The following is a 57,671-nucleotide window of genomic DNA, read 5'->3' on the forward strand; positions in this document are numbered from 1 at the left end:
GACGAAGAGAGACCCGTCCGGCACTGTCATCTCCGCCATATTCGCGTTGAAATAGTTTTTCGTATCTTTCACACAGTCTGGGGGACAGGCATCCTTTCTGCCAGATGCCTTCATGTTCTTGAAGTATGCGGCTTCGTCCAGCCCAACAATCTTCGCCTGTCCGTAGAACGTATCCAGCTTCTTCCCGTTCACGTAAACCCGGCCTTTCTCGATCTTAATCTTCTCCCCCGGCAGACCGATCACACGGGCTGTTTGAGAGTCCGACCCGCTGATTTCGGGATTGGGCGTAAACCCGGGAATGGCCGGCAGCCGGTAATACAGCATATCTCCACGGCGGAACTGCTGTACCATCTTAAACCGGGGATCGACGACTAACCTCCCGTAACCGCCGCTATAGTATTCCATTTTCTGGCCGACCATGCTCATCGAATAATCGTCTACCAGCATCAAACCTTCTTTCGCTTCTACACGCTGGGGATACAGGGGTGTCGTTAAGTCCCGGATCGTTCCGTTCGCTTTATCCCCGAGAGGCCCCATAAACAGAACGGCACAACAAACGAGCAAGGCAGTCAAAGCCGTTCCCGCCAGATAGAGCCGCTTGCGTCGACTTGCGGGCCTGCCCGCTTCAAGACCGCCCCCGTTCCATACCTTCCGTTCCACGGCATCCATCGACTCCGTTCCGAACATCGGCTTGTTAAAAGGCCTCTCCGAAAGCTCAAACGGATCCGTCTCAATTTCCGTTTTCCTCATACCGGAATCCTCCTTTCGCTAGTTGAGCCGCTTTCCGGCGCGCTCTATGGATGCGGGACTTTACCGTCCCTTCCGAAATTCCCAGGGCGGCCGCTATTTCCGCCACCGTCATCCCGTGCATCGATTGCAGCACCAGCACCTCCCTGTAGGGGGCGGGAAGCTCCAGCACGATTTTCCATGCCTCATCGGCCAAGTGGCGTTCCAGAAATTCGCTTTCGGCGGATGGACTTTCTCCCCGGACGTAGTCGGCCAGGATCACCCGCCGAAAAAAAGCTTTTCTCCGATACGAATACGAGGTATTCCGGGTGATTTTCAGCAGCCAAGTCTTCACACTGCATTCGCCCCGGAAGGAACCGACGCTGCGGAACGCTTTTACAAACACATCCTGCGCGATGTCGTCGGCAAGGTCCCGTTTTTTCGTTAAAAAATACGCATAGTTCCATACGTCTTCCCCGTGCTGTTCCATTAAGGTTCTTAAATCGGACGGATGAAGTTCGGACACGTACTTCAAATACTCGTCGTCCACGGGCTCCCCCCTTTCTTATCTGAACAAACAGACTCCCCGCAAAAGAAAAAGTTCCCGCTTTAGGGAACTTTGTACATTTTATTTTCTGTTTTTAGTTTATCATACAGAGCACGGGAAGTTAGGCGAACATGCTGCTGACCTCGGCATCGCGGGACTGAATGGTCTTGGCTTTGTCCCGCATAAGCTCTGCCAGCTCCACGACACGGCAGGCGTAAGCCCATTCGTTGTCATACCAGGCGAGCACTTTGATCTGATCGCCCATCGTCATCAGGGAGAGACCGTCTACGACAGCGGAATTCGGGCAGCCCACATAATCGACGGACACGAGCGGCTCGTCGGAATAGGCGACATAAGGAGCCATGGAGTCTGCGGCCGCGCTTTTGAAAGCCGCTTGGATCTCGTCCAGCCCGGCCGGACGGGACACTTTTACCGTCAAATCGACGAGGGAAACGTCCTGGGTCGGCACGCGCAGGGAAACGCCCTGAACATGAGCCGCCAAGTGAGGCAGGACATCTGTAAGCGCTTTACCCACACCCGTCGTGGTAGGAACGATCGACTCCGTGCACGCCCGCGCTCTGCGCAAATCGTTGTGCGGATTGTCCAGATGCTTCTGATCCGACGTATACGAATGCACCGTACTCATCCAACCGCTCTGTACGCCGAACGCCTGATCCAGAATATGAAGCACGGGAGCGACGCAGTTCGTCGTGCAGGATGCGGCGGATACAAGAGTATGCTTGATCGGATCATAGAGGTGGTCGTTGACGCCCATCACGACGGTGAAATCCATCTGCTTGCCGGGCGCGGTAATGAGAACTCGGGAAGCTCCGGCGCTCAGATGTCTCTGAGAACCTTGACGGTCGTTGAATTTACCGGTGGCGTCAATGACGAGATCGACTCCCATCTGTTCCCACAAAATGTTTTCCGGTTCCCTTTCGTACGTCAGCCGGATAGATTGCCCGTTAATGACCAGGCACCCGTCGGCGATCGTCACATCCGCGTCCCATCTTCCGTGGACCGAATCGTATTTTAAAAGGTGAGCCAGCGTCTCCGCCGGATAAATGGTATTGATCGCCTTGAGCGGAGAAGTCTGCCCTTTATCCGAAAACATTTTCCGGACGACAAGACGTCCGATTCTCCCCATCCCGCTGATCCCGATTCCTCTAATTCCTGCAGCCTGTGACAAGCTAACTCCTCCTCCGTAAGGTGAAATGTTAAGTTGATTCGTATGGATCGCTTAATTAGTACATCACAATTATAATTTATGACGTCATAAAAGACAATAGTATGTTTCTATTGTTTATATATGAGTATTATACATGGGTTAATTAAATCAAAAAAAAGAGAGAGTCCCTAAAGATCTCTCTCTCCCACCGCTAACGTTTCGGTTCCGTTTCTTTGACTCCTTCGGATCTCAACCTCATCCGTCCTTATTGCATCCGCACCTTATCGCCATCCTGCAAAGGCTCGCTGCTCTCGACTACGATTTGCTGTTGTTCGAACAGGCCTTGGGTGACCATCGATACTTTATCATCCGAGTCAGTGACGGTGATGGATGTTCTGTGGATGTAAAAGGCGTTGCCAAGCGGACCGTTTCTTTCTTCGATTGTGAAAACGTATTTTCCGGTGTTATCTTCGTGAATGGCTTTATTGGCTACCAGTAGTATATCGGGATCTGTCGCTCTGCTCAGTTCCACCCGGACACCGGCGCCTTCCTTCAAGCCCGTGCCTGTACCCTGCATTGTCACCAGAAGACGCTTCGTTGGCAAATTCATGGCCGTTTTACCGCCCTCACCGGTGCTGCCTTCCTCTGTCTTGCTTGGATCCGGGATACCGGGCTCGCGGATTTCCGAAATTTGACCTTCGATTTTTTCGGCAGCAGGCCCATCCACTTGAACTTCCAGCTTGTCTCCCGTTTTTAACTCGGCAGCGGTATCGACCGGGACTGACAGCTCAAATTCAAAACCGAGGCTTTCGTCGGATAGGCGGACATCATAGCCTCCATTTTCGGAGGAAAGCCCCTCCTTGGCGATTACCTTCGTGACGATTCCGTTGAACGGAGCCGTCAACTTGACGTTCTTTTTCAGCTTTTCCTGAAGATTTTGTATTTTCCGCTGCTGGACTTCCAGATCGATTTTATGAATGTCCATGGCACGCTTGGCGTCCTCAATGCTTTTCTCTTCTCCGTTCTGGGACGCCTCGATAAAATGACTTTGCAGTTCTTCCATAGTAAGCTTGAGCTTATTAAGACCGGCTTGCTGGTCCAGGATATCCTGCTCCGCATCATGGCTGTCGTAAGTCACCAGCGTCTGCCCTTTCTTGACGCGATCCCCTTCCTTCACTTCTACCTTCTTCACTTTCCACCCCGTGCTGTTCGTTAAGGTGATTTCAGCCCTCCACTTGATGACGCCGCTGCCTTTGAACTTATGAACAAGCTGTCCCCGGCTCGGCACTACAACCGCGACCTTAGGGATAGTCAAAGCCATAAACGTGTTGCTGAGCAGCGTAAATACGACTAGAAGACCGATAAATAAACCGGAAAAGAGGCGAATTTTTCTTTTGCGTCTGTCACTCGCCTGCCCGGCATGCAGCAATTCCATTAGGACCACCTCTTACATTTCAGAAGGAGCTTTTGACTCGCGGGTTCCGGCTATCCTTTAATTCCCGATAACTGAATTCCTTCGATAAAATGGGACTCTGCATGTAAGAACAGCAGCACCATGGGAGTCATATACAGCACGGATGCGGCAAAAGCGACGCCCCTGGCTCCTTCGTTGATACGTGATAAATATAAAGATAACGGCTGTTTGAACGAATCCTCCAGAAAAATAAGCGGCTGCTCGACCATGTTCCAGTTGTCAACAAACAGCAGGACGATCAACCCGGCGATTCCAGGCTGAATGAGAGGAAGAATAATTTTGTAAAAAATCCTCAGGTGCCCGGCCCCATCCATTTGGGCGGCTTCGATATAGGAATTCGGAATATGCAGCATGAATTGTCTAAGCATAAAAACGCCGAAAGCGCTGAAGATTCCCGGCAAAATAATGGCGGATGCCGAGTTCAGAAGCCCAAGCTTCTGAGCCATCATGTAATTGGGAACGAGGGTCACCTGAAACGGCATCAGCATCGTCATGAGATACACGACAAACAGCTTATCCCGCCCCCAAAACCGGAGTTTGGCAAAAGCGTAACCGGCCATAGAGGCGACCAGTGCTTGCCCAGCGATGATAGGCACGACCAGTCCGGCGGAGTTCCAGAACATTTGGAGGAACACCGGTTTGTACACCAGCACTTCCATATATTGCTGGAACGACAGCCAGTCCGGAATCAGCTTCAGATTGACAAAGCCTTCTTCTGCCGCGGTATCGGACATTTTGCCGATGAGCTCATAATTATGGGCGATTTCACTCTCCGTCATAAGCGAGTTTACAAAGGTGACCCCAATGGGAAACAGCATCGCTGCGGCGATAACTGCCATCACGAGCGTCAGCGAGACCTTCCGGAACAAAGTCAACGTTATCACCGTCCTTGCGTCTAATCAATGAACTGTCTAAACCGCCGTTCTATGAAAAGCATGAGGGTCACGAGGATGAGAATACAGCCTACCATTAAACTTGCCGCGGCCGTCAGCTTCTGAATATCCAGGGACAGAAACATGTTGTTCATATAATGCTGAAGCATATAAATCCGGTCGTACGGATAATCACCTGCAATCAGATACGTTTCCCGGAAAATTTTGAAGGAATTGATAATGGACATCAGAACGACCAAAAACATCGTCGGAGTCAAATACACAAGCGTTATATGAATGGTCTTGCGGAATGTTCCGGCGCCTTCGATATCCGCCGTTTCGTAATAGTCCTTCGGTATGCTTTGGAGGCCCGCCAAAAATAAAATGATGTTATACCCGATATTTTTCCAGCTGTACACGACCGCCAGCACTCCCACGGACCAGTCCGATTTCATCCAGTCGATCCGCTCCAAATGCAAGCTCTGCATCCACGCGTTCACAGAACCGTTCCAGTCGAATAAAATTTGCCAAATCATCACGACAGAAGCTGCGGGTACCACCAGCGGCAAAACAAAAGCCGTCTGCAGCCAATTCCGGATAAACAGTTTCCGGTTCAGCAAGAGAGCAGCTATCAAGGACAGGACAAGGATCAACGGTACGCTTACAAAGGTAAAAAGAAAGGTGTTGGCTGCCGCATTGCGGAAAGATCCGCTCGCCAGCAATTCCTTATAATTTTCGAGACCGACAAAAGATCCGTCAAGCGTACTGTCCTGAAAAGAGTAGAAGAACCCCATGGCAAACGGAATCAGATAAAAAATCGCAAACCCCGCTAAACTCGGTCCCAAGAAAAGAAAAACGTCTATCCAATTCTTGCCCCTTCGTTTAAACGGGTTGCTCCGATAAAGCTTGTCCGCCATGTCATCACCCCGATCCCCGATTACTCATTCAGGAAAGTTGTCACTCTGTTTTGAATTAACTTCGCCGCGGCTTCGGCTGATTTCTGCCCTTTGAAATAGGATTTGGCCTCTTCCATGATAATTTCTTCGATCTTGGAAGGTTTAAATTCGACGGGATAAATCGCTTCGGAAAGGAACCGGTCCAAATCTTGAATATCTTTGGCCGTAATGTCGAACACTTTGTCCTTCAAAACACCCATTTCCTGATCGGATTTCACTTTCCCTACTTTCAGCAGCTCCTTCACTCGCTTCTCGTAAACGGATTTATTCAGCGGAAACCCGGCATGGTCCGGCCCTTGTTGAACCTCGTCGGACAACATAAATTTAAGGAAATCCCATGCTTCCTCTTTCACGGAAGACTTTTCGTTAATCCCGATGGTTTTATACGTCCGGAAGTATCCTCCGGCTTTCTGTCCTTCCGCGTGCGGTTTAGCGTAAAGCTTGGAAGTAAACTCATACCCTTTCGATAAATACTCGCTCTGCTTCAAATCGCGGATATAATATTCCGGCGAAACGATCGATTCACTTCTGAACAAAGCCGGAACCGGCTTCTCTGTGGCGATTTGGTCATCAAAAAGGGATTTCACCTGCTTCATGAGCCCGGTAAAAGCAGCCGTCTCGAAATTCGCCTTTCTATTCACCGGATCTACAAACGCGGCATATTGCTCCTTAACCCTCTCATTCAGCAGATACTCCGGCGTACTAAATAACGCGGATTTATTCTTCGGATTCCCGTCTTTCATCAACTCTTTGGCAACGTCGGCAAATTGACTCCAATTCCAGTTCTTATCTTCGATTTTCAGTCCGCTTTTCTCTATCGCCGTTTCATTCCCGATGAATGCGTAGGTAAAGAAATTCAAGGGCATCCCGTAAACCCCGCCGTTTAACTTGACGTTGTCCAATATGTTCGTGAAATACTGCTCTCTCTTAAAGCTTGGATCTTTGTCCATCATTTCGCTCATATTGGCCAACAATTTTTTATTCACATAATTTCCGATGGGCAGTAAATCCATTTCGATCAAATCGGGACCTTTCCCGGATAATAGGGCGGTATTCGTCGTTTTTATAAATTTTTCACTATTCTCTTCTCCATGTGCATCGTCAGTCTCCACATATTTCAGCTCGATTGTGATATTCGGATGTTTCGCTTCATACCGCTTTTTGGCGTCCTTAAAGAAATCATCCGGAAAAAACGTGGAAAACACGATCGTTTTGGGGCCGCCGTCCGATTTCTTTTCTTCAATCTTTCCCCCGTCCGGACTTTCCGTTGTCTTATCCCCGTTTTGGGTTCCGGCCGCCTCTCCATTGCCCGTACGGCTGCTGCAAGCCGAGGCCGAAATCATAAGGATGACGGCGATTAAAATGAACGAAATTTTTCTCATTGAAATCCTTCCCTTCTTTTGTATACGAAGTTAAAACTCCGTGAAATATTTCTTGATTCCATTCGCAATGGCTTCAGCCGTTCGAATCTGGCGGGCTTCATTCAGCATATCCGTTTCGTTATCCGGGTTCGTGAGATACCCGACTTCCAGAAGTACAGCCGGATGTTTACTGTCTCTCAGCACCTGCCAGCCTTCCTTTTTAACACCGCGGTCCTTGAATCCGGTCGTTTTTACCAGCTGCTCATGAACCTTGTGTGCGAGCGCAGAACTATCGTCCGCATAATAAAACGTTTCGGTGCCGGATACATCGGGGTCCTTGTAGGTGTTCCCATGAATGGAGATGAATGCGTCCGCACCAAGCTCATTCGCGATTTGGGCGCGCCCCCCCAGTTCGACGAAGGTGTCATCCGTACGTGTCATAACCACGTCAAATGCCGGATCCTGCCGGAGCTGGTCGAACACCTTTTTAGAGAGCGCAAGCGTGTACGCTTTCTCCTGTTTACCGCTCACTCCCGCAGCACCGGGGTCCTTACCCCCATGCCCCGGATCGATCACGATTTTATAGCGGCTTGTCCCATTTTGCAGCGCTGCATGACTTTTGCCGGGCGAGACGGCCAATTCCGTCGAAGGTATGCTTGCACTCGCTAAAGTCAGGGACGCGGACAGCTTATATAGCGACCAGACCATTCCCGTTAACACGATTATGCTTATCCATATCGCTCGGCGGGACTGAAGTTGTTTTCTGCTGCTCCTTTTCATGCTCTCTGATTTACTCCCATTTTCTCTGACGTTCTCCTACACTCCCGGGTGGCACTCCATCAGTGTAGTACGCGATTATAGGATAAGTTAGATGGACTTATATAGAACTTGTAAAAAAGACAAAAAAGGCAGCACAAAAAAGCCGGCTGCATTTGCAGCCGGTTTTTTTGTGCTAGTCTATGAACCCGAAAAATAACCGAGTATAGCCATGATGTCCTTGCTGAATCCGATCACTTGATTCGTTCTGAGATTAACCCTGACACTGTAGGCTAACGATTCAGTTTCCTTGTTCTTGTAATACACTTCCCCAACGACGCCCTGCCGGACTATTTTCTCTTCCGGAATCAGATCGGATAAGGCATAAGCTCCCTTTTCCTGAATAAACCGGTTAGCGGTCTCGATCCTCCCGTCCGGGATTACGATCGCTTCCTTTTCAATAGGGGCCGGCCTTGAGATGTCACTGGAAACTTTCAACACCTCGCCGTCTCTCGCGTTCAGAACAAGTTCATACACTTCATCGGGATCGGCTACGCGGGTCAGGGTTACATAAAATAACCCCCCCGGGACTTTATTCAATTCCGTCTCGAAATCAATCTTTACCTTCTGATTCCGTTCCAGCATCGGTCTGACTCCGTACTCTGTCTTGCTCAGCAGATCTTCAAGCTTCTTCCGGTCCACCGCCATCAGTTCGAATCGGACTTCTTCCAACTTCAGCTTCTCGTTGTAGGTTTTGTTGACCGCATTGAGGCTGAGTGTCTTCACCGTATCCTGAGCAAGAACGCCTTCGTATTTCACTTCGCTCATTTTGTGCTCTTGCGAAATCTTTTTTACCAGGACCGTGTCTTTCTTGACCGTGTTGAACAATCCTTCGCACCCTGTCGTCAAAACCAGGAACGACGCGCATAGGACAACCGCGATGAACTTGTTCATGGATTCATTCCGCCTTTCGGATTTGTCCGGTCGAAGGTGACCCTAATCGTCGTGCCCTGATTTTCCAGACTGCTCACTTCGATCACGGCATGGTGAATACTTGCGATGCTTTGACAAATCGAGAGGCCCAGACCCGCTCCGTTGCTGCTTCTCGTTCTCGCTTTATCCGCCATATAGAAAGGTTCGAAAATTTTGTCCCGATGCTCTTCGGCAATCCCGATGCCTTGGTCAATCACTTCAAGCGTGCAGCGGCTGCCCCGCCAGTAAGTCCGAATCGTAATGCTTTGTTGTTCTGCGGAAGCTTTAAGCGCATTGTCGACCAGATTAAAAATCAACATTTTAATCAAATCCTTTTCCAGCCACAGCCTGCCCTCTTCCAAGTCGGTGACGATCGTTATCCGGTGTTCCTTGGCCATCATCGCCAAAGCAGGCTTTATTTCGGCAATGACGGTTCCCAGATCATGCTCCTCCAAGCGGAAATGATCCTCCTGAAGAAAAATCAGATCCATCAGCTTCATCGAAAGCGACTCCAGACGTTTGCCTTCCGAATAAATAACGTTCAATCCGTCCACGTACAGCGCTTCATTGTATTTGGTAGTCCTTAAGAAGTTGGCATACCCGATAATCGACGTCAACGGCGTTTTTAATTCATGGGTAAAATTATCGATAAACCTTTGTTTTTCTTCATTATGCCGCTTCAGGTCATTTATTTTTTCCTCGACAGCCGAAGCCATCTCATTAAAATTTTGTGCCAGAACGCCGATTTCATCCTTCGATTTCAGTCGGACGCGTTCCGAGAAGCCGCCCTGTGCGATAACCCGAGCCGTCCGGTTTAGGCGGTCAATCGGTTTGGTCAATCCCCTGCTCACGAAAAACATAATGAGCATGTAGAGCAAACAGGCGGCGATGTCCACTTTGATGAAAAAACCGTATTGATCCATGCGATCCTGGTATAAGGGAGTCACGTCTTTCGTGTAGGTGAACACATAGCTCTTGTGATTGATTTCCGTATGGTTCGATGTAAATAACAGGGTGCGAGTGCCGATATCCCGTAAAATATAATGGATTTCATCCATGGCCAGCTTGTCCAGTTCCTCGCGGTGCTCCGGCATTTTGAAATCGTTGTTGCTGAAAATGACCCGGTTCGTATCGTCCAAAATCTCTAAATAAATGCGCTGGTCGCTATTCTTCGCCACAAATTCATTGGCCATGTTCGTTAGTACCGTTTTCTCATAATCGATGGAATCGTAAATACGAAGAATCGGAACAATCGCATCGACGCTGGAATGAATGCTCATGTTCTGACTTAACGCGCCGTTGATTTCCTGATCCAGCATTTTCCCGTGGCTCCGCTCGATGACCATAACAGATGCCGCATTGAAGATGAAGACGAAGACCAGAATCGAAAACAAATAAATTTTCTGCCAAAATTTCATCGGTTAATCCTCCAGCCGGTAACCGATTTTGTAAATGGTCTTAATGTGATCCTGCAGGTGAAGCTTCTTGCGCAGCGATTTGATATGCATATCAACGGTTCTGGTTTCCCCGTAATAGTCGCTCCCCCAAATTTTATCAATGAATTGTTCCCGGGAGAGGGCAATGTTCTTATTTCTCAGCAGCACGATCAGCAGGTCGTACTCCTTCGGCGTCAGCTCGACGGGCTCTCCTTGCAGGGTCACTTCTCTTTTGTTCAAATCTGCCTGGAGGTTCTGAAACGCTATCACGCGTTCTTCTTTGCCGTACCTGCGCAGCACGGTTTCGATCCGGGCCAACAGCTCGATGGCTTCGAACGGTTTGACCATGTAGTCGTCCGCCCCCAGCCTCAGTCCGTTGACTTTGTCGTACACCAAATTTCTTGCCGTCAAAAAAATGACCGGAATTCCGCAGGACTTCATTTTTTCCATTAACGCAAATCCGTCCAGCTTAGGGATCATGACATCCAGCAGGATGAGATCGAATTTGTCTTGTTTTACCGCATCGAGCGCGGATATACCGTCGTAGACTTCTGCCGTCGCATAGTTCACGAGGTTGAGATTCATTTTAATGATGTTGGATATATGGATATCGTCTTCCACGATCAAAATCTTCTTTTGCATCCGGTAATCCCCTACTTTTAGTTTGAACTTCTGCTCTCCATTCTATATGATAACGCACCGTCATTAAACATGCACACGGCATGTATGTCTCCAATTGCACCCAATCACCTTCAGTCGTCTCAAAAAGTTCGGAAACCTAGAAGAAACCCGGCAACCTTCACCGGCAAAAAAAAGCCGCATCTTATAAATAAGATGCGGTTAATCCTCAGGATTTGTCCGGCTGAGGTTTATTATTTTCGGGTTTTTATTTCCAAATTTCCCGTCCGTTCACGTGCTTGTATGCATGGTAAACGGAAGCTTCCGTCACGTCCTTATATCCCCAGAAGCTGGCGGGAACATCAGACCATGCCTGCGGAATGCTCGCAGGCACACTTTCCGGCTGACGGCCGAGCAGCTTGTTGAAAATGACGACCGCCTGCGCCCGGGTAAGCGCCTGGTCCGGTCTGAACGTGCCGTCCTCGAATCCCGCCAGCAGACCGGCCTTTTCCGCTTTCCGGATATTTTCGGCGGCCCAGTGGCCTTGAACGTCCGTGAAAGCAGAAGTTCCCTGCACGGCCGGAAGCTGTTTCAGCTTCACGAGAATCGTGGCCATTTCGGCACGTGTCAGAATGCGTTCCGGATTAAACTTGCCGTCCGGGTAACCGTCCATAAGCTTGCCTCCAAACACGGCCGTCACATACTGGGAAGCCCAGTGCGTGGCCGGTACATCGGCAAACGGATTTTGGGCGGCGGCGGAAGTTTCATTTGCGAAAAGTCTGGCCAGTATGGCTGCCAGCTCCGCCCGCGAAATTCCTTTGCCCGGCTGGAACGTTCCGTCTGGATAGCCTTCCATGTAAGGCTTGTGCTCGTGGTACGTCCCCGAAGGTTTCAGAGCGATATCGAGTTTTAAAGAAGTAAAATCTTTTGCAACGATTCCGCTGCCCCGGTCGCTTCTGCTGTCGTAGGTTTCATACCCGTCTTTTTCCGCGATCAGATAGTAGGCCCCATCCGGATATACGAGCCAGCCGTAACGGCCGTCACTCGAAGAGGTTTGGGCATTCTTGTTCTGTCCCGGCATCATTTTCGCAAGCTCCGGCAAAGAAACCGGCGTTCCCGCGATTTTTCCGGCGGAACGATTTTTTTCCGTATCGGCCCAATACAGGGTCACCTTAACGCCCGCAAGCGCAGCGCCTGTCTCCGAGTCTCGGATCGTACCGAAGGGGTTAATTTCAGGCGTCCGGAACACCGCCGTGTCGGAGCTTACGACAAGCGTTCCGGCCGCTCCGGCAAGCTTTTCGCCGTTAGGAGCAGTCAAGGAAAGAACGATTTTATAAGTTCCGGCGGAAAGCGAGTAAAGCGTGAACTTTCCTGAGGCGTCGACGCTCACATTTTGCTTGAACAGCGTGGCGCCGTCGGTGCTGTAAATGTCCGCAACCAGCTTCACGTTATCTCCGATGAGCTTGGTGATGGATTGGTTAAGCACCTCTCCCGAAGAGGAAACGACCTCGATACGTCCGTCGATCGGGCGCTCTGTTGAGCCACCGCCACCTCCGCCTCCGCTGCTTTCGCGCGTAAACGTAACGGTATAGGTTTTGGTGGTCCCGTTCTGTGCGGTGACGACGATCGTTACCGGATTGGCGCCGACGCTCAGCGCAATTTGACGGCCGCTTCCGGCCGGAACGGCCGTTCCGTTAACAGTTACCGTGGCGGTAGGATCCGCAGGCGACGGCGTTACAGTAACTTCCGACACGGAATGGTTCACGGAAGCCGCGTATGCCGTCACGCCCGGTGCAAATGCCGGAGTCAGCGTTCCCGCGCTTACGGCCAGACCGCTGAGGTCCGCGTTGCCGGACGGAGGAACAGCCCGGGTGACGATGATAACGTAGCTGTTCTTCGTTCCGTCCTGCGCCGTAACTTGGACGGTTATCGTGTTCGCTCCCGTCAGGAGCGGAACGATTTCGGAGCCGCCCGCGGACAGAACGTGTCCGTTAACCGATACCGTTGCCGTACTATCGGCAGCCGCCGGCGTTACCGTAACCTCGGTTATATCGTGGGCGACATCCGCGGTGTAACTGGTCTGGGTTCCGGCAAAAACCGGACTGAGCGTGCCGGGGCTGATCGTCAGCCCGCTTAACAGCGCGTTGCTCGAAGGCGGAGCTTCCCGGTTGATCGTGACCGTATAGGTCTTCGTTGATCCGTCCTGCGCCGTCACGACGATCGTGACCGGATTGGCTCCCATGATTAGCGAGATGTTGACGATCTGGCCGCTCGAAGCAGGGTTTCCGCCGATGGTCATCGTCGCAGTAAGGTCCGCAAGCTGTGCGGTCAGATCCAGATCGTACACGTCCGATGCCACGGTGGCCGTGTACAGCTTCGTTCCTGCGGAGAAGGCAGGCGTCAGCGTTCCCTTGCTCAGCGTCAGAGCGCTGAGATCCGCGTTGCTTGAAGCCGCGCGTGTGACCGTCACGGTATACGTTTTAAGCGTGTTGTTCGCCGCTTTAACGACAATCGTGATCGGGTTATCGCCCACATTCAGCGCTACCGGTTTAGGGGTTCCGCTGACTACGGCGTCTCCGTTCACGGTGATTGAAGCGGTCGCATCCGCCGTCACGGCCGTTACATCAATTCCGGTCGAAGCGTTCGGTACAGCCGCCGTGTAGCTAAGCTGTGCCGGACCAAACAGAGGCGTCAGCGTTCCCTCGCTGAGCGAGATGCCGCTTAAATCCGCGTTTCCGGATGCGGCCCGGGTGATCGTCAACGTGTATGTTTTGACGCTCCCGTTCTGCGCCGTCACCTGTACTTCTACCGTATTGGAACCTACGTTCAACGAGACGGCAGAAGCGGTTCCGCTCGTCACGGATTTTCCGTCCACCTTGACGAAAGCCGTGCTGTCCGCTGTCGCAGGTGTAACGTCAACCGTGTTCACGGAGTTGGCCACATTTACCGTATAGGCCGTAGTTCCCGGTGCGAATGCAGGGTTGAGCGTTCCGGCGCTTAAGGAGAGCGAGCTTAAGTCCGCATTCCCCGATAGCGGAGCCGCGCGATTGACCGTTACCGTGTACGTTTCGCTCGTTGTTCCGTCCTGAGCCGTCACTACAACGGTAATCGTGTTGTCGCCGACGTTGAGCGACACCGGAACCGCCGTGCCGCTTGTCGCCGCATGACCGTTCATGGTCAATGTTGCCGTGCCGTCCGCGACTACCGGCGTTACATCAATGCTCGATACGCCAGTCGCTACCTGAGCCGTATAGCTCGTTGTGCCGGAATCGAAAACCGGTGTCAACGTGCCTGCGCTCAGCGTTAAGCTGCTTAACAGCGCGTTGCTTGAAGGCGCCCGGGTGATCGTCAGCGTATACGTTTTGGGCGTACCGTCCTGCGCGGTGACGAGCAGCGTAACCGTATTGTTGCCCACGTTCAACGAGACGGGAACCGGAGTGCCGCTTGCCGCTGCCGTGCCGTTGACTTTAAGCGTCGCCGTGCCGTCCGCTACCGACGGCGTTACGTCCAGCCCGAAGACACTGTTCGGAACATTTACCGTATAAAGGGTCGTTCCCGGTGCAAAAACTGGGCTGAGCGCTGCGCCTCCGCTTAGCGTGATTCCGCTCAGATCGGCGTTATTGGAGCCCGCCGCCCTAGTTACTGTGACCGTGTAGGTCTTCGTCGCACCATTCTCTGCCGTAACGAGAACCGTAACCGTGTTAGGTCCGACATTCAGCGGTACGGAAGATGCACTCCCACTCGTGACAGCTTGGCCGTTGACTGTAACCGCAGCATGGCTGTCCGCCACTGTAGGCGTTACGTCAAGAGCAGTGACTCCATGAGCCACACTGGACGTGTACGTAATCGTACCGGGGGCAAATCCGGGATTTAAGGCGGTTCCGGTCAGGACCAAGTTACTTAAATCGGCATTGCCGGATAACGGTACCGCTCGGGTAACCGTGACCGTGTAGGACTTCTGTGTCGTGCCGTCCTGCGCCGTTACCAGAACGGTGATGGTGTTGGCTCCCACGTTCAGCGGTACAGATGACGGGCTGCCGCTGGTAACCGTACTGCCGTTCACTTTAACCGTCGCCGTGCCGTCCGCAAGGGTCGGCGTTACGTCGACGCTCGTTACGCTGTCCACCACACTGGCCGTGTAGCTCGTCGTGCCGGAGGCGAAAGACGGGTTGAGCGTGCCGGCGCTTAACGTTAAGCCGTTCAAGTCGGCATTGTTGGATGCCGCTCGCGTAACCGTGAGCGTGTAGGTCTTCTGTGTCGTCCCGTCCTGCGCCGTTACCACAACGTTGATGAGGTTGGCGCCCACATTAAGCGGTACAGATGACGGGCTGCCGCTGGTAACCGTGCTGCCGTTCACTTTAACCGTCGCCGTGCCGTCCGCGACCGTCGGCGTTACGTTGATGCTGCTCACGTTGTTTGCCACACCGGCCGTGTAGCTCGTCGTACCGGAAGCGAAAGCCGGGTTAAGCGTTCCCGTGCTGAGCGTTAAGTTGTTCAAATTCGCATTCGTGGATAAAGGTGCTGCACGGGTAACCGTGATCGTGTAGGTCTTCTGTGTCGTCCCGTCCTGCGCCGTTACCAATACAGTGATGGTGTTGGCTCCCACATTCAGCGATACAGGCGACGCATTGCCGCTTGTAACCGTGCTGCCGTTCACCTTGAGGGTCGCCGTGCCGTCCGCAAGGGTCGGCGTTACGTCGACGCTCGTCACGTTGTTTGCCACTCCGGCCGTGTAGCTCGTCGTACCGGAAGCGAACGATGGGTTGAGCGTTCCGGCGCTCAACGTTAAGTTGTTCAAATTCGCATTCGTGGATAAAGGTGCCGCACGGGTAACCGTGACTGTGTAGGTCTTCTGTGTCGTGCCGTCCTGCGCCGTTACCAGAACGGTGATGGTGTTGGCTCCCACGTTCAGCGATACGGGCGACGGACTACCACTGGTAACCGTGCTGCCGTTCACTTTAACCGTCGCCGTACCGTCCGCAAGTGTCGACGTCACGTCGACGCTCGTCACGTTGTTTGCCACACCGGCCGTGTAGCTCGTCGTGCCCGAGGCGAAGGTCGGGCTGAGTGTTCCGGCGCTCAACGTTAAGTTGTTCAAATTCGCATTCGTGGATGCCGCACGCGTTACCTCGACCGTATACGTCTTCTTGGTCGTGCCGTCCTGTGCGGTGACCTCAATCGTAATGGTGTTGGCACCCACGTTCAGCGATACGGGCGAAGGACTGCCGCTGGCCACCGCGCTGCCGTTTACTTTAAGCGTTGCCGTGCTATCTGCAACCGTCGGGGTTACATTAATACTTGCCGTGCCGTTTGATACATCGGCCTTATAGCCGCTTGTTGTTCCTGACGCAAACACCGGGCTGAGCGTCCCCGTGCTTAATGTTAAATTGCTCAGGTTGGCGTTTGTAGAAAACGTGTTAAACTGCGTCAGCATAGCGCCGGATCCCCCAACGGCGATAAACCTTCCGTTAGCAAAACCCACATGGTTTAAAAAATCGCCGCCCGTTTTCTCCGGACTCCATGTAATGCCGTCGGGAGAGGAGGCTATCGTTCCGGGTCCCCCTCCTGTATCGCCTACGGCCACAAACTTGTTCGCGCCATAAGCAATGCCGTATAAGTTCATCCCGGCCACGGAGACCGTTCTGGGCGTCCAGGTGATTCCGTCGGAGGAAGTAAGCACCCTCTGATTTGACCCGCCGGCAACGAATTGGCCGGCTCCGTAATTAACGCCCATCAAGTCTTCCGGGCTGCCCGAACGCGTCGTCCAGGTGATCCCGTCGGGAGAAGTTCGTATCGTGCCGGAACCGCCAACCGCAACGAACAAACCGCCTCCATACGTAACGCTGTAAAAATTGGCCGCAGTTCCCGAAGTCCTGGGGGTCCAAACAATACCGTCCGGAGAGCTCAGAATCACCCCGCTATACCCCGCGATGACCCATACGGTGCCGTTATATGCAGCCGCACTCAGACTGGCGGATGCCCCCGTCGTGCGAACCGTCCAGGTTATGGCATCGGGCGAGGTCGCGATTTTACCGCCCGCTCCCGTCACTATCCACTGGTTTCCGGCATAGTTCACTCCTACCGCCGACGGAAGGCCAATGGTTGTCTTGCTCCAGCTTAGCCCGTCGGATGACGTCATAATCGTACCCATGTTACCGACGGCCACCCATTTTCCGTTTCCGTAAGCAACCTGGTTTAAATCCGTTCCCGCATTGTTAGGAACCGTATCCCATGTGCCTGCCGCCTCCGCGGTGCCTATCCAGTTCCCCGCACCGCCGGTACCGGCGACAAGCAGGAACACCAGGGCTATCCGCAGAAAGCGGCCCCACAATCCCGTTTTGCCCAACTCCTTCATGTGAACCTCCCATTTCGATTGATAAAGGTATGACTGAATCTATGCCGTCTGGCTGTTTAAACGCGAAATTGATTTTCATCCCCCCATAAGATCGCCGGAATACAAGTCCTCATTTTGAGACTTAATTTCATTTTAATAGAAATGAAAGAAAAACTCACCAAAAAAATAAAGACAAACAGCCTATTGCATGTCACAAAATGTATATATTTTGTAGAAACCTTGTGGTATTCTGAAATGGAAAATAGTTCTTAACTCCTGAAGAGGGAGGTCCCCTGTGTTAAAAAAAATATCCGAGCCGGAAGACCAGCCGTTTCTGTTCGAGCTTTACTGCAGCTCCAGGATGGCGGAAGTGCGGGCTTGGGGCTGGGACGAAGCAACCCTGCGGACTTTTCTTCACATGCAGTACAGCGCCCAGAGCGCTTCTTACCGGCAGCAGTATCCCGAAGCGGAGTCGTACATCGTCTGCCAAGACGATCAACAGGCCGGAAGAATTCTGATCCACCGGACGCCCATCTGTATAAGAATTGTGGATATCACCATCCTCCCGCAATTCCAAAATCAAGGACTCGGTACAAAGTTGCTTCAAACCCTCATGGAAGAAGCACGTGAACAAAACCTTCCGCTCCGGCTTTCCGTACTTAGAACCGGCAGAGCGCTGGCCCTGTATGAACGGCTAGGCTTTCAAAACGCGGGAGAGAACGACATGTATCTGGCTATGGAATGGAATCACGAAACTTGTAAAGAAGGTGACCGCTCATGAGTGAATCTTATTTAGGCGAAATACGGATGTTCGGAGGCAATTACCCGCCGCAAGGATGGGCGCTGTGCAACGGCCAGCTTTTGAGCATTGCGGAGAACGAAGCTCTATTTGTTCTGCTTGGCACGACCTATGGAGGAGACGGACGAACCACGTTCGGACTGCCGGATTTAATGGGCCGCATCCCGGTTCATCCGAATCAGACGTACATCCGGGGATCGAAGGGCGGCACGGAAACCGTGACGCTGAACCAGACGCAGCTGCCTCAACATACCCATATCCCCTATGCGACAGCAAATCTAGGTACGGAAAACTCTCCGGCCAATAACACCTGGGCAACCGCCATCACCCAGAACTATGCGTCTTCCGGCACGACAACGCCCATGAATCCGCAGACCCTTTACTCCGTCGGCGGCAATCAACCTCACGACAATATGATGCCATCGGCTGTCATTACTTTCATCATCTCTCTTTACGGGGTTTTCCCGCCGCAACCTTAAACACAGTTGATCATATAAGGAGGAACTAACTATGTCCGAACCATTTGTGGGGGAAATCCGGTTGTTCGCCAACAACTACGCTCCGCGCGGCTGGGCTTTTTGCGAGGGACAAACCCTTTCCATTAACGGAAACCAGGCTCTTTACTCTCTGATCGGCACCGTTTACGGAGGCGACGGTAAAACAAACTTTAAACTTCCCGATCTTCGGGGCCGTGTCCCGATTCACGTAGGCACCACCAACCCTTTGGGTCAGTCCGAAGGAGAAGCAGCTCATACGCTTACTATCAATGAGATGCCTGCTCATTCACATCAAGTGTCCGCTTCGGGGAATCCCGGTTCCACCTTTGCTCCCGCAGCCAACGTTTGGGCCGATGAAACGGCCCTTTACGAACCCCCTTCGACTCCTGCCGTTTCGATGAACGCAGGCGCCCTGTCCATCGCCGGACAAAGTCAACCGCACAGCAACATGCAGCCGTATCTGGTCGCTAACTTCGCCATCGCCCTAGTCGGCATTTATCCTTCGAGGAACTAAAGAGAGGAGCACTATTTTATGGCTGACGCTTACCTAGGAGAAATCCGCATATTTGCAGGTAATTTTGCACCGAGAGGCTGGGCGCTCTGCAACGGGCAGCTCATGCCGGTTTCCCAAAACAGCGCTCTTTTCGCCATCTTGGGTGTCCAATACGGCGGAGACGGCAAAACCACATTCGCCCTGCCGAATTTAATGGGCAAAGCTCCGATGCACCAAGGCGCCGGGCAGGGACTGACTCCGCGCGTTGTCGGTCAGTCGGTCGGCTCGCCTGCCGTGACTCTGCTTACGACGGAAATCCCTTCGCATACTCACATTCCCCAATCGGTGAATGCCCCAGGCAGCGATACAAACCCGACGGGGAATTTCTGGGCGCAATCTCCGCCCGAAGGCCGGCCCGGCCGGGAAACGCAGCGGAATCTATACGATCCCACTCCGAATGTACCAATGAATCCGCTCAATCTTTCCGTTACCGGCGGCAGCCAGCCGCATAACAACATGCAGCCTTATCTTGCGATGAATTTTATTATTTGTTTGAGCGGGGAATTTCCGCCAAAACAGTAAACGTCTAATAAAAAAGCCTTTCCGCCCTCTAAAAGGGCGGAAGGCTTTTTTATTAGACGTCTTTTTTCACGATCATTTAGTTTAAATCAGATGCGTAGGCTGTCATTCATTGAGGAGTCCAATACGTTCATTTTTATACGGATTAATTTCCGTAGATCAAGCCAAACATAAACCCTTCGGTCCACTCATTTTCATCGACTCTATAAGCATCTATGTAAAAATCATTCGGAAATTCCTTAAAACCCGGCAATTCTTTATATTTCTCTATCACAGCTTCGACTTTCTCTTTGGAAGAGTAGATACCGATTATTTTCGTGTTTTCGTTTTCATTCCATTCATAGCTATGTTGTAATAAGAAAACCGTTATCATAGTTGTCCTTTATCTCCAAATTCGGGAGGCTGGTCCCCCATTAATTTTAAATACTCCTCATACGCTTCCTGAATTTTTCTCCGGCAAACTTCTTCCCATGTTTTTTTAAGTTCTGAGATTCTGCCCTCATCTGCGTCAGCCGGGATCATTTCACCGCCAAATCCAATCCATGCATCCATATCAAGTACTTCCCCGTATTCTCCTGCATAAGCAATTTCATGAGGGGCACAAGTAGAAGCCATGTACGTGCAGCAGTTATCGAAACAGTGATATCCCGGCTCTCCTATGCCATTTTTGCAAAAGGAAGGCGCTACGGTCCCGTTGGCATCAGACCAAGTTTGCGTGCAATACAATTCCAGTACCAAATGTTTAATCGCCATTGATTGACCTCATTTTTCATATAATTCAAAGAATATTAGAGTGTTTTTATGCATAATAATCTCAATATACCCCTTACTAATATCATATAAAATATTCCTCGGTTAAACATTAGGAGATTTTGTCGAAAACAAATCTTAAATCCAGATACACAAAATAACACACCGCCATACAAAAAAAACCGGCCGCCCCGAGGTTCCCCCCTCAAGACTTCCGGTCCTATATCTGTTCATACCACTTTCGGCTTAGATTGCGCCGTTCCGCTTTTCGCGTGCTTCCTTCTCCTGCCCCGCTTCTCCACGTAATACGTTATGGCGACGAATACGCCCATCATGGCCGAGTAAACGGCGATGACTCCCAGCGGGTTCGGGCTTGCGAAGCCTCCGCCCCCTCTTCCTTCCCCGGGGTGAAAGCCGCCCGGAACCGCCGCCCGCTCTGCTCCCGGCCCGCGCTCTTGCACGCCGGAGCTCCGTCCCTCGCCGGACGATTCGCCGGTGGTTCCCGAACCAGCCCCGGTGGATGAAGGCTGCCGCTCCCCGTCAAAACCCCCGGGCGGCTGACTGTCCCCACCGGTGGACGTGCTCTGCGGCCGCTGCCGGCCGCCGCCGGCCGCCGCCCTCCTGCATCATCGGTGAAGAAGCGGACGTGATGCCGAGCACGCTGCCGACTCCTTCCAGGCGAGTCAAGTAATTCGTCGTGTACATTTCATAGACGCCGAATGCAACAATGGCTGCAGCCGCGATTTTAGCCGCCGCAGCCCCAGCTTTTCCCCGAAATCTCTCGGGAAATATCCGGCCCGTCACCTGGATGACCCACTGCCAGTGCATTCCCACGTGGACGCCGATCAGAACCAGCACGAAGTAAGAAATGCTGATATGCGCCATTTTGAACCAGCGCTCCTCGCCGAGGTGTATTCCCCGGAATACGACTTCGGATATCAGAATGCCGCTTACGATGATGAAGGTCATCGTGACAAGCAGCAGAACATTGAGCAGATAGCCGAAGCGCGTTTTTCCCGGCAAGTTACGGTCCATGATGCGCAGGGTTACTTTCTTCACCCACTGCAGGTTCAGTAGAATATGGGTCAGAAAGGCGAATGAAATCGCCAGCCCCGCTATCTCGTGAAACGTCAGTCCGCCTAAAACTCTCTTATTAAACAATAAGACCAGCGTAAGCGCCATGACGATATCGAGCGCTAATTTTATGAAGGTTATTTTTTTCATGGTTCATGTCTCCCGTACCCGTTAATTCTTTGTCGCCTTTTTCATCGTCATATCTCTCTATATTTTGTGCCCATCCCATCCCGTCCGGCCTTCCTACGCCCTCCGCCGCTCGCGTTGGAGCTTCCAAGCCTCGGCTTCCTGCTGGTACACGAGATTTTTCAGGTAGGGAAGAAGCTGTGAGGCCAGCTCCTCACGTTTCAGCCCGATTTCCAGCACCGCCTTGAGATAGCCGAGCTTATCCCCGATATCGTAGCGGTTTCCGGCCAGTTCCAGGGCGAGCAGCTCCTCGCGTTTGGCGATTTCATGCAGCGCATCCGTCAGCTGGTATTCGCCACTGGCTCCTTTTTCGATATTTTCCAGTATGGGGAAAATAGTCGGCTCCAGAACATACCGGCCCATGACGGCCACATTGGAAGGGGCGCTGCCGAGAGACGGCTTCTCCACCAGTCCCGCTACGCGGTGAATCCGGTTCCTCCCTCCGGCCGAGTCGATGATGCCGTATTTGTCCACCTCGGAGTCCGGTACGGGCTTGACCCCGATCACCTGCCGGCCCGTCTCCTCATAGAGGTGGATCATCTGCCGGAGTGCGGGCGGATCGGAGACCATGATATCGTCCCCGAGCAGGACGGCGAAAGGCTCGCTGCCGATAAACTGCTTCGCGCACAGAATGGCATGTCCGAGTCCGAGCGGCTCCTTCTGGCGGATAAAATGGATCTTGGCCATCTCGCTGATCGCCTGCACTTCTTGCAGCAGCTTCATTTTGCCTTTCTCGCTCAAAGTCTGCTCAAGTTCAACCGACCGGTCGAAGTGATCCTCGATAGACTTCTTGTTGCGCCCGGTTACGATGATAATGCTTTCGATCCCCGACCGGACCGCCTCTTCCACGATATATTGGATAGCCGGTTTATCGACAATCGGCAGCATTTCCTTGGGCTGCGCTTTGGTCGCGGGCAGAAAACGCGTACCCAGCCCCGCTGCCGGGATAACCGCTTTTTTGATCGTCATGACTTTTCACTCCCTGTAGGTGTTGGTAAGCGGAAAACCCAGTATCGGCTCCCCGCATAGTTGATCCATGAGCTGGCAAATGTTGCCGCCAGTTTGCCCGTTACGAGCGGCCAGCCCAGTCCGCTGTGCGCCCACTGGAGCAGAACCGTCGATACGGCAAGCGAAATCAGATTAATCAGGAAAAATCTTGCGATTTCCCGGGTGCCTCGCCCCGTCCGGCTGCGGAAAGTCCAGCTCCGGTTGAGAAAATAGCTGTTCAGCACCCCGAGCAGGAAAGCGATAACTTGTGCCGTTAAATAGGACACGCCCGCTTCCGTCAAGAGCAGGAAGGCTGCGAAATCGACACCGGTGTTCAACAGACCGACCAGCCCGAATTTCACGAGCGGCAGGAGACGGTTACTCCGGCTGCCCAATCTGTCCGGACTGCTCAGTCCGCCCGGGCCGCCCTGGTTACTGAGGTCCCTAGAGTTACTCATAACGGGCCAGCCTTTTGGGCATCGGCCCTTCCTGCTTTTGGAGACCGTGGCATTCCCTAACGATATAGAGCGGTCTTCCTTTCGTTTCATCGTAAATACGGCCGATATATTCGCCCAGAATACCCAGCATAAGCAGCACAAATCCGTTGAAAATGAGCATGATGCCGACGACCGACGGCCAGCCCTTTAACGTCGCGTCCGTAAACAAGGCGAGGTAAACGACATAGAGAAGATAGAGAAATCCCGAACCCGAAAGCAGAACCCCAAGATATCCGGCTAGCTTCAGAGGCTTGTAAGAGAAGGACGTGATGCCGTCCAGGCTGAGCTTAATCATCCTTTTGAGCGGATACTTCGTCTCACCCGCAAGGCGTTCGTCCCGTTCATACTCGATCGCCGTCTGTCGGAAGCCTACCCAACTGACCAGCCCACGGACAAAGCGGTTGTTCTCGGGAAGCTTCTTCATCTCGTCGCAAACCTTCCGGTCCATCAGCCGGAAATCTCCCGTGTCCACGGGAATATGAATATCCGTCGAGGCTCGCAGCACGCGGTAGAACAAACTGGCGGACCATTTTTTGAAAAAGGTTTCTCCGCTCCGCTTCACCCGCTTCGCATAGACGACCTCATAGCCTTCCTTCCACTTCCCGATCATCTGCAAAATGAGCTCCGGCGGGTCCTGCAAATCGGCGTCTATAATGATAACCGCATCTCCGGAAGCATAGTCCATGCCGGCCGTGATTGCGATCTGGTGACCGAAATTGCGGGAAAAGTCGATCAGCTTCACCGTTTCGTCCCAGGCGGCGTACTCCTTGATGATTTCGGCGCTCCGGTCCCTGCTCCCGTCATTGATAAAAATCAACTCGTACGTTTCGGAGGCTTCGCTCATCACGACTTTCAAACGTCTGTACGTTTCCTGAATGACCGCTTCCTCGTTATACATCGGAATGATAATGGAATAGTTCACCTTCGGTGTCATGACGCGTTCCCTCCATCCTCTATGGTTACTTCATATAAAGTCATACTACCCATGCGGCCTCCGTCCATCCCGGCTGCCGCACCGGTGTCGGTTTGTGTCTGAGCAGACCCGGACTGCCATTCTTCGGACGAAATTTTCTTGCCGTGCTGCGCGAGCCATTGAGTCAGCTCCGCATTGCCGCCGCGGCCTCCTCCGCCTTCGGAAATCAGGAAATATTTTAATTTCCCGGTTTTGACCATGTCCTCCAGCTGAGCCGTCGTGTAAACCGGATCGTTGCCCGAGAATCCGCCGAGGGTGACGACTTTTTCCCCTTTGTCGATGATATAAGGCGCCGCGGTATTATAATCGGATGTCGCGAATAAGTACGTCGTGCTGCCGATATGAGCTTTCATGTAAGCGAGAAGCGCTTCGTTCACGCTCCGGCCTCCCATGCCGCCGCCCATTGCACCCGGCGCTCCCCAGCCTCCGGCGCTGCGGTCCGTTTCGCTGCCTATGCTGGCGCCTCCGGTCGAAGCGTCAGGGCCGTCTCCGCTGCCGGCTTCCTGGGTTCCCGGGCCCGCACCCTGATTTGCGCCGTCACCGTTCTGCGGGCCGGAGCCCGCTCCATCGCTGCCGCCGCCGGGCATCATGCCTCCCCCCGGCCATTGACCCATTGCGCCGCGGTCGCTGCCGCCGGAAGGTCCCGCCTGCGGAATCATACTGTTGAGTCCGTAAGTAATCGGGGTCGCCGCCCAGTAGGCCGGTCCGATGAGCAGGACGAGAAGCCCCGCAACGGCCGCCGCATAGGAGAAGCGAGTTATCCTGAATTTCAGGACGATAAGCACAATTGCCGCCGCCGCGCCGGTCAGGCCGACGCCATAGGTCCAGCCGCTGCCGATTGTGCCGTTGTAGGGCGCCATAATAAACACTTGAAATGCCGCCGTCACCGCCACGGCTGCCGGAAGCAGCCAGGAAAGCCACCCCGATTTGCTCCGGTACGCGCTCCACATCTCGGACCAGCCCGCACCTGCAAGCGCGGCAATCGGAGGCACCAGCATGATCAGATAGTAGTGGTGGAAGAAGCCCGCCACACTGAAGAAAGCCATCCCGGGCAGAAGCCATGAGAGCCAGAACAGGCTCTCTTTATGCTTCCGGGTGAAGTTATTCCGGCGCAGGCCGGCGAGCAGGGCGACGGATGCCAGGGCCGCGAAAGGAATCATCCAGCTCGCCTGTCCGGACAACGCCGACTGGAACAGGCGCAGCGGGCCTTTCTCGCCCGTGCCGAACATGCCGCCGCTGCCGCCTCCCGGGCCTCCGCCGAATCCGGGCGGCTGGCCTTGGCCGTCCCCGCCCGGGACGCCCGGCATTCCGCCGCCGTTAGCTCCATCCGGCACAGCCGCGCTGCCGCCGGTGGCTCCGCCGACGCCCGGCAGCGTGCCGTTGTCACCGGCGCCTCCCGCGGCACTCTGACCGCCGGTTGTTCCGGCGCTGCCGCTGTCCGTGCCCGCCGTTCCCGGAGCCGTGCCGACGGCGTCGCCGGTCCGGCCGTCCACCCCGCGGCGCTCGCCGCCAGGCATACCGCCGCGTTCGCCGCCCGGGCCTCCGCCCTGATTGCCCGTCAAGCGCGAAACGCCGTTATAGCCGAATGCCAGCTCCAGGACGGAATTGGTTTCGCTGCTGCCGATGTAAGGCCGCTCGCTTGCCGGAATGGAATCCACGATGACCGCCCAGGAGACGGAGATCACCAGCATAAGGGCAATGGCGCCGGACAGTACGCCGGCTTTCTTTTTCCAGGTGCTTTTAAACGCGAATAAGTAGAAGAGAACAAAGGCAGGCAAAATCATATAAGCCTGAAGCATTTTCATATTAAAACCGAGTCCGATGAGGGCAAATGCGCCAAGCAGACTGAGGACGCTGTTTCGTTTAATGGCTCTGAACAGAAACCAAGTGCCGAGTAAAAGGGTAAAAACAAGCATACTATCAATGTTGTTGGTCCGGCTTACCGCCACCGCAACCGGTGTGCACGCCATAACGAGAGCCGATATTCTGGCCGCCGCCGTTCCGAAGGAAGGTTTAACGAGCAGGTAGATCAGCAGGATCGACCCGACGCCCGCAAGGGCCTGGGGCAAAATGACGCTCCAGCCGTGAAGGCCGAAAATATAGGCGCTCACCGTCTGAATCCAGAACGTGACGGGCGGTTTGTCCACGGTTACGGAACCCGCCGAATCGAGGGAACCGAAGAAAAAATTGTGGAAGTTTTGCAGCATGCTCGCTACCGCCGTCGTGTAGTACGTATTGGCGTAAGCATCGAGCCAAATGTTGTAGGTGTTCAGAAATACGCCGAGCAGTAAAATAAAAACTAGCGGAAGATCGACTCGGAATCGTCTGTTGCTTATCATGGTTCTCCACTCCTTAATTGTCTCTTGCGAAAATGAAATTTACATCCCCCGGCAAAAACGTTACCATCGAAAAAGAAATAAAAGCGCCATGCCCCGCTGTCGGCCTGTGCCGGCCAAATGATAGATCGAAAGCCTTTTGCCGCGCTTCCGGCTCGTCGCCGGGTATGCTTGTATTGTGCGGCGTGTGCCTGAACCCTTCTTGAAGGCTGGCTGAATGTTTGCTGAAAGCCCGGCAGGAAGCCCATATGATTAAGCGGAAGCTCAGGCTGCGTTCAGTTTCCATTCAGTTTCGTGACGGATAATCCGTGTATAGATAATAGAAAGAAGACCCCAAGAGGTGATCCCCATGAAAAATGTAAAAGACATCCGCATTCTGCTTGTCGATGACGAGCCGCACATTTTGCAATTTCTCGAATTCGGCCTCGTGAATGAAGGCTTTGAAATTAGAACGGCTTTGGACGGCATGAGCGCCATTAATCTGGTCCGGGAATTTCAGCCGCATGTCGTGATTCTGGACGTTATGATGCCCGGCATGGACGGCTTCGAAGTGTGCCGTCTGCTAAAGAAGAACGGCAGCAACATCGCCGTCATCATGCTGACCGCCAAGGACGAGGTCGAGGACCGCGTCAAGGGACTGACCATAGGCGCGGACGATTACCTCGTAAAACCGTTCAGCTTCGAGGAGCTTCTCGCCCGGATCGAGGCCAGGCTGCGCAACCAGTTTCCCGGCGTTTTCCGGGAAATCGCCATCGGCCCTTTCCGGATCGACGACCCGAGAAAGGAAATTATTTTCGGGGAGAGATCGCTGGAGCTTTCGCCGACGGAATACGAGCTTCTGAAGTTTCTCGTCGTTAACCACGGCATCGTGCTCAGCAAAACGAAGATTTTGGAAAAGGTGTGGGGGTATGACTTCGGCGGAGAAGAAAACATCGTGGAAGTGTATATCCGCTCTCTGAGGGACAAGCTGGGAGACAAGGAGCACCGGTTAATCCGTACGCTCCGGGGTGCCGGATACCGGCTGGACTGGTCATGAAACAAGGCCGGACTCTGACCCGCGCCGCCCGCCTGCTGGCCCCCCGCTCCCTTCAGTTCCAGTTGTTGTCGCGATCGCTCTATATTTTGGCCGCGCTTCTTGTCCTGGTCGGCGCTCTTCAATCGATATGGATGAAAAATTTCCTGTACCGCAACAGGGCCGAGACGATGTCCATCCAGCTGAACGGACTGCCCCGCGACCTGCTGGACCGCTCGTCCCTGCTTCCGGAAAGGCACGGCAAAAGCAAAGAGGAGGAAGAAGTCCAGCCTGGAATGGAGCGCCCGCGAGGTCCGGTGCTGTTCCTTCCGGATACGTCTCTTGCGTATATCGCTCCCGACGGAACCTTCACGGATTTGACGAAAGAAAGCGGGATGATCTCCCCGCAGCTGCCGGCCGTGGAATACACCGCCGTCCGCGAGAAGATGGCCCCCCGGCGGCCCGCTTCCTATAAAATCGTGCAGGATGCCGCGGGAACCGAGCAGCTTGTCGTCTTCCGGCCGGCGGAACGGTCGGGCAGCTTCGGCGGTATTATCCAGATGGGAACGGGCACGGCCCAACTGCAGGCCGTCGTGCTGCAGCAGCTCTGGATTTACGGGGCACTCGTCGTGCTTGCCCTGGCGGGCGGCCTCGCGCTGAACATTCCCGTGATGCGCCGTACGCTCCAGCCGCTGAACAAAATGGTCGAAGCCGTCGAACAGACCGACGCCGGCAACCTGAATGAACGATTTCCCGAGACGCAGGGCCAACTGGAGATCGACTCCCTCGCGAAATCGTTCAACGGCATGCTCCAGCGCCTGGAGACTTCTTTCATCGCGGAACGCGATGCGAAAGAACAGATGCGGCGCTTCATCGCCGACGCCTCCCACGAGCTGCGCACGCCGCTGACTTCGATCCACGGCTTTCTCGAAGTGCTGCTCCGCGGGGCGGCGGACAATCCGAAGCAGCTCTATGCCGCTTTGACGAGCATGCACGGCGAATCGACCCGCATCAAGAAGCTGGTCGAGGACCTGCTTACGCTGGCCAAGCTCGACCGCGCTCCCCAGCTTCAGCTCTCGGATACGCGGCTGGACCGGCTTCTTCTGGAGATGGAGCCCCATCTCCGGATGCTGGCGGGCACCCGCACGGTTCATATCGACCTGACCGCAGGCGTACGCGGAACCTTCGACCCGGACAAAATGAAACAGGTGATCCTGAATCTGTTTCATAACGCGGTCCAGCATACGGACCCGGAAACCGGCGTCATCACGGTCATTTTATCCGCGGACAGGGACGGAATCTCGCTGAAGGTCAAGGACAACGGTCCGGGCATCCCCGAAGAACACGCGGCACATGTGTTCGAGCGCTTTTACCGCAGCGATTCCTCCAGAACCCGCAAACACGGCGGAGCCGGACTCGGACTGTCGATCACGAAGTCGATCGTCGAAGCCCACGGCGGTACGATCTCCGTCCGGAGCCGTGAGGGCGCCGGTTCGACGTTCGTGCTCACCTTCCCTGAAAACGGTGAAAATAAAGGCGGAAAAGTGTTAAAATAAACGGGATAAACAGAAAGGCGGAGAAGCGATGGTATACGCGTTTACGATTCAGCCCGGCATCTACCACGCCTTCGAAGACGAGGCGGAGCAGATTGAACAATGCAAGGAATGGGGCCTGCTGTCCGGTAAGGCAATCAAGACCAAAGCCTTTTTTTATAAGGGAAACGGACTGAACGTTCCCTGCACCATCGTCGGGTACACTGACAAAATGACCGCTGTCATCGAGCTCGACAACAAGCAGCAGCACTGCATCCATCCTTCCTATTTGAAGGAAATGCAGGCGGCGAATTACGGACAGAGGCAGTGGTCCTCAGGCGAAGCCGCCCCCGAAGCCGATGCTTCGGAAGAGAACGAGCCGGCCGGGAACGTGGAAACCGCGGCGGATGAGGCCGTCGAGACTTCGGCAGGTGCCGTGCAGCAAGCGCAGCCTACCGCAGAGCCCGTGCCGGCGCCACAGACGGAGAGCGCAGCCGGGCAAGCCGCTCCGGCCGATCCCGACAGGCCCGCCGCCGCATCCGAAGCCGTCGATGCGCCTAAAGCGAAGGCCAAGAAAGAAAAAGCGCCCAAGCTTCAGCTTCCGGAAGGGAAAGTGAAGATGACCGCTAAGGTGCAGGATTTCACGACGGTTCCCAATCATTTTTCCGATAACGACGATGAGGTCATCATTTACGAAAATGTGGCCATTGTGGAGCCGGAAACGGATATCGGCACTGCCTGGTCCAGCCATAGCGCGACGCTGAAAAAGCTGGAGCTCGAAGTCGGCGATACAATCACGTTCGAAGCCAAGATCGTGGCCAAGAAGCTGACGCGCTATCCCGTGCCTTACAAAATCAACAATCCCGCTAAAATCCAGAAAGAGCAGGAGTAGCAAACCCGCCGGCTTGTTGCGGGTTGCATTAGTCCCGGGCCACGGCTTGCTGCGGGTTTCGGGTTGTTCCGGATTCGAACGGCGGCTTGTTCTACCCTCTAAGATTTTGTTCCGGGCCCGCGCAAGCCTTGTAACATGACCCGGGCAGTTTCCCCTTCCCGGTTTCCGCTTTTAGCGCCTCTTTTAACCGAAGGCCGCATAAAGATCCATTCGCCGTAAAAGGCACCGTCCAGACGCACGTTTCCCGTGCTTCCGGACGGTGTCTCTTCTTTTTGTCAGTCGTCAATATTTTGTCAACCATTCTTCACCGTTTACTCACAGGTATTGTGAAAATAATCACAGCTAAGTGTGTAAGATAAAATTAGAAGCATTTGGTTTGAGTCTTCTAAGATCTCATCGTTTTACAATCATTTCCCGGGGCGGTGAAAGTATGAAACCGTTTAAACGTCAGGAGAGACGGCTGATGATTCTCATGTTCGTCGTGGCCGCCGTTATGCTGCTTTCCTTTCTGCGCAGGTTGTTTGCATAAGCCTGCATGAGCCTGCATACACCTGCATGTACCCGAAACAAGAACATTCCAGGGGGAGTTGATGCACCGTGTTTCATTATGATCCTGTGCTGTACAGCCGCATACTCACCGAAGTCACGCTCGCGTTCCACATTATTTTCGCCACGATCGGTGTCGGCGTTCCGGTGATGATCGCTCTGGCCGAATGGACGGGCATCCGCAAGAACGACCGGTACTACACACTGCTGGCCCGCCGCTGGGCGCGCGGCTTCGTCATTACGGTCGCCATCGGCGTTGTGACCGGAACGGCCATCGGCCTTCAGCTCAGCCTGCTGTGGCCGAGCTTTATGGAAATCGCCGGGCAGGCCATCGCGCTGCCCCTGTTTATGGAGACGTTCGCGTTCTTCGTCGAAGCGATTTTCCTCGGCATTTATTTGTATACCTGGGACCGGTTCAAGCCGAAGCGGCATCTGATGCTGCTCATCCCGGTCGCCATCGGTTCTTCCGCCTCGGCCTTTTTTATTACGACCGTAAACGCGTTTATGAACACGCCGCAAGGCTTTACGCTTGAAAACGGCAAAATCACGAACGTGGACCCAATCGCGGCCATGTTCAACCCGGCGACGCCCACGAAAGTTTCGCACGTCCTCGCTTCGGCTTACATGACGTGCGCGTTCATTCTCGCGGCCATAGCGGCCTTCTCGCTGCTGCGTCGCAAAGGAGACCGGCTTTACGCCAAGAAAGCACTCAAGCTTACGCTAACCGCAGGTCTCGTGTTCGCGCTGGCAACGGCCGCGATCGGCGACCTCTCGGGCAAGTTCCTGGCGGCGTATCAGCCCGAGAAGCTGGCGGCGGCCGAATGGCATTTCGAGACGCAGACCAAAGCTCCGCTGGTGTTCGGCGGAATTTTGACAGAGGACAAAGAAATCAAATACGGGCTGAAAATCCCGTACGCCCTGAGCATCCTCGCCGGCGGCACCCCCGGCTTTGAAGTCAAAGGGCTGGATCAGATTCCCGATGAGCTGGAGCCTCCTCTCTATGTGCACTACTTCTTCGACGGCATGGTCACCGTCGGCATGTTCACCATCGTGATCGCGGCTCTCTATCTGTGGCTCAGCCGCAGCAAACGCGCCTCGAAGCCGGCTCCACGCTGGCTGCTCCGGGTGATCGTCGCCTGCGGACCGCTCTCCATGCTCGGCATCTGGCTCGGCTGGTTCTATGCCGAGGTTGGCCGGCAGCCGTGGATTCTCCGCGGCTACATGAAAGTGGCCGAAGCCGCCACGACGTCGGCCCATGTGGACACGATGCTGCTCCTGTTCTGTCTGCTGTATCTCGTCCTGGGTCTGACCGCGATAAAAGTGCTGTCCAAGCTGTTCAAAAACAACGACGTTGCGGATGAATTGATCGCATTCGGCGTTTTCGAGAAAAGGGGGCCCCTGGAATGAATCTGGAGCTGCTCGGCATTACCGTTCTGTGGGTGTTTCTGTTCGGCTACCTGATCGTGGCTTCCATTGACTTCGGAGCCGGTTTTTTCAGCTACTATTCCGTCGTTACGGGCAGCAAAAATATCACGCACCGCATCATCGAGCGCTATCTTTCTCCCGTCTGGGAAGTCACCAATGTGTTTCTTGTCTTCTTCTACATCGGCCTGGTCGGATTCTTTCCGGAAACCGCCCGCTATTATGGCACGGCGCTGCTCGTCCCGGGGTCCCTGGCGCTCATTCTTCTCGCTTTGCGGGGCTCCTACTACGCGTTCAGCACCTACGGGTCCAAAGACAACCAGTGGTACATGCTGATCTACGGAGCTACCGGCCTGCTGATCCCGGCTGCTTTATCGACCGTGCTGGCCATTTCGGAAGGCGGCCTGATCGTGGAGACCGCGGGCCAAATCACGTTGGATTGGAGCGCCCTCCTGGGCAGCGTCTATACCTGGTCGGTCGTGCTGCTCGCAATCGTCAGCGTGCTGTACATCTCCGCCATGTTCCTGGCCTACTATGCGCATAAGGCGAAGGATGAGGCCGCTTTTGAAATCGTTCGCGGGTATGCGCTTGTCTGGAGCGTCCCGACCATTCTGGCCAGCGTACTCGTCTTTTTCGCGATCTCCCGGCATAACCCCGAACATTTCACCAAAATGCTCGATCTCGCCTGGATGTTCGTCGTCTCGTTCCTCTGCTTCCTGATTGCCGTCTACGCCGTCTGGAAAAAAAGACATTTGGGCCTCGGCTTCACCTTCGTCCTGCTTCAGTTCGCCTTTGCTTTTTTCGGGTACGGGGCCTCCCATCTGCCTTATATTTTGTATCCGTACATCACGATTCATGAAAATTTCACCAATCCCGCCATGGGCACGGCGCTTATTATCGCTTTTATCGCCGGCCTGCTGATCCTCATTCCTTCGCTTGTTCTGCTGATGAGACTGTTCCTGTTTGATGCGGGCTATGTTCAAGGAAACCGGGATAAGAAAGGATGATGCTGCCGTGGAACATTTTATGATCATGTATGCTCCTCCGATTGTCGTTGCGGTCTCGCTGCTCTTCTTGTTTCTATGGGCGCCCCGCGCCAAAGATGTTACGGACGAGCCGGAAAGCGATCGTCAGCGGCGTATGCGCTGAACCTTTTCTGCTCCAGCCGTGCCGATTAGCCAACTCATTCTTATCACTAGCGAAAAGAAAGGCGATTCCCATAAGAGAATCGCCTTTTTTATTTTACCTGCCGCTTACATGGTGATAATTTGCAGAAAACGATCATAAACTAGTATGTAAGAATAGATTCCCGGAAGGAGGTGCCGACTCTATGTACTACGAAGAAGATCGCGAACCGTTTGAAGACGACGCAGCCGATGACGAGAAGGAAGGATAAGTAACCCTCGAGAAGCCCCATGAATGTGCCCCCATATCTTCTGTCCGTTCTCTCCTCTTTGATTGTGCGTAACTCTTCCTCCCAGACGGCAAAAAAGCCCGTTCTCCGCTAACGGAAACGAGCTTATTTTTGTTTATGCTTTTTTGCTTTAAGCGGACTGCGGCCGCCCTTACTTCTCTTCGTTCAGGTAAACCGCTTTGCCGGTTTTCGCCGATTCGTAGATCGCTTCGAGAATCTCCGATACGACAAGCGCCTGTTCCGGCGTGACGACCGGATCTTTGTCGTTTTCGATCGCGTCGATCCACATGCGCATCTCCAGATCGGGCGCGTTCTCGGAAGCACCCTCGTAGAAGGCTACGCCGCCGCTGGAAAGCTCGATATTCTGCGTGTACAGACGGCTGTTCTTCTCGCCGTTGATGCGCAGGCCGTCCTTCATGTCGGCTCCGCCCTCGGTACCGCTCAACGTACATTTCGCTTCGTCGACTTCAAGCGTGTTCAGCGCCCAGCTCGATTCCAGAATGATCGTCGCGCCGTTTTCCATCGTGATCATGCCGAAAGCGGAATCTTCCACCGTGAACTTCGCCGGGTCCCAAGGTCCCCACGCATTCGCCGCGTTAGCCCGGTGAGAGAGCTTGTGGTACGAGGTGCCGAGCACAACCTTCGGTTTGTAGTTGTCCATCATCCACAACGTAAGGTCGAGCGCGTGAGTCCCGATATCGATCAGCGGGCCTCCGCCCTGCTTTTCTTCATCCAGGAATACGCCCCAAGTCGGAACGGCCCGGCGGCGGATAGCGTGCGCTTTGGCGAAGTAAACTTCCCCAAGCTCGCCGTCTTCGCAAAGCTTTTTCAAATACTGGGAATCGGAGCGGAAACGGTTGTTATATCCGATCGTCAGTTTCTTGCCGGTCCGTTTGGCGGCGTCCACCATGCGGCGGGCGTCCACGGACGTTTTAGCCATCGGCTTTTCACACATGACGTGTTTGCCGGCTTCCAGTGCATCGATGGTAATGTCCGCGTGAGAATCGTTCGGTGTGCAGACATGAACTATATCAAGGGAGGAATCTTTCAGCAGTTCACGGTAATCTTGGTAAACGCAAGCATCGCCGGAACCGTATTGTTCCTTGGCTTTTTCCGCCCGTTCGATGACAATATCGCAGAATGCGACCAATTCAACGTTAGGCAGTTTCGCCAGACTCGGCAGGTGTTTGCCGTTTGCAATCCCTCCGCATCCGATAATTCCGATCCGGTACTTTTGTGACATTGCAGTTCCTCCTTCAAATGGTAAGCATGGGTATGTAACTAACAATCAGACAGGATGGCGGCAAAATGTACGCGCGTTCTAAAATTTAGCGGCTTCCCCTGCCTGCTCGATCGTACTACAATAAAGTATAGAAGATACCTCGCCAAAATAAAATCACAGATATGGCGATACTTATATGCGATTTTGTCATTCGGGGGCAGAGCTGGTGGAAATCTATAACGAACAGATTAATTATGAAAACCCTTTTTTGTCCATGCGGGTCTTTCAAGCCCGTCGGGACGACGAGCGGACAAGTCCGTGGCATTACCACAAGGAAGTCGAAATGCTCGCCATTGTCGAAGGAGAACTCGACGTTTACCTTGAAAATGAAAGAGTGAACCTGACAGCCGGAGACGTCGTCCTCATCGGTTCCTCCGAGCTCCACCGGGACCGTTCGTCGGCAGACACCACACTCGTCTACTATGTGTTCCAGTTCGACCTGGAGCATTATTTTGACGAAAGCGGGATCGCTTATTTGCGTTATTTTTCAGAGACCCAGTCCGCGCTAAGCAAGCTGAATTATATTTTCCGGGAAAATCCCGCTATCCGCGACGAAGTATTCGCTTGCATCCGCAATATTTACACCGAGTACACCGGCAAAAAAGTCGGTTATGAAATCGCCATCTCCATCCTCGTGAAACAGATCGTGCTCTCTCTGCTCCGCAGCGACGAGAAGCGCCTGCTCGATTACGGCAACAGCGCCGATCTGATCCGCTTGAAGCCGGTTTTCGAGTACATCGACCGGAATATCGACGGCAAGGTTTACGTGGATGAAGCCAGCAAAGCGGCCAACATTTCCTACTACTATTTTGTGAAATATTTCAAAAAAGTACTCGGCATTTCTTTCCTCGATTACGTGAATTTCAAGAAAATCAAAAAAGCCGAGAAAATCCTGCTGACTCAGGACATAAGTGTCGCCCAGGTCGGCGAACAGATCGGCATGCCGAACATGGCTCATTTCTACAAAACCTTCAAAAAGATCAACCACTGCTCGCCCCATGAGTTCCGTAAAAAAATGCTGGAATGGAACCGGTAAGGGCGGATTTTTCCGTACCGCCCTAAGCGCGCAGTGCTCGGCGTCACATGACGGTGGTCAATCACATGCTGGTCTTTCGCCGCAAAGGCCTTCCGCACCGTGTCTGGGTGGGTGCCGGTCCTCCACCTCCCGGCTGCGTATGCGAAATCGCGCGCGCTCCGGCGCAGCAGCGGCCTTGCGCACTGTGCCCGGATGGCCGCATGCTGGTCCGCCACCTCCCGGCTGCGTACGCGGATCGGCATGCACCCCGCAGCAGCGGCCTTGCGCACCGTGTCTGGGTGGGTGGGTGCCGGTCCGCCACCTCCCGGCTGCGTATGCGGATCAGCACGTACTCCAGCGCAGCAGAGACCTTGCGCACCATGCCTGGATCGGCGCTTGCCGGTCGGGCTTCGCCCGGGGAAGCGGCACCGCCGCCCTATAGCGCCGCAAGCAACCGAAGAAAAGGCAGGCCCCCATCGGGACCTGCCTTTTCTTCTTGCTGCGCCGGCACGCGGAACAGCCCCGGCAGCAGCCCGGGGCTTTCCGTATCGGCCCCGCAGCCGCCTGCGCGGCGCGATCTCAAGACCGGCGGCACTGAGCAGCGCCGGTCCCGTCTACACCTTGCGGCCCTGATGGGCAACGAGCTTGTACCCCACGCCGCGGATGGATTCGATCTGAACCGACTGCTGGTTCATCTCCAGCTTCTTGCGAAGCGAGCTTACATGAACATCCACCGTCCGCTGGCCTCCGATATAATCGAAGCCCCAGACGATGTTCATCAGGTCATCCCGCGTAATCACGACTCCGGGGCGCTGCACGAGATAAAGCAGCACCTCGAACTCCTTCGGGCGCAGCGGGATGGATTCCTCCCCGAGATAGACTTCGTACTTCTCGGGGAAGATTTGCAGATCGCCGACCGCAATCACCTTGTCGGTCGATTTCTTGCCTTCGCCGCCGGGCTCGTCCGCCTGCGTGCGGCGCAGAACCGCCGCCACCCGCGCCAGAAGCTCGGCGACGCCGAACGGCTTCGTAATGTAGTCGTCCGCGCCGTGCTTCAGTCCCTGCACGACTTCTTCCTCGGCGTTACGGGCCGTCAGAATGACCACCGGCGTCGCATTGCCCTTCTGCCGCAGTTTGGACAGCACCTCAAACCCATTCAACCCCGGAAGCATAATGTCCAGGATGATCAGATCGTACGGCTGCTGCATAGCCGCCTGCAAACCGTCTCCCCCGTGATCCACGACTTTCGTTTCGTAACCTTCCTGAGTCAAATTATAAGAGAGCAGCCTCGCTAACGTAGGCTCGTCCTCGATAACCAAAATTTTTTGTGACATCGTGTCCCCCACGCTTGAACGTCTTATACTACTATCTTAAGTTTATCATAGCAGTGGAATGTAAATCGAATGTAAATAAAATATTAACGCCGCGTAAACTTGTCCGAAAAATGAAACTTCTCCGTCGTTACGGATGAATCACCGGAAGCTCGATAATAAATTCCGTGCCGTAGCCGACCTCGCTCTCGACCCGGATCGTTCCGTGATGCATCTCTACCAGATGCTTCACAATCGACAGCCCGAGGCCCGTTCCGCCTGAACTGCGGGAGCGTGCTTTGTCCACCCGGTAAAATCTTTCGAAAATTCGCGGAAGATCCTTTTTCGGAATTCCGATCCCCGTATCTTTAATGGATATCCGGATCCGCTCGTCCTCTCCATCGGTTCCCGATCCCGCGAGTTCGGCCGAGACCGAGACCCGGCCGCCTTCCGGCGTATAATTGATTCCGTTCGCCATCAGATTGATCAGAATCTGCCTCAGGCGGTCTTCATCCGCTTCCAGGAACAGCGCTTCATCCACATTCATGCTGAGCGCGATCTTCTTCTTGTCCGCCTCCGCTTTCATCATGTCTAGCGATTTTTGAATGATGCTTTGGAGATGAGTCGGCGACAACTGCAGAGGAATTCTCTTCGATTCGATTTTCGACAGCTCCAGAATATCCCCGACCAGCCGGTTGAGCCGCTCGCTTTCGTCGAAAATAATTTGCAGGAACGACCTCGCCGTTTCCTTGTCATCCAGCGCTCCGGCCAGCAGCGTTTCGGAAAAACCTTTCACCGCCGCAATCGGCGTTTTCAGCTCATGGGACACGTTCGCGACAAATTCGCTGCGCATCCGCTCCAGCCGCCGCATCGCCGTTATATCGTGGAGAACGACGAGCACGCCCGACCATTCTCCATCCGCTTGCGAGATAGGGCTCAAGTTGATTTCCAGAATCCGTTCCGACGGATAATAGAAAATGATTTCTTCGCGGATAGGCTCGTTCGTTTCGATGCATTCCTGAATGAGACGCGTCAGCTCGAACTGCTGCTTCGCTTCGTCGTACTTTTTTCCATACAATTCATTGGAAGAAAAACCGAGAATATCTTCGGCCGAACGGTTCACGAGCACGATTCTCTGGTCGCGGTCTACCATCAGAATACCGCTTCCCATATTCTCCAGTACGCCTTTGAGGCGGCCTTCGTTCTCGAGAATACGGTTCATCTGCATATGCAGACTGTCCGCCATCCGGTTGATAGCCTGACCCAACTGGCCCACTTCGTCCAAGCTTTTCGTTTCCACACGCGCTTTATAGTTACGGTTGGTAATCTGCTTCGCCACATTCGTTATGTTCTCGATCGGACGGGTCAGCCCCCTGGCAATCCGGTAGCTGGTCACACCCGCAATTAGGAACAGGATCCCCAGACCGATAAGAAGGAAGAGCCATAAATGGCGGATCGTATTCTCCACCTGCTCGAGGCTTATGGCCAGACGCAGATATCCCGTTTTCTCTCCGCCCGCTGTCTTTACCGGGATCGCCGCATACAGCATGTTACGTTTAAGCGTATCGCTGTACCGGATCGCGTATCCCACGCCTTCCCGGTTTGCCTCCTGAATTTCGCTGCGGCCCGCGTGGTTGTCCAGTTCTTCGGGATTTTCATCCGAATCTCCCAGCACCTTGCCGTCTTCCCGGATATACGTCACTCGGGCATCCGTAAATTCCTTCAGCCGCTTCGTCTGGGACGTATAATACGGCACAAGGAAAGCCAAGTCTCCGGCCTTGTTCCAGTCGCCGGTCATTTCGATCACTCGAAGTTCGCGCACCAGATTGGCTTCCAGCTCCTTGATATGTGAATCTTCCAGCAGCTTTGCCATGAAAATGCCGGCGATCAGCATGGAAACTCCGATCATCAGCATAAGAATCAATGTCAAGCGGGCTCTGAATTTGAGCATAAGTTTACCTTCACTCCAAACATGAGGTCATCATAACGGTTTTCTTCAGGAGATCAATCCTTAGTGTACGCTTCCCCCGCACGTAAAAAAAGTAAAGATTATGTAAAGAAGTGCCGCAGAACAGGCATTAAACGCATGCAAAAAAACCGGAGGCTTCCCGCCTCCGGCCCGGCGGGCAGAAGGCTTCCACCCGCGAAATAAGTCCGTTTATGAATTTTTTTAAAATCCGCATGAACAAATCGCTCTATCCCCGGATACAACCGGCACGAAGCCCCGTTTTCACGAACGACATGCCTTTATTGTCTATCTATCGCGAACGACAGGCCTTATTGCCCGAGTCCATGCAAACGACCGGCCTACCTCCCGCCCATAAGTAAACTTAGGCGAAAACGGGCTCCTTGAACTGCTCCAGTTTTTGCAGCGAATTTTTCTCTACATCCGCATGGAGACTGTTTCCGTGAGAATCCATCGTTACGATGGCCGCAAAACCCTCGGTCTGCAGGTGCCACATGGCTTCCGGAATCCCGAATTCCATAAAGTCCACGCCTTCGACTTTTTTGAAGCATCTCGCATAGTATTGCGCGGCTCCGCCGATCGCATTCAGATAGACCCCGCCATGCTCCTTCAGGGCAGCCAGCGTTTTGGGGCCCATGCCGCCCTTACCGATGACGGCGCGAATGCCGAACTTCTTAATGATATCCCCTTGGTAAGGTTCCTCGCGGATACTCGTGGTAGGGCCTGCCGCTCTCACTTTCCAGTTACCCGCTTGATCTTTACTCATAACCGGCCCGCAGTGATAAATGGCCGCACCGTTCAGATCGACCGGCGAGTCGTGATCCATCAAATATTTATGAAGCGCGTCGCGTCCGGTATGCATCATTCCGTTGATGATGACCACGTCGCCCACTTTCAACTGGCGGATCTGCTCTTCGCTGATCGGCGTTTGCAGAACGATCTCACGACGCTCGTCAGACTCGTCGGCATCGGGAGCGGCAGCTACGGCCTCTGGCTGCGAAGCTTCCGCTGCAGCTACCGGCTGAGTCGCCTCGTTCATCGGCTGGTCGGAACCGCGCTCATACACCCAATCCTCGATTTCGCCGGTTTGAGCGTTCAGGACAACCCCTTGGCGGCGGTAGGCCCAGCAGTTATATGCAACCGAAACGAAGAAACTTGCAGGAAGACGGTTCATAACACCAACCTTGCATCCGAGCAGCGTAACTTGGCCGCCGAAGCCCATCGTACCGATGCCCAGCTTGTTGGCGTTCTCCATCACGTAATCTTCCAGCTTGCGGAGATCTTCGTTCGGATTCACATCGTCCAGGGAACGGAACAGTTGATGCTTGGCCAGCTCGTAGCCGGTCGTGCGGTCGCCCCCGATGCCGACTCCGATCACACCCGCGCTGCAGCCTTGACCTTGCGCCTGATATACGGAATGCATGACGCATTTGCGGATTCCGTCCAGATCGCGTCCAGCTTTGCCCAGGCCGGGAATTTCCGCCGGGAGGCTGTACTGGATGTTTTTGTTCTCGCAGCCGCCGCCTTTCAGTATGAGCTTGACTTCGATATCGTCGCGTTCCCACTGCTCGAAGTGAATAACCGGTGTGCCTGGACCCAAGTTGTCGCCCGTGTTGGCGCCTGTCAGGGAATCGACCGAATTCGTCCGTAATTTACTGTCTGTGGTCGCTTGAGCGACGGCTTCACGGATTTGACGCTTCATCGTGATTTGGTCAGCTCCGACCGGACAGTGTATAATAAACGTAGGCATTCCCGTATCTTGGCAAATCGGTGATACGTTCGTTTCCGCCATCTCGATGTTTTGCGCAATGGTGCTTAACGAAAGCGCCGCACGAGTTCCCTTATCCTCCAGGGACTGGGCATTGCGGATCGCCCGGCGGACGTCGGCCGGAAGGTTAGTGGACGTTTCCACGATCAAATCGTATACACTTTGTAGAAAATGCTGCATGGTGTTAATCTCCTCTCCTCTTGTCGCATCAGAACAACTGTAAGACCGTGATTTCTGTGGTAGTCACCGCTATTCTTACTATGCTTTAATTATAACACACCGTTCACGCCGCTTGTTACCACGGAAATATGATACAAGGAGCATGGCCATTCATGTACAAAAGACTTCTGAGCGCGCTGCTGCTTGCCGTTTTCGGGCTTAGCGCGCTGCTGATACCGACCGGTGCCGACCGGTACCAAATGTGGTACAAGGATCAGGTAGCCGTACTGATGTACCACCACATCCATGATCAGGACACTAGCAGCAGCACCATTACAAGCAAGCTGTTCCGCGATCAGATGAACTATTTACTCGCCAAAGGCTACCATTTTATTACACTGCAGGAATTCAAACAATATCTGGCGGGTGCGAGCGTCCCGGATAATGCCGTTCTCGTCACTTTCGACGATGGTTATGAGAGCGTGTATTCGCACGCCTATCCCGTACTGAAGGAATTGAAAATTCCCGCCGTCAACTTCATCATTACCGAAACGCTAGCCGATCCCAAAGGGACCATGATTCCGTCCATGTCCAAGGAAGAACTGACCCGGATGTCGCACGAGACGAATTTTATCGAAAATCAGTGCCACACCAACGCTTCCCACCGGAAGCTGGACAGCGGGGAAGCCGCCCTCGTCGGCCGCGAAACGGTAAACGGCGTTCAGGAAACGGACGAGCAGTACCGCAGCCGGATTTATAACGATGCCGCCGCCTGCGCATCCAACCTGTCTCCGCTGCAGGAGCTGCCCGTCGATACGGTAGCCTACCCTTACGGCATCATCGCGGACGAAGGCGCGGAGATGTACAGCAAAGCCGGCTTCCGCTACGGCTTTACGATCATCCCGCAGATGGCGACCCGCGATGCCGACCGGATGCATATTCCGCGGATCAATGCGGGAAGCCCGTGGATCACGCCGGAGCGGCTGCACACGACGCTCAAACGCCGGGCGGTCGCCCAGTCTCAGACGTCCGATTCCGTACGTCTGACGGAGGCCGTCGATCATCTGGGCGGTGCCGTTACCGACGATGGGCAATCGGTGACGATCCGCTCGGACAACCGCGTCTTCTCGGGTTCGATCGGCAGCCGCCGGTTTAAATCCGCTTCCTCGGTCGTCGAGCTGTCCGAACCCGTACGCCGCGAGCACGGCGAGCTGGTCATCGGCCTGTCGGATCTGGAGCGGTTGCTCGGGCGCGAAGTGACCTACAACCGCTCTACCGGCCAGATCTATTGGCGGCAGGAACCCCGAATCCTGACATCCCAAGACAGTAAGAGTCATCAGGGAGGAACTCCGTAAGATGGAACATCATTTTTTCGCCTACTTGTACCGGATGCGCTACATAGAAAGATGGAGCCTGATGCGGAGCACGGTGCGGGAGAACGTGGCGGAACATTCCTTCCACGTCTCTCTTCTCACCCACGTGCTCTGCACCATCGGCAACGAAGTGTTCGGCCGAAGCTGGCCGACCGACCGCGTCGTATCCATGGCTTTGTTCCATGATGCGACGGAAGTCATCACCGGCGATATTCCTACGCCGGTGAAACATCACAATCCGCACATTCTGCGGAATTTCCGCGAGCTGGAGCAGTTGGCGGCCGACAAGCTCGTCCAGATGATCCCGGACGAGCTCCGGCATGCTTACGAGCCGCTTATACTCGGTCCGGCGGACCCCGAGCTTGCGCGGATTGTCAAAGCTGCGGATCTGCTGGACGCCTACCTCAAATGCGCCGCCGAGCTGTCGGCGGGCAACCGGGAGTTCGGCACCGCCAAGAAGCAGATCGAGCAGTCCATCACGGAGCTGAACATGCCGGAAGTCGATTACTTCCTGACGCGTCTCGCTCCGAGCCTGGAGAAAACCCTAGACGAGCTGTCCGATTAATTAACCGGACAGCTCGTTTTTTTTGCTCGGACAGCTCGCATGCCTTTTTACTCCTGTCTCTCTCGCGCCTCTTTGCTCGGGCCTCTCGCGCCTTTTGCTCCGATCTCCCTTGCGCCTCTTTGCTCGCGCCTCTCGCGCCTCTTGCCTCTCGCACGCCTCATCGCCGGCCGATCTCTCACAAAATCTGCGGAAATTTCTTCAGCACCAGAAGCAGCACAAAAGCCAGCCCCGCGGCCGCGCTGTACCAGAAAGCCTGGCGCATCGCTTCCGTCCGCCCGTTAATGACGCGGCGGAGGGCTACACCGAGCATACCTCCGGCGGCTCCGACTACAGTGAACAGCGTGATGACAGCCGTTATCCAGGCTGCCGAGTAAGTGCCCAGGCTGATCAGATAGCCGCCGGTTGCAAGCTGTGCCAGCAAAATCCACTGCCCGACCCGGTTCAGGTGCCGGATCAGCCTAAGCTGCCCCAGCCTGGCGTCCTCCGGCTGTTTCAGGCTGGAGTGCAGCAGAAGCGGAAGCAGCAGATAGAAGCCCAGCGTAATAGCTCCTGTCACGTGCAAAAATAATAAAGTTTGCAGAAATAGCACAATAAGACCCATCCTTCCGGAGTTCCACCCGTTTGAACCCGGGCAGAAGAAAAGAGCCGGATCGGCTCTTTTCTTGAGTGTTCGGGTTATATACGGTAACCGGGCTTAACTTAAGCGCCTGTTACGACTTTGATTACATTGCGAACGGAGTCCGCGGATTTGTCCAAAGCCGCTTTCTCTTCGCTTGTAAGTTCCAGCTCGAATACTTTCTCGATGCCGCTCGCGCCCAGCAGGGTCGGTACGCCCATGAACAGGTTGTCGTAGCCATACTCGCCTTGAAGGAGAGCGATAGCCGGAATAATGCGTTTTTTGTCTTTCAGGATAGCTTCTGCCATTTGAACCAGAGAAGCCGCCGGCGCGTAATATGCGCTGCCGTTGCCGAGCAGGTTCACGATTTCGCCGCCGCCCGTACGTGTGCGCTGTACGATTGCCTCGATGCGCTCCGAAGGGATCAGCTTCTCGATCGGAATACCGCCTACGTTGGAGTAACGAACGAGCGGAACCATATCGTCGCCGTGGCCGCCAAGCACGAAGCCACGAACGTCTTCTACGGATACGTTCAGTTCTTGCGCGATAAACGTGCAGTAACGGGCTGTATCCAGAACGCCGGACTGGCCGATTACGCGGTTTTTCTCGAAGCCGAGTGCTTCATAAGCCACGTAAGTCATGGCATCAACCGGGTTGCTCAAGATAATAACGATGGAATCCGGGCAGTGTGTTTTCACGTTTTCGCAAACGGATCTTACGATTCCCGCATTGGTATTCACGAGGTCGTCACGGCTCATACCCGGTTTGCGGGCGATGCCTGCCGTAATGATCACGATATCGGAGCCGGCAGCGTCTTCGTAAGAAGAAGTGCCTACGATGTTGCTGTCAAACCCTTGGACGGGGCTAGCTTCCATCATATCCAGCGCTTTACCTTTTGTCGGGTTTTCCAGCTGCGGAATATCAACGAGGACAACGTCACCCAGTTCTTTTTGAGCCAGCATAAGAGCCGTTGTCGCTCCTGTAAAACCTGCACCTACAACCGTAATTTTGTTGCGACGGATAGCCATTTTTAGTTACCTCCTGGTCATTGTTGCACGCTTTGGACAAGCGGGCATGTTTTAGGAAAATGTAAAAAACAGCCTTACCCTTGTCGTCCCGGCAAATAGCCGGAACATGAAGGAATAGCCGGGCAAGCCCGGCTGGTCCTTTTATTCGTAAAACAATTAGCCCATGTGCTTGATGATTTCGTCGCCGAACTCGGAGCACTTGATTTTAGTCGCGCCGTCCATCAGACGTGCGAAGTCATAAGTAACGGTTTTCGCGTCGATTGCGGACTCGATACCTTTATAGATCAGGTCAGCCGCTTCCTGCCAGCCCAGGTGCTCAAGCATCATAACGCCGGACAGAATAACGGAACCCGGGTTAACCACGTCAAGTCCGGCATACTTCGGAGCCGTACCGTGAGTAGCTTCGAAAATAGCGTGGCCTGTCATGTAGTTAATGTTAGCTCCCGGTGCGATACCGATACCGCCAACTTGTGCCGCCAGAGCGTCGGACAGGTAGTCGCCGTTCAGGTTCAGCGTTGCGATAACTTCAAAATCAGTCGGACGAGTCAGAACTTGCTGCAGGGCGATGTCGGCAATCGCGTCTTTTACGACGATTTTGCCGGCTTCTTCGGCTTCTTTTTGAGCCTGGTTAGCAGCGTCGGTACCTTTCTCTTCTTTGATTCTGTCGTATTCGGTCCATGTGAATACTTTATCGCCGAACTCTTTCTCGGCAAGCGCGTAACCCCAGTTTTTGAAGGCACCTTCGGTGAACTTCATGATGTTGCCTTTGTGAACGAGGGTAACGCTCTTGCGACCGTGTTTGATTGCATATTCGATAGCCGCGCGGATCAGACGCTCGGAACCTTCTTTGGAAACCGGCTTGATGCCGATACCGGAAGTTTCAGGGAAGCGGATTTTGTTCGCGCCCATTTCGTTTTGCAGGAACTCGATGACTTTCTTCACTTCTGGGGAACCTTCTTGATACTCGATACCCGCATAGATGTCTTCCGTGTTCTCACGGAAAATAACCATGTCAACCAGCTCAGGGTGTTTAACCGGGGAAGGCACACCGTTGAAGTAGCGAACAGGACGCAGGCAAGTGTACAGATCCAGTTCTTGACGAAGCGCCACGTTCAGGGAACGGATACCGCCGCCTACCGGTGTAGTCAGAGGTCCTTTGATGGCTACGATGTACTCGCGGATAGCTTCGAGCGTATCGTTCGGCAGCCAGCTGTTGTAAGTGTTGAAAGCTTTTTCGCCGGCAAATACTTCGTACCATGCGATTTTCTTCTCGCCTTTGTAGGCCTTCTCGACAGCCGCGTCCAGAACGCGTTGGGAAGCTGCCCAGATATCGGGACCTGTGCCGTCACCTTCGATGAACGGGATGATCGGGTTGTTCGGTACGTTCAGCTTACCGTTTTCAATCGTAATCGCTTGTCCTTCGGTAGGCAGTGCATAATTTTCAAATTTCGGCATGTAAATATCCTCCTAATCGATTATAAGATCATAGTTGCGCACCCGGTTTAACCGCGGGCGCACGCAAAGAGAAAGCCGGATTGTCCGGGCGGGGGATGGCTCAGCCATTTCTCCCGCTGCCGCCCGTCTTCATTGCCGGCCTGCTTAATTAACGTTCTTCGATCGGAATGTACTTCTGATTCGTAGGGCCTGTGTATTCGGCGCGAGGACGGATCAGACGGTTGTTGTCGTATTGCTCCAAGATGTGAGCAGTCCAGCCGGATGTGCGGCTGATGGCGAAAATCGGCGTGAACAGATCACGAGGGATTTTCAAGGACGTATAAACGGAAGCGGAGTAGAAGTCGACGTTCGGCTTCAAACCTTTCAGGCTTGTTACCAGCTCGTCGATCTGAATGGACATTTGGTACCACTTGCCAAGACCCGTCGATTCCGTCAGCTGCTGGGACATCTTCTGCAGATGCTTCGCGCGCGGATCGCCGTTCTTGTAAACGCGGTGTCCGAAGCCCATAACCTTCTCTTTGTTCTCCAGCATCTTGTTGATGTAAGGAACGACGTTATCCACTTCGCCGATATCCTCGAGCATCGCCATTACGGCTTCATTCGCGCCGCCGTGCAGAGGCCCTTTGAGGGTGCCGATTGCGGAAGTGATGCCGGAGTAGATGTCCGTCAGCGTCGCCACGGTTACGCGTGCCGCGAACGTGGAAGCGTTAAGCTCATGGTCGGCATGAAGCACAAGCGCCTTATCCAAAGCTGTGATAGCGGTTTCATCCGGCTCTTCTCCAGTAAGCATATAGAGGAAGTTTGCAGCCAGGGACGGGTATCCTTTGGAAGCAAGAGGCTCTTTGCCTGCACGGATGCGGGCGAAAGCCGCAATAATCGTCGGAATTTGCGCTTGAAGCTTGATCGCCTTGCGAACGTTGGATTCGCGGCTCATCTCGTTAGCTTCTTTATCATACAAAGCAAGAGCGGATACAGCCGTACGGAGCGCTGCCATCGCGTTTGTATCGGAAGGATACAATTTAATTTGTTCAAGAACCTGATCCGGAATGGAAGAACTCGCATTTAAATCGCTGCGGAGCTGGTCCAACTCGGCCTGATTGGGCAATTTGCCGAACCAGAGCAGGTAAATGACTTCTTCAAAGGAGGCATTCTCCGCCAAATCATCGATATCTAGACCGCGATAAGTTAACACACCGTCCACGATGGAGCTGATCGACGATGTTGTGGCAACAATACCTTCCAAGCCTTTGGTAGCTGTCATGGAAACCTCTCCTTATTTCACTGGATTGACAAAAACTGCGTTAGCTTTCTTACTAATAATAAAGGATTTTGACCATTATGTGAAACAAAAGCTCATAAAACTTCATTATCAGTACAATAAATAAACTTTCTTGCATCATTCGTGCACATTCGCCGGGTTTGTGGTCTATACTCGGTATTGGTACAATAGGAACCGGAGCAGCCGACAAATCGGCCATTCATTCATCATACCACATAGTCCACAAATTTTCTCGTATATAGGAGCCCGAACGCATATGAACAGCAGCCGCTACGCCATTATCGACATCGGATCGAACTCGGTCCGTCTGGTCATTTACGAAGTGACGCCTCCGGGCGCCTACCGGATTCTGCATGAAACGAAAGAGACGGCCCGGCTGTCCGAGCGCATCGGCGAAGACGGAGCGATGACTCACGACGGCATCCTGTCCGTCGTACCGCTGCTGCGCCGTTTCAAACGGATATGCGGCGCCTATTCCGTCGATTCGGTGAAGGCCGCCGCTACAGCCGCTATCCGCAATGCCGCGAACGCCGAAGATATCGCGCGGGAGCTTGCGGAGCGTTCCGGCATCGTCATCGACATCCTCTCCGGCGAAGAGGAAGCCCGCCTCGGGTTTCAAGGCGTGGTCAGCACGCTCGACGTCCGGGACGGGTTCATCGTGGATATCGGCGGCGGAAGCACCGAGATCACCCTTTTCCTGGACCGCAAACGGGTGAACAGCGTTTCCTTCCCGTTCGGAGCCGTGACGGCTGCCCGCGAGTACACGCCGGGCGGAATCGTCCGGCCGGAACGGATCGAGTCGCTTAAGGCGCTCGTCCGGGATACGATCGACCTTCACCCCTGGATCCGTGAGCATGCGCAGCTGCCCCTGATCAGCCTGGGCGGAGCCGGGCGGGCGCTGGCGAAGCTTAACCAGAAGCGCGTGGATTACCCGCTCCCGGTGATGCACAACTACGAGCTGGAGGAAAACGACCTCCAGAGCTACATGGACCTTCTCCCGTCCCTTCCCGTGGAGAAGCGCAAAAAGCTCGACGGCCTGTCCAAGGGACGCGCCGATATTATTGTTGCCGGAGTCGTCCTCCTTCACTCCGTTTACCGGCAGACTTCAGCATCGCGAATTATCGTGAGCAGTGCGGGGCTGCGCGACGGCCTGTTCTACGAAACGGCCATGCCGGAGCGGCTGCCCATCACCGATGTGCTGCAATTCAGCGTGGAAAACATGCTGAAGCTGCATACGCCTCTGCCGCACGACCATCTCCGCCGCGCAGCCGCCCATGCGGCAGCCTTGTACGATGTGCTGGCGGATAGCGCGCCCGAGCTGCAGCCTCGCCACCGCTCGCTTCTTCACGCCGCAGCGCTGCTGCAGCGGATAGGCTACACGGTGAGCAGCTACCAGCACTGGCGCCATACGTTCCACCTCATCACGGAATCCCGCATCGACGGGCTTACCCACCGGGAGATCGTGCTGTGCGCCCTGATCGCCACCTTCAAAAACAAAAACCGGACCCGTCAGCAGGCGCTTCCTTACGCAAGCGTGCTGGACAGGTCCGATGAAGACATCGCGGCCAAGCTCGGCTCTCTTCTCCGCCTGGCCTCCTCCTTGGATTACGGCGAGAACGGGAACATCGCCGAACTGGACGTGCGTTTTGTTCCGGGCGAGCTGCATTTGCATCTGCTTTGCAAAGAGCAGGACCCGTCAGAAATCGGAACGATCGAAGAAACCGCGGAGGAGACCGGAAAATACTGGTCCTTTACCGCGTATATTCACGCTTCCGCACTTTCCACCGATTAATATTCATGGCATCGAACTGGCTTCTCACTTTAGGCCCGTTTTCAGCCGCCCGGATATAATTTCCTCCGGGCTGCAGGAAACGGGCTTTTACATTGTCCTGCAGACACAATTCAAGCAGATGGATCACACTCTGCTGCAGCTCCTCGTCCCTGACGGGGCACATCAGTTCAATCCGCCGCGTCAAGTTGCGGGTCATCCAATCGGCGCTCGACAAGTAGACGTCGGGACTGCCTCCGTTCTCGAACCAGTACAGCCTCGAGTGCTCCAGAAAACGATCGACGATACTCCGCACGGTGATGTTTTCGCTCAGATCCGCAACGCCGGGACGAAGGACACAGACCCCTCTCACGATGAGGTCGATCTTCACGCCGGCCTGCGAAGCCTCGTACAGCGCGTCCACCACTTCCTGGTTCGAAAGCGAGTTCATCTTGGCCACGATACGAGCCGGCTTGCCGGCACGCGCGTGGCGTCCTTCTCTTTCGATAAGCTCGATAAGCCGCGTCTTCATGTCCGCGGGAGCAACGATAAACGCCTGCCAGTCATGAGGCGACGAATAGCCGGTCATTTCGTTGAACAAGGCCGAGGCGTCTTCGCCGATCACCTGATGGCTCGTAAACAAACCCACATCCGTGTACAGCTTGGCCGTGTTGTCGTTGTAATTGCCGGTTCCGACATGGACATATCTCCGGAGGCTTTCCTGCTCCTGCCGGACGACCAGCGTGATTTTGGCATGGGTCTTGAGTCCGACCAGACCGTACACGACGTGGCACCCCGCCTTTTCCAGCTTTCTGGCCCAGGCGATATTCCTCTCCTCGTCAAAACGGGCTTTAAGCTCGACGACGACCGTCACCTGCTTGCCCGATTCTGCCGCTCTGGCCAGCGCTCCGATAAGCGGAGAATTGCCGCTTACGCGGTACAACGTCATTTTGATGGCAAGCACGTAAGGATCGTCAGACGCCTGCAAAATAAAATCCGCCACCGTATCGAAGCACTCGTACGGATGATAAAGCAGCACATCCCGCTCCCGGATCACCTCGAAAAAATCGTCCGTATGCTCAAACTCTTCGGCGTAAACCTGTTCCAGGACAGGGTAGTACAAATGGGCGCGCCCGCCGACCAGTTGAGGCAGCTGCTTGATCAGATAGGTCAAATCGATCGGGCCGTCGATTTCGAAACAGCCTTCTCCGATTTCAAACTCGTCCCGCAATAGCTCCAGGGCATATGGGTGGATTCCTTTCTCCACCTCTAGCCGGACAGGCGCTCCCCATCTGCGCTGCTTAAGCTCCTTCTCGATCTCTTCCAGAAGGTCCTCCGCGCCTTCCTCGTTCAGAGTCAAGTCCGCATTGCGTGTGAGCCGGAAACCGTTGACGGCGATGGGTTTATACCCGCTGAACAAAGACTCGATATGATGCTTGATCAGCTCCTCCATACGGATAAATTCCAGCTTCTTGCTGTTGGTGCGCACGGGTACCCGGACAAGCCTGCCCAGATTATGCGGGACTCTCACAATAGCGAAATACGTGCGGAGGTCCGTCGGCACACAGCTTTCCAGAACGACGGCCAAATAATTGGACTGCGTGTGCACCAGCGGAAAAGGACGGCTCTGGTCCACAGCCATCGGTGTCAGCACGGGAAACACAATTTCATGAAAATAGGTGTCCATTTCCTTCTGCTGAGTGCTGTTAAGTTCATCGTAGGAAGGGAAAAAAATTCCCTCGCGGGCCAATTGGCGCGTCAAATCGCGAAAAGCTTTATACTGGTCCGCCACCATGCGGTTCGCTCTCTTTAAGAGACGCTTGAGCAGACCGGACGGCGTATAGCCCGTAAAGTCTTTTTTATGATAGCCGGCTTTCATCTGGTCCAGAATTCCCGCTACCCTTACACTCATAAACTCATCCAAATTGCTGGATACGATGGACAGAAATTTTGCTCTTTCGAGCAGCGGAGCCGTCGGGTCCTGAGCTTCTTCCAGCACGCGGCGGTTAAACTCGATCCAGCTCAAATCACGGTTTACATACTTATAGCAATCGTTGCTTTTAACGCCTTCCGTCTTTTGCTTGTTTTCCACGGAACCCCAGCTCCCACTTATCTGCAATTTCTATTCTATATCTCTATTGTACAAGGGTTGTTCAGGGGGCATGTTCGCGCTGTATTTTTGTTATGTTAATTTTTTGTAAAATATTCGAGGAATGTTTTCTCCATATTAAATTCGCCCCGTTTCGGCGATCAGCCAAGGATTTACTCCGATGAAGGCGAATAGAACGAAGCAGAATCTTTACGGTCTTTTTAAGGCAAAAGAAAAGGCAAGAAAGGAAATATCCGTATGAAAAAGTGCATAGTCTATCCGCAGACGTAGATTCAGCAGAGGCTTATTGCGGGTATTGTTTCTCAGAACTTAAGTCAGAACTTAAGTCGGAACTTAAGACAGGCACGGTCCTATAATCGGGGAAGTTCAGAGAAACACTATACTTGCTCCTTGTGATTTAGGAATTCATCCCGTCCTGTAGTAAACTCATTTCGAGCGAGAAAGAGGAAGCCTATGAGAGTGTTCAATCCGTACCTGCTGCACAAAATTTTCCGGGGAGCTCTGGTCCTGCTGTGCCTCGTGGCGGGCTGGCTGCTGCTGCGGTACGTGTCCCCGCTGATTTATCCCTTCATCATCGGCTGGCTGCTGGCCTATGTACTCAATCCGATCGTCAACATGCTGCAGCGGAAGGCCAAAATGCCGCGCTGGCTGTCCGCCACGCTGGTCATTCTTCTATTGATTGCCATCACGGTTACAGCCATGACCCTGCTGGTGACGAAAGTGATCGTAGAGCTGGGAACGCTGGCCGAAAATTTACAAAGTATGATCAATAGCTGGAAAGATCAGGCGAGGGAATTTTTGAATTCGGCCTGGTTTCAGGGGATTGTCGGGCAGTTGAACGATTTTATGAGAGCCAATAATCTGGATCTCAGCAGCAACCTCAGCTCCGTTACGGGGACGATTGCCGATTTCAGCTCCAACGCCTTGAAATATATCGTCAACTCGCTGATTCATATCATCCAGTCCCTGCCTAACATCGCGACCGTATCGATCATCGTGCTGATGGCGACCTTCTTTATCAGCAAAGACTGGTACCGTCTCGTGATGCGCTACACCATGCTGGTACCGGAAACCGTCCGCAAAGCGACTCGTCTCATTTCCAGCGATCTGCAGAAGGCGCTGTTCGGCTTTATGCGCGCTCAGCTTATTCTCATTTCCCTGACGACGGTCGCGGTCATTATCGGGCTGATCATTCTGCGTGTGGATTTCGCCGTCACCATCGGCCTTCTGATCGGCTTGTGCGATCTGATGCCTTATCTCGGCACCGGAGCCGTCCTCGTTCCGTGGATCATTTACTGCTTTTTCAAAGGCAACCTCTTCCTCGGAATCGGTTTGTCCGTCCTGTACGGCCTGATCGTCGTAGTGCGGCAAATAATGGAGCCCAAAGTGCTCGCCTCAAGTGTAGGGCTGGATCCGCTCGCCGCCTTGATCGCACTGTTTGTAGGACTTAAGCTGTTCGGCGTCGTAGGACTTATCCTCGGCCCCGTGCTTATGGTAGTCCTCACGGCGGTCTATAAAGCGAAAGTCTTCCACGATATTGCCCGATACATAAAAAATGGCCCGGCCGCGAACACGGAAGTTCGCTGACCGGGCTTTTCTTCGACCTGCTTAATCGAAAACGGCGAAACGGAGCAGTTTGCCGTTTCGCCGTTTTCGTTTTTCATTTTATCTGCGGTTAATAAACATAAACCGTCCGTTTCTCATCAGCTTCTGCAGCAGGACGAGTAGCCCCATTTTAAACAAGGACCGTGTAAATGGAAGCACCAGGAGCAGACCCGCCAGATCGGTAAGGAAGCCCGGCACGATCAGCAGCAGTCCGCCGACAAAGATGCAGACGCTGTCCAGTACGGAATCCGTCGGGTTCTGGCCCATAGACAGCTGATTGCGGGCGTAAGGCAGGAAACGGGACGCTTCCTTTCTCACGATAAGAGCCCCCAGAAGACCCGTCAGCAGAATCAGCCCGAACGTCATCCAGCCCCCAATCAGATGGGCCATACCGATGATACAAGCGATCTCAAGGACCGGCACGATAATAAAGACGGCAAGCGCAATGCGTAACACCGGCTATCCACCCCTTTGCAGCCATTCGTATAATTCAGGCACTTCTTTATCTATACGTACAGGCTTCCAAGAAAGATTCACCCAAGCATGCCTCGTAAGGCCCGTAACAAGAAGTTCTTCTCCGCGCCGCACTTCGTACTCAAACTCCAGCTTCACCGTCGTGTAGCTTGTGACACGGGTCAGAATCGTTATCTCGTCGTCATATCGGGCCGGACGCACATATTTCAGTTCGGCACCGACGACCGGCAGAAGCAGCCCCAGCTCCTCCATCCGCGTGTACGGAAAACCTTTGTCCCGGATATATTCCGTGCGGGCGATTTCCAGCCAGGTCAAATAATTGGCATGGTAAACGACTCCCATCTGGTCGGTTTCCTGATACCTGACCCGGACGCCGTACGGAAACCATTCGCGCTCCTTCGTTGTTTCATTCGACACAACCCTTCCTCCTGTCTTCATTGTTTGGGAATTTCGGATGCATATTCACTGTCTCCGCAGTTTGAAAAAAAGAGTGAACCCGCACCAGGCGGACTCACTCCTTTCTTATCCGAATCGCTTACAGGACGCGCGCACGTCCCGAGTACACGATGCCTACTTCAGGGAACAAGGTGACTTCCATGTCGTCCTTGATCAGGTCAAGGGCACGGTCGACGCCCACGATAACCGGGATACCCAGGCTGAGAGCTACCACCGCGGCGTGGGAAGTAATCCCGCCCACATCCGTGATCAGACCTGCCGCACGCTCGATAGCCGGCATGTAATCCTTGTCGGTCATATTGGTGACCAGGATAGCGCCGTCTTTCATTTTGCTGACCGCTTCCTCGGCTGTTTCGGCCGTCACGACAACACCTTTCGCGTGCTGGGTGCCGATACCGGTTCCTTTGGCGATCATTTCGCCGACCTGGTGAACCTTCATCAGGTTCGTAGTACCGGAGCTTCCGATCGGCACGCCGGCCGTGATCACGACGATATCGCCGAGATCCACATAGCCTTCGCGGATGCTTCCGTCGACCGCTTGCTCAAACAGCTCGTCCGTCGTTTGAGCGTCCCCGTGGAGAAGGACAGGCTGCACGCCCCAGACGAGGTTCAGACGGCGCATAACTTGCGGGTTGCGTGTTACAGCAACGATCGGCGCCTTCGGACGGTATTTGGATACCATTCTAGCGGTATAGCCGCTTTCCGTAGCGGTTACGATCGCTTTGGCATCCAGCTCAAGAGCGGCGTTCGCGACGGATTGGGAAATGGATTCCGTTACCGTCGTTTGCAGCGCGTGCGCTTGACGCAGGAAAATTTCGCGGTATTCCAGTGCCGCTTCCGCACGCAGTGCGATGCGGGACATGGTTTCTACCGCTTCAACCGGATATTTCCCGGCAGCTGTCTCGCCGGACAGCATGACCGCGTCGGAGCCGTCGAACACGGCGTTGGCCACGTCACTTGCTTCGGCACGAGTCGGGCGCGGATTGCGCTGCATGGAGTCAAGCATCATGGTAGCGGTAATAACCGGTTTGCCCACCAGGTTACACTTCTTGATCATTTGCTTCTGTACAACCGGTACGTCTTCCGGCGGAATTTCCACGCCAAGGTCGCCGCGGGCAACCATCAGGCCGTCGGAAACTTCCAGGATTTCATCCAGGTTGTCAACGCCTTCCTGGTTCTCGATCTTGGAGATGATCTGGATATGAGAAGCGTTGTGGCGCTCAAGCAGTTCGCGGATTTCAAGCACGTCGCTTGCTTTACGGACGAAAGAAGCGGCGATGAAATCGATGCCCTGCTCGATACCGAATACGATATCGTTAGCGTCTTTTTCCGTAATACCCGGCAGCGAGATGCTGACGCCCGGTACGTTCACGCCTTTTTTGCTTTTAATCGGACCGCTGTTCACGATGAGGCATTTGATATCGTTTCCTTGAACGGCTTCAACCGTCAGGCCGATCAGACCGTCGTCGATCAGAATCGTGTCGCCGGGTTTAACGTCTTCCGCCAGGCCTTCATAAGTCACGGACACGCGTTCACGATCTCCGAGAATTTCTTCGGTCGTCAGGGTAATCATCTCGCCTGCGGCCAATTCGATCGGTTCTTCTTTCAGTTTGCCGAGACGGATCTCGGGCCCCTTCGTATCCAGCAAAATGGATACGTTGCGGCCTCCGAGTTCTTCGCAGGCAGCGCGGAGGTTTTTGATCCGGCCGCCGTGCTCTTCAAAATCGCCGTGAGAGAAGTTCAGTCTCATCACGTTCATTCCTGCCGTTACGAGCTTCTTGAGGTTTTCTTTGGACTCGCTTGCCGGTCCGATCGTACATACAATTTTTGTCTTACGCATGGTTACCCTCCTGAGTAAATGTGTATCTGCCGATTTGTCTGAATTTCAGGTACCTGTCTTCTTTGAGTTCCTCTTCCGACATTGCTAACAGCGGCTGCATGTGCTCCAGAACGGCCGCTTTAATATTCGCTGACTGGAGCTCCAGATCACGATGGGCACCACCCTGCGGTTCAGAGACGATGCTATCGATAACGCCTAATTCCGCAATATCTTTGGCGGTGATTTTCATCGCTTCCGCGGCTTGCAGGGATTTGGATGCATCGTTGTACAAAATGGATGCGGCCCCTTCGGGACTGATAACCGAGTAAATGGCATTCTCAAGCATCAGCACCCGGTTGCCGACGCCAAGCGCGAGCGCTCCGCCGCTGCCTCCTTCGCCGATCACGACGCAGACGACAGGCACGCGAAGACCGGCCATGACAAGCAGGTTGCGCGCAATCGCTTCCCCTTGGCCCCTCTCTTCGGCGGCGTTGCCGGGAAACGCCCCTTTCGTGTCGATGAACGTAATGACGGGGCGGCCGAACTTGTCCGCCTGTTTCATCAGACGAAGCGCTTTACGGAAACCTTCCGGATGCGGACTGCCGAAATTGCGGGCAATGTTGTCCTTCGTGTCCTTGCCCTTCTGATGACCGACGACCGTAACGGGAAGCCCGTCCAACTTGGCGACGCCGCCGATAATGGCCAGATCGTCTCCATACAGACGGTCTCCGTGAAGCTCCACGAAGTCCGTAAAGATTCTCTCTATGTAGTCGATCGTCGTCGGACGCTGCGGATGCCGGGCGAGCTGCATTTTCTCCGATGCGGACATCGTGGAATACAATTCCTGCTGCAGCTCGGCATACCGTTCCTCAAGACGCCGGATTTCATCCGTGAAATCGATTTTCTTTTCTTCACCGAAACGCTTCAGTTCGTCAATTTTGCTGCGAAGCTCGGTCAGTGGCTGCTCAAATGACAATTCACCCGCCATAATTCGCATCCCCTTTCATCACGTGCATATCAAGCAGTTTGATCAACGTTGTCCGCATGTCTTTGCGGGCCACGACCTTGTCCACCTGTCCGCGCAGAAGGTTGAATTCCGCGGTTTGGAAGTTGTCGGGCAGTTTCTGCCTGATCGTCTGCTCGATGACACGCCGGCCGGTAAAGCCGAACGATGCCGCGGGTTCCGCGATAATAATATCGCCGAGCATGGCAAAGCTTGCCGAAACCCCTCCGAAGGTCGGATCGGTAATGACGGAGACAAACAAGCCGCCTTCTTCGTCCAGCTTCTGAATAGCCGCGCTCGTTTTAGCCATTTGCATCAGACTGAGAATGCTCTCCTGCATACGGGCTCCGCCCGAAGTCGAAAACAGAATGAGCGGATACTTCTTCTGGATGGCGCTCTCGATGGCGCGCGTCAGCTTCTCGCCGACGACGGAACCGAGGGAGCCGCCCATAAAGTCAAAACTCATCGCGCCAAAGACGACCGGATATCCGCCGATCGTACCTTCACCGGTAACGACGGCATCCTTCAGGCCGGTCTTGTCCTTCGCTTTGGTGATTTTATTCTCGTAATCCGGAAAACCGAGCGGATCTTCCGAAACCATGTTCTCGTCATACTCGAACAGACGCCCTTCATCGAGGGTCATCGTCATACGTTCCATCGCATTTAATTTGTAATGATAATTGCAGGACGTACAGACTTTCAAGTTCTTCTCAAGCTCTTTACTGTATTGAATAGTTCCGCAGCGCGGACATTTATTCATCAGCCCTTCGGGTATATCGCGTTTCGCTTTCTCGGAAGGGATAGTTGCATATTTGCGTTTCTGAAAAAGATCCTTTAGCACATTTGCACCTCTCTGGCTTACAATTTCCGCTCCAGCCGTTCGCTGCGGAGGTTTCGTAAAACACGCCTTCGCAACCGCTGCGGTCAGCGATGTAAAATGGTGTTGAGTACTTCTTGAACCTCTTCCACTTCACCCTCGGGAACCACGATTTCAAATTGGTTCTTGGTCATGGAGATTGCTCTGATTTGGACCAGAAACCCCTCCTCCGACAGGCGTTGCTTTATACGCTCCGCAATTTTGGCGGTGGGGGCAATATAAATCACGGTCCACATGGGGATATACCTCCTCAACAGTACCCGGGTAAAATGGATAGCGCCAAAATGAAAATGACGCGGCAGCGTATCTCTAGCCTTCACTTTCCGTTCTCTCAAGTCTATACAATGGAATAATGATAACACAACCTCTAATTTTACCGCAAGGAAGGGTTGTCTTCCACAGGAGGACGCGGATGAATTTACATCGGTTACGAGGAATGGAAAAAGAAGGATTAAATAAGCCGCATTGCCGCGTTCATAGCCCGGATACCAAGGCATTTCCCTCTGTAAAATATTCCCTGGACCGCATCTCCCG

At 54.0% G+C, this 57,671-nt stretch carries 52 protein-coding genes (2 of these 52 cut by a window edge); 16 read left to right on the forward strand and 36 right to left on the reverse strand.

Translation table 11 applies throughout. The annotated features are described in order from the left end of the window. The 12 genes from lepB to PCH01S_RS29355 form a co-directional block, all read right to left on the reverse strand. Nucleotides 1-750, reverse strand: partial view of a signal peptidase I gene (gene lepB / locus PCH01S_RS17020; RefSeq protein ID WP_042231109.1) — the 5' portion only. It extends 483 nt beyond the left edge of the window; only the first 750 of its 1,233 coding nucleotides appear in the window; the start codon lies at nucleotides 748-750; its stop codon lies beyond the left edge, outside the window. Further along, the gene (locus PCH01S_RS17025) at nucleotides 731-1,276 is read right to left on the reverse strand and encodes an RNA polymerase sigma factor (RefSeq protein WP_084706629.1); all 546 of its coding nucleotides are present in this window, start codon (nucleotides 1,274-1,276) and stop codon (nucleotides 731-733) included. The genes lepB and PCH01S_RS17025 overlap by 20 nt, the downstream gene beginning before the upstream one ends. A 118-nt stretch (nucleotides 1,277-1,394) precedes the next feature. Next, nucleotides 1,395-2,462: a type I glyceraldehyde-3-phosphate dehydrogenase gene (gene gap / locus PCH01S_RS17030; RefSeq protein ID WP_042231112.1), complete on the reverse strand. Its 1,068-nt coding sequence runs from the start codon at nucleotides 2,460-2,462 to the stop codon at nucleotides 1,395-1,397. A 244-nt stretch (nucleotides 2,463-2,706) separates the two neighbouring features. After that, the gene (locus PCH01S_RS17035) at nucleotides 2,707-3,876 is read right to left on the reverse strand and encodes an efflux RND transporter periplasmic adaptor subunit (protein WP_042231114.1); all 1,170 of its coding nucleotides are present in this window, start codon (nucleotides 3,874-3,876) and stop codon (nucleotides 2,707-2,709) included. 50 nt (nucleotides 3,877-3,926) lie between these two features. Beyond that, nucleotides 3,927-4,754: a carbohydrate ABC transporter permease gene (locus PCH01S_RS17040; protein WP_042231207.1), complete on the reverse strand. Its 828-nt coding sequence runs from the start codon at nucleotides 4,752-4,754 to the stop codon at nucleotides 3,927-3,929. A gap of 56 nt (nucleotides 4,755-4,810) precedes the next feature. Next, nucleotides 4,811-5,704 (reverse strand): carbohydrate ABC transporter permease, encoded by an 894-nt coding sequence (locus PCH01S_RS17045; RefSeq protein WP_042231115.1) that lies wholly within the window; start codon nucleotides 5,702-5,704, stop codon nucleotides 4,811-4,813. Between the two features lie 20 nt (nucleotides 5,705-5,724). Next, nucleotides 5,725-7,125 (reverse strand): ABC transporter substrate-binding protein, encoded by a 1,401-nt coding sequence (locus tag PCH01S_RS17050; RefSeq protein ID WP_042231117.1) that lies wholly within the window; start codon nucleotides 7,123-7,125, stop codon nucleotides 5,725-5,727. A gap of 30 nt (nucleotides 7,126-7,155) precedes the next feature. Then, on the reverse strand, nucleotides 7,156-7,824 hold the full coding sequence (locus PCH01S_RS17055; RefSeq protein WP_241688827.1) for an N-acetylmuramoyl-L-alanine amidase family protein: 669 nt from the start codon (nucleotides 7,822-7,824) through the stop codon (nucleotides 7,156-7,158). 237 nt (nucleotides 7,825-8,061) lie between these two features. Continuing rightward, nucleotides 8,062-8,814 (reverse strand): hypothetical protein, encoded by a 753-nt coding sequence (locus PCH01S_RS17060; RefSeq protein WP_042231122.1) that lies wholly within the window; start codon nucleotides 8,812-8,814, stop codon nucleotides 8,062-8,064. Beyond that, a complete protein-coding gene (locus PCH01S_RS17065; RefSeq protein WP_042231124.1) occupies nucleotides 8,811-10,250 on the reverse strand; it encodes a sensor histidine kinase in 1,440 nt (479 codons plus the stop codon). Before PCH01S_RS17065 ends, PCH01S_RS17060 begins: the two co-directional genes overlap by 4 nt. Nucleotides 10,251-10,253: 3 nt before the next feature. Then, a complete protein-coding gene (locus tag PCH01S_RS17070; protein ID WP_042231126.1) occupies nucleotides 10,254-10,910 on the reverse strand; it encodes a response regulator transcription factor in 657 nt (218 codons plus the stop codon). A gap of 244 nt (nucleotides 10,911-11,154) precedes the next feature. Continuing rightward, nucleotides 11,155-17,241: a cadherin-like beta sandwich domain-containing protein gene (locus PCH01S_RS29355; RefSeq protein WP_053228740.1), complete on the reverse strand. Its 6,087-nt coding sequence runs from the start codon at nucleotides 17,239-17,241 to the stop codon at nucleotides 11,155-11,157. A gap of 274 nt (nucleotides 17,242-17,515) precedes the next feature. Between PCH01S_RS29355 and PCH01S_RS17085 the strand changes: the two genes are divergently transcribed. Genes PCH01S_RS17085 through PCH01S_RS17100 form a run of 4 tightly spaced genes read left to right on the forward strand, consistent with a single transcriptional unit; the run spans nucleotide 17,516 to nucleotide 19,591 of the window. Then, nucleotides 17,516-18,001, forward strand: coding sequence for a GNAT family N-acetyltransferase (locus PCH01S_RS17085; protein WP_042231128.1), 486 nt, complete (start codon nucleotides 17,516-17,518; stop codon nucleotides 17,999-18,001). After that, on the forward strand, nucleotides 17,998-18,498 hold the full coding sequence (locus PCH01S_RS17090; protein ID WP_042231130.1) for a phage tail protein: 501 nt from the start codon (nucleotides 17,998-18,000) through the stop codon (nucleotides 18,496-18,498). The genes PCH01S_RS17085 and PCH01S_RS17090 overlap by 4 nt, the downstream gene beginning before the upstream one ends. Before the next feature lie 31 nt (nucleotides 18,499-18,529). Further along, nucleotides 18,530-19,030, forward strand: a complete 501-nt coding sequence (locus tag PCH01S_RS17095) for a phage tail protein (protein WP_042231132.1) — start codon at nucleotides 18,530-18,532, stop codon at nucleotides 19,028-19,030. 18 nt (nucleotides 19,031-19,048) lie between these two features. Continuing rightward, on the forward strand, nucleotides 19,049-19,591 hold the full coding sequence (locus tag PCH01S_RS17100) for a phage tail protein (RefSeq protein ID WP_042231133.1): 543 nt from the start codon (nucleotides 19,049-19,051) through the stop codon (nucleotides 19,589-19,591). Between the two features lie 142 nt (nucleotides 19,592-19,733). Here the strand turns inward: PCH01S_RS17100 and PCH01S_RS17105 are convergent, their stop codons facing one another. From PCH01S_RS17105 to PCH01S_RS17135, 8 genes are all read right to left on the reverse strand, one after another. Then, entirely contained in the window at nucleotides 19,734-19,961 is a 228-nt protein-coding gene (locus PCH01S_RS17105) for a DUF7336 domain-containing protein (RefSeq protein ID WP_042231134.1), read from the reverse strand. Continuing rightward, nucleotides 19,958-20,341 (reverse strand): hypothetical protein, encoded by a 384-nt coding sequence (locus tag PCH01S_RS17110; RefSeq protein WP_042231135.1) that lies wholly within the window; start codon nucleotides 20,339-20,341, stop codon nucleotides 19,958-19,960. Before PCH01S_RS17110 ends, PCH01S_RS17105 begins: the two co-directional genes overlap by 4 nt. Before the next feature lie 227 nt (nucleotides 20,342-20,568). Then, nucleotides 20,569-20,799, reverse strand: coding sequence for a hypothetical protein (locus PCH01S_RS31425; RefSeq protein ID WP_241688826.1), 231 nt, complete (start codon nucleotides 20,797-20,799; stop codon nucleotides 20,569-20,571). 79 nt (nucleotides 20,800-20,878) lie between these two features. Next, a complete protein-coding gene (locus PCH01S_RS17115; protein WP_241688825.1) occupies nucleotides 20,879-21,562 on the reverse strand; it encodes a DUF4405 domain-containing protein in 684 nt (227 codons plus the stop codon). A 93-nt stretch (nucleotides 21,563-21,655) separates the two neighbouring features. Beyond that, nucleotides 21,656-22,567, reverse strand: coding sequence for a UTP--glucose-1-phosphate uridylyltransferase GalU (gene galU / locus PCH01S_RS17120; protein ID WP_042231136.1), 912 nt, complete (start codon nucleotides 22,565-22,567; stop codon nucleotides 21,656-21,658). After that, nucleotides 22,564-23,043, reverse strand: coding sequence for a GtrA family protein (locus tag PCH01S_RS17125; protein ID WP_241688824.1), 480 nt, complete (start codon nucleotides 23,041-23,043; stop codon nucleotides 22,564-22,566). Before PCH01S_RS17125 ends, galU begins: the two co-directional genes overlap by 4 nt. Next, nucleotides 23,036-24,016, reverse strand: a complete 981-nt coding sequence (locus PCH01S_RS17130) for a glycosyltransferase family 2 protein (protein WP_042231137.1) — start codon at nucleotides 24,014-24,016, stop codon at nucleotides 23,036-23,038. Before PCH01S_RS17130 ends, PCH01S_RS17125 begins: the two co-directional genes overlap by 8 nt. Then, nucleotides 24,013-26,394, reverse strand: coding sequence for a glycosyltransferase family 39 protein (locus PCH01S_RS17135; RefSeq protein ID WP_042231138.1), 2,382 nt, complete (start codon nucleotides 26,392-26,394; stop codon nucleotides 24,013-24,015). Before PCH01S_RS17135 ends, PCH01S_RS17130 begins: the two co-directional genes overlap by 4 nt. A gap of 346 nt (nucleotides 26,395-26,740) precedes the next feature. On the opposite strand from PCH01S_RS17135, the gene PCH01S_RS17140 reads away from it, so the two are divergent. From PCH01S_RS17140 to cydS, 6 genes are all read left to right on the forward strand, one after another. Beyond that, the gene (locus PCH01S_RS17140) at nucleotides 26,741-27,427 is read left to right on the forward strand and encodes a response regulator transcription factor (protein ID WP_042231139.1); all 687 of its coding nucleotides are present in this window, start codon (nucleotides 26,741-26,743) and stop codon (nucleotides 27,425-27,427) included. Then, a complete protein-coding gene (locus PCH01S_RS17145; protein ID WP_042231140.1) occupies nucleotides 27,424-28,959 on the forward strand; it encodes a sensor histidine kinase in 1,536 nt (511 codons plus the stop codon). Before PCH01S_RS17140 ends, PCH01S_RS17145 begins: the two co-directional genes overlap by 4 nt. 28 nt (nucleotides 28,960-28,987) lie before the next feature. After that, the gene (locus PCH01S_RS17150; protein WP_042231141.1) at nucleotides 28,988-29,827 is read left to right on the forward strand and encodes a hypothetical protein; all 840 of its coding nucleotides are present in this window, start codon (nucleotides 28,988-28,990) and stop codon (nucleotides 29,825-29,827) included. A gap of 597 nt (nucleotides 29,828-30,424) precedes the next feature. Then, nucleotides 30,425-31,780 (forward strand): cytochrome ubiquinol oxidase subunit I, encoded by a 1,356-nt coding sequence (locus PCH01S_RS17155; protein ID WP_042231142.1) that lies wholly within the window; start codon nucleotides 30,425-30,427, stop codon nucleotides 31,778-31,780. Then, nucleotides 31,777-32,802 carry a cytochrome d ubiquinol oxidase subunit II gene (locus tag PCH01S_RS17160; protein WP_042231143.1) on the forward strand — a complete coding sequence of 342 codons (1,026 nt, stop codon included), beginning with the start codon at nucleotides 31,777-31,779 and terminating at the stop codon, nucleotides 32,800-32,802. Before PCH01S_RS17155 ends, PCH01S_RS17160 begins: the two co-directional genes overlap by 4 nt. A 7-nt stretch (nucleotides 32,803-32,809) precedes the next feature. Continuing rightward, a complete protein-coding gene (gene cydS, locus PCH01S_RS31430) occupies nucleotides 32,810-32,944 on the forward strand; it encodes a cytochrome bd oxidase small subunit CydS (RefSeq protein ID WP_255246845.1) in 135 nt (44 codons plus the stop codon). A gap of 139 nt (nucleotides 32,945-33,083) precedes the next feature. Here the strand turns inward: cydS and PCH01S_RS31435 are convergent, their stop codons facing one another. After that, nucleotides 33,084-33,212, reverse strand: coding sequence for a hypothetical protein (locus PCH01S_RS31435; protein ID WP_255246846.1), 129 nt, complete (start codon nucleotides 33,210-33,212; stop codon nucleotides 33,084-33,086). 148 nt (nucleotides 33,213-33,360) lie between these two features. Continuing rightward, nucleotides 33,361-34,452, reverse strand: a complete 1,092-nt coding sequence (locus PCH01S_RS17165) for a Gfo/Idh/MocA family protein (RefSeq protein ID WP_042231144.1) — start codon at nucleotides 34,450-34,452, stop codon at nucleotides 33,361-33,363. A gap of 205 nt (nucleotides 34,453-34,657) precedes the next feature. Here PCH01S_RS17165 and PCH01S_RS17170 point away from each other — a divergent pair, with 205 nt between their 5' ends. Then, on the forward strand, nucleotides 34,658-35,527 hold the full coding sequence (locus tag PCH01S_RS17170) for a helix-turn-helix domain-containing protein (RefSeq protein ID WP_042231145.1): 870 nt from the start codon (nucleotides 34,658-34,660) through the stop codon (nucleotides 35,525-35,527). Between the two features lie 593 nt (nucleotides 35,528-36,120). On the opposite strand, the gene PCH01S_RS17175 is transcribed toward PCH01S_RS17170, so the two are convergent. From PCH01S_RS17175 to PCH01S_RS17185, 3 genes are all read right to left on the reverse strand, one after another. Beyond that, a complete protein-coding gene (locus PCH01S_RS17175; RefSeq protein ID WP_009676698.1) occupies nucleotides 36,121-36,840 on the reverse strand; it encodes a response regulator transcription factor in 720 nt (239 codons plus the stop codon). Nucleotides 36,841-36,967: 127 nt separating this feature from the next. After that, nucleotides 36,968-38,767, reverse strand: coding sequence for a two-component system histidine kinase PnpS (gene pnpS, locus PCH01S_RS17180; protein ID WP_042231146.1), 1,800 nt, complete (start codon nucleotides 38,765-38,767; stop codon nucleotides 36,968-36,970). 379 nt (nucleotides 38,768-39,146) lie between these two features. Further along, nucleotides 39,147-40,730, reverse strand: coding sequence for a fumarate hydratase (locus PCH01S_RS17185; RefSeq protein ID WP_042231147.1), 1,584 nt, complete (start codon nucleotides 40,728-40,730; stop codon nucleotides 39,147-39,149). A gap of 152 nt (nucleotides 40,731-40,882) precedes the next feature. Between PCH01S_RS17185 and PCH01S_RS17190 the strand changes: the two genes are divergently transcribed. Both PCH01S_RS17190 and yfbR read left to right on the forward strand, forming a co-directional pair. After that, nucleotides 40,883-42,064 carry a polysaccharide deacetylase family protein gene (locus tag PCH01S_RS17190; protein WP_042231148.1) on the forward strand — a complete coding sequence of 394 codons (1,182 nt, stop codon included), beginning with the start codon at nucleotides 40,883-40,885 and terminating at the stop codon, nucleotides 42,062-42,064. Nucleotide 42,065: 1 nt separating this feature from the next. Next, on the forward strand, nucleotides 42,066-42,647 hold the full coding sequence (gene yfbR / locus PCH01S_RS17195) for a 5'-deoxynucleotidase (RefSeq protein WP_042231149.1): 582 nt from the start codon (nucleotides 42,066-42,068) through the stop codon (nucleotides 42,645-42,647). Nucleotides 42,648-42,822: 175 nt separating this feature from the next. Here yfbR and PCH01S_RS17200 read toward each other — a convergent pair whose 3' ends face one another. From PCH01S_RS17200 to citZ, 4 genes are all read right to left on the reverse strand, one after another. Next, on the reverse strand, nucleotides 42,823-43,236 hold the full coding sequence (locus PCH01S_RS17200) for a hypothetical protein (RefSeq protein ID WP_241688823.1): 414 nt from the start codon (nucleotides 43,234-43,236) through the stop codon (nucleotides 42,823-42,825). Nucleotides 43,237-43,346: 110 nt separating this feature from the next. After that, entirely contained in the window at nucleotides 43,347-44,291 is a 945-nt protein-coding gene (gene mdh, locus PCH01S_RS17205) for a malate dehydrogenase (RefSeq protein WP_042231151.1), read from the reverse strand. Nucleotides 44,292-44,447: 156 nt separating this feature from the next. Further along, nucleotides 44,448-45,746 carry an NADP-dependent isocitrate dehydrogenase gene (icd, locus tag PCH01S_RS17210; protein WP_042231152.1) on the reverse strand — a complete coding sequence of 433 codons (1,299 nt, stop codon included), beginning with the start codon at nucleotides 45,744-45,746 and terminating at the stop codon, nucleotides 44,448-44,450. A gap of 148 nt (nucleotides 45,747-45,894) precedes the next feature. Further along, complete coding sequence (citZ, locus tag PCH01S_RS17215) at nucleotides 45,895-47,007, reverse strand: citrate synthase (RefSeq protein ID WP_042231153.1); 1,113 nt, start codon at nucleotides 47,005-47,007, stop codon at nucleotides 45,895-45,897. Nucleotides 47,008-47,281: 274 nt separating this feature from the next. Here citZ and PCH01S_RS17220 point away from each other — a divergent pair, with 274 nt between their 5' ends. Then, complete coding sequence (locus tag PCH01S_RS17220; protein ID WP_042231154.1) at nucleotides 47,282-48,817, forward strand: Ppx/GppA family phosphatase; 1,536 nt, start codon at nucleotides 47,282-47,284, stop codon at nucleotides 48,815-48,817. Here PCH01S_RS17220 and ppk1 read toward each other — a convergent pair. After that, the gene (gene ppk1, locus PCH01S_RS17225) at nucleotides 48,777-50,885 is read right to left on the reverse strand and encodes a polyphosphate kinase 1 (RefSeq protein ID WP_042231155.1); all 2,109 of its coding nucleotides are present in this window, start codon (nucleotides 50,883-50,885) and stop codon (nucleotides 48,777-48,779) included. The genes PCH01S_RS17220 and ppk1 overlap by 41 nt on opposite strands. A gap of 471 nt (nucleotides 50,886-51,356) precedes the next feature. Here ppk1 and ytvI point away from each other — a divergent pair, with 471 nt between their 5' ends. Then, nucleotides 51,357-52,490, forward strand: coding sequence for a sporulation integral membrane protein YtvI (ytvI, locus tag PCH01S_RS17230; protein ID WP_042231157.1), 1,134 nt, complete (start codon nucleotides 51,357-51,359; stop codon nucleotides 52,488-52,490). Between the two features lie 78 nt (nucleotides 52,491-52,568). On the opposite strand, the gene PCH01S_RS17235 is transcribed toward ytvI, so the two are convergent. From PCH01S_RS17235 to PCH01S_RS17260, 6 genes are all read right to left on the reverse strand, one after another. Beyond that, nucleotides 52,569-52,964 carry an FxsA family protein gene (locus tag PCH01S_RS17235; RefSeq protein WP_042231158.1) on the reverse strand — a complete coding sequence of 132 codons (396 nt, stop codon included), beginning with the start codon at nucleotides 52,962-52,964 and terminating at the stop codon, nucleotides 52,569-52,571. A 3-nt stretch (nucleotides 52,965-52,967) separates the two neighbouring features. Continuing rightward, nucleotides 52,968-53,399, reverse strand: coding sequence for an acyl-CoA thioesterase (locus PCH01S_RS17240; RefSeq protein WP_042231159.1), 432 nt, complete (start codon nucleotides 53,397-53,399; stop codon nucleotides 52,968-52,970). A gap of 118 nt (nucleotides 53,400-53,517) precedes the next feature. Beyond that, on the reverse strand, nucleotides 53,518-55,278 hold the full coding sequence (gene pyk, locus PCH01S_RS17245) for a pyruvate kinase (RefSeq protein WP_042231160.1): 1,761 nt from the start codon (nucleotides 55,276-55,278) through the stop codon (nucleotides 53,518-53,520). Beyond that, nucleotides 55,271-56,245: an acetyl-CoA carboxylase carboxyl transferase subunit alpha gene (gene accA, locus PCH01S_RS17250; protein ID WP_042231162.1), complete on the reverse strand. Its 975-nt coding sequence runs from the start codon at nucleotides 56,243-56,245 to the stop codon at nucleotides 55,271-55,273. The genes pyk and accA overlap by 8 nt, the downstream gene beginning before the upstream one ends. Continuing rightward, nucleotides 56,235-57,101 carry an acetyl-CoA carboxylase, carboxyltransferase subunit beta gene (gene accD / locus PCH01S_RS17255; RefSeq protein WP_042231163.1) on the reverse strand — a complete coding sequence of 289 codons (867 nt, stop codon included), beginning with the start codon at nucleotides 57,099-57,101 and terminating at the stop codon, nucleotides 56,235-56,237. Before accD ends, accA begins: the two co-directional genes overlap by 11 nt. 83 nt (nucleotides 57,102-57,184) lie before the next feature. Then, complete coding sequence (locus PCH01S_RS17260; protein WP_009676703.1) at nucleotides 57,185-57,373, reverse strand: hypothetical protein; 189 nt, start codon at nucleotides 57,371-57,373, stop codon at nucleotides 57,185-57,187. Nucleotides 57,374-57,549: 176 nt separating this feature from the next. Between PCH01S_RS17260 and PCH01S_RS30520 the strand changes: the two genes are divergently transcribed. Further along, nucleotides 57,550-57,671 carry the 5' portion of a hypothetical protein gene (locus PCH01S_RS30520; RefSeq protein ID WP_156972832.1) on the forward strand. Its footprint extends 34 nt past the window's final position, so the window shows 122 of its 156 coding nt (coding positions 1-122); the start codon lies at nucleotides 57,550-57,552; the stop codon falls past the right edge of the window.

Origin of the sequence: Paenibacillus chitinolyticus NBRC 15660 (assembly GCF_000739915.1) — a bacterium.
In the GTDB taxonomy this organism is placed as follows: domain Bacteria; phylum Bacillota; class Bacilli; order Paenibacillales; family NBRC-103111; genus Paenibacillus_F; species Paenibacillus_F chitinolyticus.

What these genes read in the sequence shown, in the direction of transcription:
- PCH01S_RS17035 (WP_042231114.1), bottom strand. Translation starts at nt 3,876, where the DNA reads ATGGAATTGCTGCATGCCGGGCAGGCGAGTGACAGACGCAAAAGAAAA.
- PCH01S_RS17040 (WP_042231207.1), bottom strand. Translation starts at nt 4,754, where the DNA reads ATGGCAGTTATCGCCGCAGCGATGCTGTTTCCCATTGGGGTCACCTTT.
- PCH01S_RS17045 (WP_042231115.1), bottom strand. Translation starts at nt 5,704, where the DNA reads ATGGCGGACAAGCTTTATCGGAGCAACCCGTTTAAACGAAGGGGCAAG.
- PCH01S_RS17050 (WP_042231117.1), bottom strand. Translation starts at nt 7,125, where the DNA reads ATGAGAAAAATTTCGTTCATTTTAATCGCCGTCATCCTTATGATTTCG.
- PCH01S_RS17060 (WP_042231122.1), bottom strand. Translation starts at nt 8,814, where the DNA reads ATGAACAAGTTCATCGCGGTTGTCCTATGCGCGTCGTTCCTGGTTTTG.
- PCH01S_RS17065 (WP_042231124.1), bottom strand. Translation starts at nt 10,250, where the DNA reads ATGAAATTTTGGCAGAAAATTTATTTGTTTTCGATTCTGGTCTTCGTC.
- PCH01S_RS17070 (WP_042231126.1), bottom strand. Translation starts at nt 10,910, where the DNA reads ATGCAAAAGAAGATTTTGATCGTGGAAGACGATATCCATATATCCAAC.
- PCH01S_RS29355 (WP_053228740.1), bottom strand. Translation starts at nt 17,241, where the DNA reads ATGAAGGAGTTGGGCAAAACGGGATTGTGGGGCCGCTTTCTGCGGATA.
- PCH01S_RS17090 (WP_042231130.1), top strand. Translation starts at nt 17,998, where the DNA reads ATGAGTGAATCTTATTTAGGCGAAATACGGATGTTCGGAGGCAATTAC.
- PCH01S_RS17095 (WP_042231132.1), top strand. Translation starts at nt 18,530, where the DNA reads ATGTCCGAACCATTTGTGGGGGAAATCCGGTTGTTCGCCAACAACTAC.
- PCH01S_RS17100 (WP_042231133.1), top strand. Translation starts at nt 19,049, where the DNA reads ATGGCTGACGCTTACCTAGGAGAAATCCGCATATTTGCAGGTAATTTT.
- PCH01S_RS17105 (WP_042231134.1), bottom strand. Translation starts at nt 19,961, where the DNA reads ATGATAACGGTTTTCTTATTACAACATAGCTATGAATGGAATGAAAAC.
- PCH01S_RS17110 (WP_042231135.1), bottom strand. Translation starts at nt 20,341, where the DNA reads ATGGCGATTAAACATTTGGTACTGGAATTGTATTGCACGCAAACTTGG.
- PCH01S_RS17115 (WP_241688825.1), bottom strand. Translation starts at nt 21,562, where the DNA reads ATGAAAAAAATAACCTTCATAAAATTAGCGCTCGATATCGTCATGGCG.
- galU (WP_042231136.1), bottom strand. Translation starts at nt 22,567, where the DNA reads ATGACGATCAAAAAAGCGGTTATCCCGGCAGCGGGGCTGGGTACGCGT.
- PCH01S_RS17125 (WP_241688824.1), bottom strand. Translation starts at nt 23,043, where the DNA reads ATGAGTAACTCTAGGGACCTCAGTAACCAGGGCGGCCCGGGCGGACTG.
- PCH01S_RS17130 (WP_042231137.1), bottom strand. Translation starts at nt 24,016, where the DNA reads ATGACACCGAAGGTGAACTATTCCATTATCATTCCGATGTATAACGAG.
- PCH01S_RS17135 (WP_042231138.1), bottom strand. Translation starts at nt 26,394, where the DNA reads ATGATAAGCAACAGACGATTCCGAGTCGATCTTCCGCTAGTTTTTATT.
- PCH01S_RS17140 (WP_042231139.1), top strand. Translation starts at nt 26,741, where the DNA reads ATGAAAAATGTAAAAGACATCCGCATTCTGCTTGTCGATGACGAGCCG.
- PCH01S_RS17145 (WP_042231140.1), top strand. Translation starts at nt 27,424, where the DNA reads ATGAAACAAGGCCGGACTCTGACCCGCGCCGCCCGCCTGCTGGCCCCC.
- PCH01S_RS17150 (WP_042231141.1), top strand. Translation starts at nt 28,988, where the DNA reads ATGGTATACGCGTTTACGATTCAGCCCGGCATCTACCACGCCTTCGAA.
- PCH01S_RS17160 (WP_042231143.1), top strand. Translation starts at nt 31,777, where the DNA reads ATGAATCTGGAGCTGCTCGGCATTACCGTTCTGTGGGTGTTTCTGTTC.
- PCH01S_RS31435 (WP_255246846.1), bottom strand. Translation starts at nt 33,212, where the DNA reads ATGGGGCTTCTCGAGGGTTACTTATCCTTCCTTCTCGTCATCGGCTGC.
- PCH01S_RS17165 (WP_042231144.1), bottom strand. Translation starts at nt 34,452, where the DNA reads ATGTCACAAAAGTACCGGATCGGAATTATCGGATGCGGAGGGATTGCA.
- PCH01S_RS17175 (WP_009676698.1), bottom strand. Translation starts at nt 36,840, where the DNA reads ATGTCACAAAAAATTTTGGTTATCGAGGACGAGCCTACGTTAGCGAGG.
- pnpS (WP_042231146.1), bottom strand. Translation starts at nt 38,767, where the DNA reads ATGCTCAAATTCAGAGCCCGCTTGACATTGATTCTTATGCTGATGATC.
- PCH01S_RS17185 (WP_042231147.1), bottom strand. Translation starts at nt 40,730, where the DNA reads ATGCAGCATTTTCTACAAAGTGTATACGATTTGATCGTGGAAACGTCC.
- PCH01S_RS17190 (WP_042231148.1), top strand. Translation starts at nt 40,883, where the DNA reads ATGTACAAAAGACTTCTGAGCGCGCTGCTGCTTGCCGTTTTCGGGCTT.
- yfbR (WP_042231149.1), top strand. Translation starts at nt 42,066, where the DNA reads ATGGAACATCATTTTTTCGCCTACTTGTACCGGATGCGCTACATAGAA.
- mdh (WP_042231151.1), bottom strand. Translation starts at nt 44,291, where the DNA reads ATGGCTATCCGTCGCAACAAAATTACGGTTGTAGGTGCAGGTTTTACA.
- icd (WP_042231152.1), bottom strand. Translation starts at nt 45,746, where the DNA reads ATGCCGAAATTTGAAAATTATGCACTGCCTACCGAAGGACAAGCGATT.
- citZ (WP_042231153.1), bottom strand. Translation starts at nt 47,007, where the DNA reads ATGACAGCTACCAAAGGCTTGGAAGGTATTGTTGCCACAACATCGTCG.
- PCH01S_RS17220 (WP_042231154.1), top strand. Translation starts at nt 47,282, where the DNA reads ATGAACAGCAGCCGCTACGCCATTATCGACATCGGATCGAACTCGGTC.
- ytvI (WP_042231157.1), top strand. Translation starts at nt 51,357, where the DNA reads ATGAGAGTGTTCAATCCGTACCTGCTGCACAAAATTTTCCGGGGAGCT.
- pyk (WP_042231160.1), bottom strand. Translation starts at nt 55,278, where the DNA reads ATGCGTAAGACAAAAATTGTATGTACGATCGGACCGGCAAGCGAGTCC.
- accA (WP_042231162.1), bottom strand. Translation starts at nt 56,245, where the DNA reads ATGGCGGGTGAATTGTCATTTGAGCAGCCACTGACCGAGCTTCGCAGC.
- PCH01S_RS17260 (WP_009676703.1), bottom strand. Translation starts at nt 57,373, where the DNA reads ATGTGGACCGTGATTTATATTGCCCCCACCGCCAAAATTGCGGAGCGT.